The sequence below is a fragment of the Tolypothrix campylonemoides VB511288_2 genome (genome assembly GCF_045999855.1).
GTDB lineage: Bacteria > Cyanobacteriota > Cyanobacteriia > Cyanobacteriales > Nostocaceae > Scytonema > Scytonema bouteillei_A.
On record NZ_JBFPMW010000002.1, the window covers coordinates 990001 to 1045053 of the forward strand.

General features: G+C 41.7%; 35 protein-coding genes, 14 tRNA genes, 1 rRNA gene and 5 pseudogenes (1 of these 55 only partly in view). 21 read left to right on the forward strand and 34 right to left on the reverse strand.

Annotated elements, in window-relative coordinates; genetic code table 11:
* A 16S ribosomal RNA gene (locus tag AB0756_RS08665) occupies nucleotides 1–1094 on the reverse strand; it reaches 395 nt to the left of the window's first position.
* Between the two features lie 306 nt (nucleotides 1095–1400).
* Here AB0756_RS08665 and glyQ point away from each other — a divergent pair.
* The 5 genes from glyQ to AB0756_RS08690 all read left to right on the forward strand — a co-directional run bounded on the left by glyQ (nucleotide 1401) and on the right by AB0756_RS08690 (nucleotide 9527).
* Nucleotides 1401–2270 (forward strand): glycine--tRNA ligase subunit alpha, encoded by an 870-nt coding sequence (gene glyQ / locus AB0756_RS08670; RefSeq protein ID WP_050045570.1) that lies wholly within the window; start codon nucleotides 1401–1403, stop codon nucleotides 2268–2270.
* A 51-nt stretch (nucleotides 2271–2321) separates the two neighbouring features.
* Complete coding sequence (locus AB0756_RS08675; protein WP_038077874.1) at nucleotides 2322–2801, forward strand: DUF4079 domain-containing protein; 480 nt, start codon at nucleotides 2322–2324, stop codon at nucleotides 2799–2801.
* Nucleotides 2802–2955: 154 nt separating this feature from the next.
* Nucleotides 2956–5301, forward strand: coding sequence for a ComEC/Rec2 family competence protein (locus tag AB0756_RS08680; RefSeq protein ID WP_038077873.1), 2346 nt, complete (start codon nucleotides 2956–2958; stop codon nucleotides 5299–5301).
* Between the two features lie 265 nt (nucleotides 5302–5566).
* On the forward strand, nucleotides 5567–7387 hold the full coding sequence (locus tag AB0756_RS08685; protein WP_038077870.1) for an aspartate kinase: 1821 nt from the start codon (nucleotides 5567–5569) through the stop codon (nucleotides 7385–7387).
* A gap of 658 nt (nucleotides 7388–8045) precedes the next feature.
* On the forward strand, nucleotides 8046–9527 hold the full coding sequence (locus AB0756_RS08690) for a SulP family inorganic anion transporter (RefSeq protein ID WP_038077868.1): 1482 nt from the start codon (nucleotides 8046–8048) through the stop codon (nucleotides 9525–9527).
* Between the two features lie 336 nt (nucleotides 9528–9863).
* Here the strand turns inward: AB0756_RS08690 and AB0756_RS08695 are convergent, their stop codons facing one another.
* Both AB0756_RS08695 and AB0756_RS08700 read right to left on the reverse strand, forming a co-directional pair.
* Nucleotides 9864–10292: a HEAT repeat domain-containing protein gene (locus AB0756_RS08695; RefSeq protein ID WP_050045571.1), complete on the reverse strand. Its 429-nt coding sequence runs from the start codon at nucleotides 10290–10292 to the stop codon at nucleotides 9864–9866.
* A 38-nt stretch (nucleotides 10293–10330) separates the two neighbouring features.
* Nucleotides 10331–11647: pseudogene (locus AB0756_RS08700) on the reverse strand (IS4 family transposase).
* 244 nt (nucleotides 11648–11891) lie between these two features.
* Here AB0756_RS08700 and AB0756_RS08705 point away from each other — a divergent pair.
* Nucleotides 11892–13160: a DUF3991 domain-containing protein gene (locus tag AB0756_RS08705; protein ID WP_137986233.1), complete on the forward strand. Its 1269-nt coding sequence runs from the start codon at nucleotides 11892–11894 to the stop codon at nucleotides 13158–13160.
* A gap of 482 nt (nucleotides 13161–13642) precedes the next feature.
* Here the strand turns inward: AB0756_RS08705 and metG are convergent, their stop codons facing one another.
* On the reverse strand, nucleotides 13643–15352 hold the full coding sequence (metG, locus tag AB0756_RS08710) for a methionine--tRNA ligase (RefSeq protein ID WP_038077866.1): 1710 nt from the start codon (nucleotides 15350–15352) through the stop codon (nucleotides 13643–13645).
* 654 nt (nucleotides 15353–16006) lie between these two features.
* On the opposite strand from metG, the pseudogene AB0756_RS08715 reads away from it, so the two are divergent.
* Nucleotides 16007–17323 (forward strand): annotated as a pseudogene (locus AB0756_RS08715) (IS4 family transposase).
* Here the strand turns inward: AB0756_RS08715 and AB0756_RS08720 are convergent.
* The 6 genes from AB0756_RS08720 to AB0756_RS08745 form a co-directional block, all read right to left on the reverse strand.
* Nucleotides 17231–17719: a hypothetical protein gene (locus AB0756_RS08720; protein ID WP_137986234.1), complete on the reverse strand. Its 489-nt coding sequence runs from the start codon at nucleotides 17717–17719 to the stop codon at nucleotides 17231–17233. The pseudogene AB0756_RS08715 and the gene AB0756_RS08720 sit on opposite strands and share 93 nt — an antisense overlap.
* A 321-nt stretch (nucleotides 17720–18040) precedes the next feature.
* Nucleotides 18041–19030 carry an N-acetylglucosamine kinase gene (locus AB0756_RS08725; RefSeq protein ID WP_038096711.1) on the reverse strand — a complete coding sequence of 330 codons (990 nt, stop codon included), beginning with the start codon at nucleotides 19028–19030 and terminating at the stop codon, nucleotides 18041–18043.
* A 21-nt stretch (nucleotides 19031–19051) separates the two neighbouring features.
* Nucleotides 19052–20338, reverse strand: coding sequence for an MFS transporter (locus AB0756_RS08730; RefSeq protein ID WP_072040727.1), 1287 nt, complete (start codon nucleotides 20336–20338; stop codon nucleotides 19052–19054).
* A gap of 18 nt (nucleotides 20339–20356) precedes the next feature.
* Nucleotides 20357–21625, reverse strand: coding sequence for a glutathionylspermidine synthase family protein (locus tag AB0756_RS08735; protein WP_038096713.1), 1269 nt, complete (start codon nucleotides 21623–21625; stop codon nucleotides 20357–20359).
* 4 nt (nucleotides 21626–21629) lie between these two features.
* The gene (locus AB0756_RS08740; protein ID WP_050045573.1) at nucleotides 21630–21920 is read right to left on the reverse strand and encodes a hypothetical protein; all 291 of its coding nucleotides are present in this window, start codon (nucleotides 21918–21920) and stop codon (nucleotides 21630–21632) included.
* Between the two features lie 116 nt (nucleotides 21921–22036).
* A complete protein-coding gene (locus AB0756_RS08745) occupies nucleotides 22037–22462 on the reverse strand; it encodes a GxxExxY protein (protein WP_038096715.1) in 426 nt (141 codons plus the stop codon).
* A 62-nt stretch (nucleotides 22463–22524) separates the two neighbouring features.
* On the opposite strand from AB0756_RS08745, the gene AB0756_RS08750 reads away from it, so the two are divergent.
* A complete protein-coding gene (locus AB0756_RS08750; protein ID WP_050045574.1) occupies nucleotides 22525–25548 on the forward strand; it encodes a valine--tRNA ligase in 3024 nt (1007 codons plus the stop codon).
* Nucleotides 25549–25590: 42 nt separating this feature from the next.
* Nucleotides 25591–26037 carry a hypothetical protein gene (locus tag AB0756_RS08755; RefSeq protein WP_038083692.1) on the forward strand — a complete coding sequence of 149 codons (447 nt, stop codon included), beginning with the start codon at nucleotides 25591–25593 and terminating at the stop codon, nucleotides 26035–26037.
* A gap of 214 nt (nucleotides 26038–26251) precedes the next feature.
* Here the strand turns inward: AB0756_RS08755 and AB0756_RS08760 are convergent, their stop codons facing one another.
* Nucleotides 26252–27946, reverse strand: a complete 1695-nt coding sequence (locus AB0756_RS08760) for an alpha/beta hydrolase (RefSeq protein ID WP_237265830.1) — start codon at nucleotides 27944–27946, stop codon at nucleotides 26252–26254.
* A 474-nt stretch (nucleotides 27947–28420) separates the two neighbouring features.
* Here AB0756_RS08760 and AB0756_RS08765 point away from each other — a divergent pair, with 474 nt between their 5' ends.
* The 3 genes from AB0756_RS08765 to AB0756_RS08775 all read left to right on the forward strand — a co-directional run bounded on the left by AB0756_RS08765 (nucleotide 28421) and on the right by AB0756_RS08775 (nucleotide 33001).
* Complete coding sequence (locus AB0756_RS08765) at nucleotides 28421–29644, forward strand: right-handed parallel beta-helix repeat-containing protein (protein ID WP_038083694.1); 1224 nt, start codon at nucleotides 28421–28423, stop codon at nucleotides 29642–29644.
* Between the two features lie 241 nt (nucleotides 29645–29885).
* The gene (locus AB0756_RS08770; RefSeq protein WP_038083696.1) at nucleotides 29886–30314 is read left to right on the forward strand and encodes a hypothetical protein; all 429 of its coding nucleotides are present in this window, start codon (nucleotides 29886–29888) and stop codon (nucleotides 30312–30314) included.
* 650 nt (nucleotides 30315–30964) lie between these two features.
* Nucleotides 30965–33001 carry an AAA-like domain-containing protein gene (locus AB0756_RS08775; protein ID WP_237265829.1) on the forward strand — a complete coding sequence of 679 codons (2037 nt, stop codon included), beginning with the start codon at nucleotides 30965–30967 and terminating at the stop codon, nucleotides 32999–33001.
* Nucleotides 33002–33181: 180 nt separating this feature from the next.
* On the opposite strand, the gene AB0756_RS08780 is transcribed toward AB0756_RS08775, so the two are convergent.
* On the reverse strand, nucleotides 33182–33310 hold the full coding sequence (locus AB0756_RS08780; RefSeq protein WP_272899698.1) for a hypothetical protein: 129 nt from the start codon (nucleotides 33308–33310) through the stop codon (nucleotides 33182–33184).
* A 241-nt stretch (nucleotides 33311–33551) separates the two neighbouring features.
* Between AB0756_RS08780 and AB0756_RS08785 the strand changes: the two genes are divergently transcribed.
* Entirely contained in the window at nucleotides 33552–33986 is a 435-nt protein-coding gene (locus tag AB0756_RS08785; protein WP_050045576.1) for a peptidoglycan-binding domain-containing protein, read from the forward strand.
* Nucleotides 33987–34157: 171 nt separating this feature from the next.
* Here the strand turns inward: AB0756_RS08785 and AB0756_RS08790 are convergent, their stop codons facing one another.
* The gene (locus AB0756_RS08790) at nucleotides 34158–35534 is read right to left on the reverse strand and encodes a GH1 family beta-glucosidase (protein WP_038083698.1); all 1377 of its coding nucleotides are present in this window, start codon (nucleotides 35532–35534) and stop codon (nucleotides 34158–34160) included.
* 137 nt (nucleotides 35535–35671) lie between these two features.
* Here AB0756_RS08790 and AB0756_RS08795 point away from each other — a divergent pair, with 137 nt between their 5' ends.
* Together AB0756_RS08795 and AB0756_RS08800 are read left to right on the forward strand one after the other, a co-directional pair.
* The gene (locus AB0756_RS08795) at nucleotides 35672–35878 is read left to right on the forward strand and encodes a hypothetical protein (RefSeq protein ID WP_038083701.1); all 207 of its coding nucleotides are present in this window, start codon (nucleotides 35672–35674) and stop codon (nucleotides 35876–35878) included.
* 246 nt (nucleotides 35879–36124) lie between these two features.
* Entirely contained in the window at nucleotides 36125–36286 is a 162-nt protein-coding gene (locus AB0756_RS08800; RefSeq protein ID WP_167844621.1) for a hypothetical protein, read from the forward strand.
* A 63-nt stretch (nucleotides 36287–36349) separates the two neighbouring features.
* On the opposite strand, the gene AB0756_RS08805 is transcribed toward AB0756_RS08800, so the two are convergent.
* On the reverse strand, nucleotides 36350–36664 hold the full coding sequence (locus tag AB0756_RS08805; RefSeq protein ID WP_038083705.1) for a hypothetical protein: 315 nt from the start codon (nucleotides 36662–36664) through the stop codon (nucleotides 36350–36352).
* A 376-nt stretch (nucleotides 36665–37040) separates the two neighbouring features.
* Here AB0756_RS08805 and AB0756_RS08810 point away from each other — a divergent pair, with 376 nt between their 5' ends.
* From AB0756_RS08810 to AB0756_RS08825, 4 genes are all read left to right on the forward strand, one after another.
* Nucleotides 37041–38258 carry an FG-GAP repeat domain-containing protein gene (locus tag AB0756_RS08810; RefSeq protein WP_038083708.1) on the forward strand — a complete coding sequence of 406 codons (1218 nt, stop codon included), beginning with the start codon at nucleotides 37041–37043 and terminating at the stop codon, nucleotides 38256–38258.
* A 590-nt stretch (nucleotides 38259–38848) separates the two neighbouring features.
* Complete coding sequence (locus AB0756_RS08815; protein ID WP_038083710.1) at nucleotides 38849–40735, forward strand: cyclase family protein; 1887 nt, start codon at nucleotides 38849–38851, stop codon at nucleotides 40733–40735.
* A gap of 110 nt (nucleotides 40736–40845) precedes the next feature.
* A complete protein-coding gene (locus AB0756_RS08820) occupies nucleotides 40846–42342 on the forward strand; it encodes an aldehyde dehydrogenase family protein (RefSeq protein WP_038083712.1) in 1497 nt (498 codons plus the stop codon).
* A 184-nt stretch (nucleotides 42343–42526) separates the two neighbouring features.
* Nucleotides 42527–43885, forward strand: a complete 1359-nt coding sequence (locus AB0756_RS08825; RefSeq protein ID WP_038083722.1) for an acetyl ornithine aminotransferase family protein — start codon at nucleotides 42527–42529, stop codon at nucleotides 43883–43885.
* 11 nt (nucleotides 43886–43896) lie between these two features.
* Here the strand turns inward: AB0756_RS08825 and AB0756_RS08830 are convergent, their stop codons facing one another.
* The 16 genes and pseudogenes from AB0756_RS08830 to AB0756_RS08905 all read right to left on the reverse strand — a co-directional run.
* Nucleotides 43897–44247, reverse strand: a complete 351-nt coding sequence (locus AB0756_RS08830; RefSeq protein ID WP_050045577.1) for a hypothetical protein — start codon at nucleotides 44245–44247, stop codon at nucleotides 43897–43899.
* 361 nt (nucleotides 44248–44608) lie between these two features.
* Nucleotides 44609–44682: transfer RNA gene (locus AB0756_RS08835), tRNA-Ala, on the reverse strand.
* An 85-nt stretch (nucleotides 44683–44767) separates the two neighbouring features.
* Nucleotides 44768–44842 (reverse strand) — tRNA-Val (locus tag AB0756_RS08840).
* Between the two features lie 82 nt (nucleotides 44843–44924).
* Nucleotides 44925–44997 (reverse strand): annotated as a pseudogene (locus AB0756_RS08845).
* Nucleotides 44998–45000: 3 nt separating this feature from the next.
* Nucleotides 45001–45078, reverse strand: a tRNA-Met gene (locus AB0756_RS08850).
* 2 nt (nucleotides 45079–45080) lie between these two features.
* A tRNA-Leu gene (locus tag AB0756_RS08855) sits at nucleotides 45081–45154 on the reverse strand.
* Entirely contained in the window at nucleotides 45145–45363 is a 219-nt protein-coding gene (locus AB0756_RS08860; protein WP_153021622.1) for a hypothetical protein, read from the reverse strand. Before AB0756_RS08860 ends, AB0756_RS08855 begins: the two co-directional genes overlap by 10 nt.
* Nucleotides 45364–45533: 170 nt before the next feature.
* Nucleotides 45534–45611: transfer RNA gene (locus AB0756_RS08865), tRNA-Pro, on the reverse strand.
* 10 nt (nucleotides 45612–45621) lie between these two features.
* Nucleotides 45622–45699 (reverse strand) — tRNA-Leu (locus AB0756_RS08870).
* Between the two features lie 29 nt (nucleotides 45700–45728).
* Nucleotides 45729–45802 (reverse strand) — tRNA-Arg (locus tag AB0756_RS08875).
* Between the two features lie 6 nt (nucleotides 45803–45808).
* Nucleotides 45809–45896: transfer RNA gene (locus tag AB0756_RS08880), tRNA-Ser, on the reverse strand.
* Nucleotides 45897–45900: 4 nt separating this feature from the next.
* A tRNA-Tyr gene (locus AB0756_RS08885) sits at nucleotides 45901–45985 on the reverse strand.
* A gap of 126 nt (nucleotides 45986–46111) precedes the next feature.
* Nucleotides 46112–46185 (reverse strand) — tRNA-Glu (locus AB0756_RS08890).
* Nucleotides 46186–46410: 225 nt separating this feature from the next.
* Nucleotides 46411–46485 (reverse strand) — tRNA-Met (locus AB0756_RS08895).
* Nucleotides 46486–46612: 127 nt separating this feature from the next.
* A tRNA-Glu gene (locus tag AB0756_RS08900) sits at nucleotides 46613–46689 on the reverse strand.
* A gap of 1271 nt (nucleotides 46690–47960) precedes the next feature.
* A pseudogene (locus AB0756_RS08905) lies at nucleotides 47961–48077 on the reverse strand (HNH endonuclease); the annotation flags it as partial.
* Nucleotides 48078–48605: 528 nt separating this feature from the next.
* Here AB0756_RS08905 and AB0756_RS08910 point away from each other — a divergent pair.
* Nucleotides 48606–50153: an FAD-binding domain-containing protein gene (locus tag AB0756_RS08910; protein WP_038092775.1), complete on the forward strand. Its 1548-nt coding sequence runs from the start codon at nucleotides 48606–48608 to the stop codon at nucleotides 50151–50153.
* Nucleotides 50154–50457: 304 nt separating this feature from the next.
* On the opposite strand, the gene ltrA is transcribed toward AB0756_RS08910, so the two are convergent.
* A complete protein-coding gene (gene ltrA, locus AB0756_RS08915) occupies nucleotides 50458–52320 on the reverse strand; it encodes a group II intron reverse transcriptase/maturase (protein ID WP_082051694.1) in 1863 nt (620 codons plus the stop codon).
* 853 nt (nucleotides 52321–53173) lie between these two features.
* Here ltrA and AB0756_RS08920 point away from each other — a divergent pair.
* Nucleotides 53174–53632 carry a CPCC family cysteine-rich protein gene (locus AB0756_RS08920; RefSeq protein WP_050045578.1) on the forward strand — a complete coding sequence of 153 codons (459 nt, stop codon included), beginning with the start codon at nucleotides 53174–53176 and terminating at the stop codon, nucleotides 53630–53632.
* A gap of 316 nt (nucleotides 53633–53948) precedes the next feature.
* Here AB0756_RS08920 and AB0756_RS08925 read toward each other — a convergent pair.
* From AB0756_RS08925 to AB0756_RS08935, 3 genes and pseudogenes are all read right to left on the reverse strand, one after another.
* Nucleotides 53949–54032, reverse strand: a tRNA-Ser gene (locus AB0756_RS08925).
* Between the two features lie 101 nt (nucleotides 54033–54133).
* A tRNA-Gln gene (locus tag AB0756_RS08930) sits at nucleotides 54134–54206 on the reverse strand.
* Nucleotides 54207–54958: 752 nt separating this feature from the next.
* A pseudogene (locus tag AB0756_RS08935) lies at nucleotides 54959–55053 on the reverse strand (photosystem II protein D1); the annotation flags it as partial.

The window sequence follows — 55053 nt, forward strand, 5'->3', positions numbered from 1 at the left end:
GAGTTCCCAACTTAATGATGGCAACTAAGTACGAGGGTTGCGCTCGTTGCGGGACTTAACCCAACATCTCACGACACGAGCTGACGACAGCCATGCACCACCTGTGTTCGCGCTCCCTAAGGCACTCCCAACTTTCATCGGGATTCGCGACATGTCAAGCCCTGGTAAGGTTCTTCGCGTTGCATCGAATTAAACCACATACTCCACCGCTTGTGCGGGCCCCCGTCAATTCCTTTGAGTTTCACACTTGCGTGCGTACTCCCCAGGCGGGATACTTAACGCGTTGGCTCCGGCACTACGCGGGTCGATACGCGTAACGCCTAGTATCCATCGTTTACGGCTAGGACTACTGGGGTATCTAATCCCATTCGCTCCCCTAGCTTTCGTCCCTCAGTGTCAGTTATGGTCCAGCAGAGCGCTTTCGCCACCGGTGTTCTTCCCGATCTCTACGCATTTCACCGCTACACCGGGAATTCCCTCTACCCCTACCATACTCCAGTCTCTCAGTTTCCACTGCCTTTATCTAGTTAAGCCAGACGCTTTGACAGCAGACTTGATAAACCACCTGCGGACGCTTTACGCCCAATCATTCCGGATAACGCTTGCATCCTCCGTATTACCGCGGCTGCTGGCACGGAGTTAGCCGATGCTTATTCCTCAGGTACCTTCAACTTATTATTCCCTGAGAAAAGAGGTTTACAACCCAAGAGCCTTCCTCCCTCACGCGGTATTGCTCCGTCAGGCTTTCGCCCATTGCGGAAAATTCCCCACTGCTGCCTCCCGTAGGAGTCTGGACCGTGTCTCAGTTCCAGTGTGGCTGATCGTCCTCTCAGACCAGCTACCGATCGCCGTCTTGGTGCGCTCTTACCACACCAACTAACTAATCGGACGCGAGCTCATCTCCAGGCAGCTAGCCTTTCACCCATGGGCACATCCGGTATTAGCAGCCGTTTCCAACTGTTGTCCCGGACCTGAAGCCAGATTCTCACGCGTTACTCACCCGTCCGCCACTATCTCCGAAGAGACCGTTCGACTTGCATGTGTTAAGCATACCGCCAGCGTTCATCCTGAGCCAGGATCAAACTCTCCGTTTTGAAGTGTTTGTTTAGCTCTTTGTTGAATTTTTCCCTTCAACTACGGGTTTATTCTTTACTTACGCCAAGTAAAAGCTGTATAATTGCTTTCAAACTATAGAATTTTCAAGGTTCGGCACCTTTTGGCGTCGCTCGTTTGTGCGCCCGCCTCATCAGGCACTTTTTTATATTAGCGACCTCACTTCCTACTGTCAACTAATTCCGAAAAAAAATTTTTCCGATTTTTTTGGAGCATCTCAAACCCTTATATTGTCAGGCGTAGGCAACAATAGGATATGCACTGCTATATATGTAAAGAGGTAACTCGTGAATTTTCAGTCGATAATAGCCATCCTGCATAAGTTTTGGAGCGATCGCGGATGTCTTATCGCTCAACCCTATGACATGGAGAAAGGCGCAGGTACCAAGAACCCGCATACTTTTTTAAGAGCACTAGGACCAGAACCGTGGGCTGTAGCTTACGTTGAACCTTGTCGCCGTCCTACTGATGGGCGTTATGGCGAAAATCCCAATCGCTTTCAACACTACTACCAGTACCAAGTCCTAATTAAACCATCACCAGATAACATTCAAGAGATATATCTTGATTCCTTAAGGGCTTTAGGTATCCGTCCGGAAGACCACGATATTCGATTTGTGGAAGACAATTGGGAAGATGCGACTGTAGGAGCTTGGGGTACTGGTTGGGAAGTTTGGTTGGACGGGATGGAAATCACTCAGTTTACTTACTTCCAGCAATGTGGAGGAATTGATTGCCGTCCCGTGTCAATTGAAATTACCTATGGCTTGGAGAGATTGGCAATGTACCTCCAAGGAGTCGAAGCAATGGTGAAAATCCATTGGACAGATGACATCACCTATGGAGACGTTCACCTTCAAGGAGAAATTGAACAATGCGTTTACAACTTTGAAGCGTCCAATCCTGAAATGCTGCTTGCACTATTTAATATGTACGAGCAAGAAGCGCAACAGCTGACAGAACGAGGACTGGTATTACCGAGCTTGGATTACGTAATCAAGTGCTCCCACACCTTTAACCTCTTAGATGCCAGAGGTGTTATTTCTGTAACAGAGAGAACTCGATATATTGGGAGAATCCGTCACTTGGCACGTAAAGTAGCTCAACTATATGTAGAGCAAAGAGAAAAGTTAGGTTTTCCGCTTCTCAAAAAATAGGATAATTTTTTACTGGAGTGTTATTTTGCCAACAATCAAGGTTTGTGACGAATGGTCAATCTCACTGAAGCTTTAGAACCTATTGCAGCTTGGTTCCGTTCTTTAGGTATCCCCGATATCATAGTTCATTGGGGGCACCCCGCAATGATGGGGATTGTGATTTTCGTTATGGGTAGCTTTGTCGGATTCACAGGCTGGCGGGGACGCCTTGCAGAAGACAAAGAGGTAGCAATCCAAAGCCGTAGCGCTCACCGTAAGATAGCACCATGGATGTTTTTGTTCATGGCACTTGGTTACACGGGTGGAGTTTTGTCTTTAGTGATGCAGCGCCAACCCATTCTGGAAAGTTCTCACTTTTGGACGGGTTCGATTTTACTGTTACTGTTATTCATCAACGGTGCAATTTCCTTTAGCGGGTTTGCAGGAAATAAGAGTTCGTTACGCATGCTCCATGCTTATTTAGGTAGTACAGCACTTTGTCTCATGGTCGTACACGCCTTGCTTGGTATACAACTAGGTACAAGTTTTTAACAATCCTTTGTCAAAATCTTGTGGTACTCTCAAACTAAAAGTTTAAGCTTATACAAGTACAACTTGCGTGAGTAAGTTGAATAAGTCAATAAAGTCCGCTAAAAGCGGGCTTTGCCTTTTTAGCTGCGAATTCTGTTTTCCAGGTATTGGTTTGATGATTCAGGCAAGTGGTGTCATTATATGTCTTTTCTACATTCTGGGGTTACTGTCAACAGCAGTTCCTTGGGGTGGTATTTGCGTGTTGGTTTTAGGCATAGTAGGTGCGATTTTTTCACGGCAAAAACGAATTCATCGGAGAAAATTTCTGGCAAACAAGGAAAATTCTCAAGCCTTAACTCAAACATCACTACGATCGCAACCTATTTCTTCTAAAGTATGGCTAGTTGCTGGAGTTGTGGGATTGTTAGGAAGCATCTATTTTCAAATGCGAGCCCCTCAACCTGCAAAAAACGACATAAGTCAGTTCGTTCCGTCAAAAAATAACAATCAAGAACAACTTTTTATTGTTCGGGGTGAAGTCCTTAGCACACCTCGTATAACCCGCAATCAGCGAGGACAATTTTGGTTAGAAGCAACTCAGTTAGATGAAGTCAAAAGCGACAGCAGCACTTCCGGTACAAGTAAAGGGGTAGGAGGAAAATTATACGTTACTGTACCTATACTCCAAGCCACTGGATTGCATCCCTCGCAGCAAGTTGCTGTCACTGGTATTTTATATAAACCACAACCAGCACTAAATCCTGGTAGTTACGATTTTCAAAAATTCCTCAAACAAGAAGGTACTTTTGCTGGTTTAAGCGGACGGCAAATGAGTATCTTAGATGAGGGAAATCAATGGGGATGGTGGAAAGTGCGAGAACAAATTTTGCGATCGCAAGTTCGCTGGTTAGGTGTTCCAGAAGGTCCCCTTGTCAGTGCAATGGTTTTAGGTAGCAAAGCTGTTGACTTACCCTATGACATTCGCGACTGGTTTACCACAGTAGGGTTAGCTCATGCTTTAGCCGCTTCAGGGTTCCAAACCTCCCTGATTTTAGGGGTTGTATTGGGGTTAACATCTAAGGCAAAAAGAGGAACCCAAATTCTACTTGGAAGTGCTGCTCTTTTAATCTTTTTAAGTTTAGCTGGTTCTGTTGCACCAGTTGTAAGAGCCGTCATTATGGGATTTGCAGCATTGATTGGTGTGGGATTGCAACGTAAGGTTAAGCAATTAGGTGCTTTACTGATTGCAGCAGTACTTATGCTGCTCTTTAACCCACAGTGGATTTGGGATTTAGGATTTCAGCTTAGTTTTTTAGCAACATTTGGATTAGTAACTACAGCTACTCCAATAAACCAACGATTGCAATGGTTACCATCTAGCATTTCTTCCTTAATTTCAGTCCCCATTGCTGCCATAATATGGACACTCCCTCTAACTCTACATTTGTTTAGTGTCATACCCAACTATAGCTTAATAGTTAATGTTCTTTCAACTCCATTGATTTCCATAATTAGTATTGGTGGAATTATAAGTGCATTAGTCAGCTTTATCTCAAGCGATCTTGGCAGTACTTTATCCTTGGCACTCTATTATCCCACACATTGGTTAATTCAATTAGTAGAATTTTTTGTCAATTTACCAGGCAAAAATATAGCTGTTGGTAGCATATCTATTGGTCAAATGTTGGCGATTTATGGATTGTTGAGTTTGGTTTTATTGTTAAAATGGTGGCAAAAAAGATGGTTGTTTGCATCTGCGATCGCTGTTGGTTTGATCTTCATTCCTGTTTGGCATTCTGCAAACAACCTATTTCGAGTCACTTTATTAGCGTCAGGTCAAGAACCAATTGTTGTTATTCAAAACAAAGGAAAAATAACACTCATTAATAGCGGTCATGAAGAAACAGGGACTTTAACGATACTGCCATTTTTAAAACAACAAGGTATCAATAAAATAGACTTAGCAATTGCTTCTAACTTTCAATCAAATAATGGAAATAGTTGGACAAAAATACTACAAGATTTACCAATTGCAACTTTTTATGAGTATTCTCCTCAGATAGAAAATCAAAAGAATAGTATGGCAATCCAAAAGGAATTACAAAAGAACCAAGGAACTTATCAACCATTATCAGTTGGGCAACCGATAAATGCTGATTCAATAGTTGTGCAATTACTCAATAATAAATTACCCATACTACAACTGCAAGTTGTCAATCAAAATTGGTTGTTCATAGGCGATATTGAACCAACAGAATTACGCCAGCTAAAAACAGGAGGTATTCCTCATCCCCAAGTGCTGTGGTGTTCCAGTCGCTTATTGAAAGAACTTGTACCAACACTACAACCACAAGTTGCGATCGCACCAAGTGCAAACCTCGATCCAAAAACGTTATCAGAACTGCAACAAAGTCAGACCAAACTCTTTTTTACCGGAAGAGACGGAGCAATTCAATGGACTCCTAGCGGTGAATTTGAAGCGTTTATTCAAGTGGCTGAAAATAAAACCTCAACTTTATGATCTACAGCCGCCAATGTATTTATAAAAACTACTTCATACCCGCGTCGTGTATCAATTTATTCTTCCAAGTTATAGGAGTCTTCCGAGGGTAAAATTGCAAAAGGATTGTATGACTGATGTATAATTCACTTAATATAAATTAGTTTCATCCTTATCACTTACCCACAATTTTGTGGGAATCCTGACCGGGAATCAAATCCCGTTTAAGGATGTTTTCTCAGTATTAGGACTGAACTAAAGGACATATTTAATACTATATAAAGTCATGGCTCTCATTGTTCAAAAATACGGTGGTACGTCGGTTGGTTCTGTAGAACGCATACAAGCTGTAGCACAGCGCGTCTGTAGATCTGTGAAAGCAGGAAACTCGCTAGTCGTTGTAGTTTCCGCAATGGGAAAGACTACGGATGGACTTGTTAAACTAGCTTACGAATTGTCAAAAACTCCCAGTCGTCGGGAAATGGATATGCTGCTTTCAACTGGAGAGCAAGTATCTATTGCTCTACTTAGCATGGCAGTTCAGGAACTCGGACAGCCAGCTATTTCCCTTACAGGTACACAAGTAGGAATTGTAACTGAAGCCGAACACACACGCGCTCGGATTTTACGTATTGAAACAGAACGGATTCAACGCCATCTTAATCAAGGTAAAGTTGTCGTAGTCGCAGGCTTTCAAGGAATTACCAGTACTGAGGAATTAGAAATTACAACTTTAGGGCGTGGTGGTTCAGATACTTCAGCTGTGGCATTGGCAGCTGCATTGCAAGCTAATTTTTGCGAGATTTATACCGATGTACCGGGAATTTTAACGACTGACCCCCGTTTGGTTCCAGACGCACAATTGATGGATGAAATTACTAGTGATGAAATGCTAGAACTTGCCAGTTTGGGGGCGAAAGTATTACATCCCCGTGCTGTAGAAATTGCCCGAAACTATGGAGTTCCTTTGGTAGTGCGTTCTAGCTGGACAGATGACCCCGGTACTTGGGTTATGTCACCCAAACCGCAACCACGACCGTTAATTAATTTAGAAATTGCTCGTCCGGTAGATAAAGTAGAATTTGATACCAACCAAGCAAGGGTGGCTTTGTTGCGCGTACCGGATAAACCAGGTGTAGCAGCACGGTTATTTGGTGAAATTTCCCGTCAAGATGTAGATGTCGATTTGATTATTCAATCAATTCACGAAGGGAATACAAACGATATTGCCTTTACTGTAGTGACATCAATATTAAATAAGGCAGAAGCTGTGGCTGCTGCAATAGCTCCAGTTCTTCGATCTCACAATAGCACTGCTTCAGAAGAAGCTGAGGTGATGGTACAGCAAGATATTGCTAAAGTCAGCATTGCAGGCGCAGGAATGATAGGTCGTCCTGGTGTTGCTGCTCAGATGTTTGCTGCTCTTGCGGAAGCTGGTGTTAATATCCGCATGATTTCCACTAGTGAGGTGAAAGTTAGCTGTGTTATCGCTGACACGGATTGCGATCGCGCTGTCACAGCTCTATGTCAGGCATTTGAGATATATAGTTCTTCCACTCCTCCCCTCTCTCCCCCTCTCCCCGTTCCCCCTTCTCCTCCACCTCATGTCAGGGGTGTTGCTTTGGATATGAATCAAGCACGATTGGCAATTCGCCAAGTCCAAGACCGTCCGGGAACAGCGGCAAGGATTTTTGGGCTGTTGGCACAACATAACGTCAGCGTAGACACGATCATTCAGTCCCAGCGCTGTCACGTGATAGATGGCATTCCTACACGAGACATTGCTTTCACCATCGCCCGAATTGATGCAGAAGCAGCACAAAAAATGCTTCAGCAAAGTGCAGACGAATATGGTTGGGGTGAAGTTGTTCTAGATAGCGACATTGCTAAGGTGAGTGTTGTGGGTGCTGGTATGGTAGGTCAACCAGGTGTCGCCGCTAAAATGTTTGAAGCACTAGCAGAGCACGGAATTAATATCCAAATGATTGCTACTTCAGAAATTAAAATTAGCTGTGTTGTAGCACGTGAGGAAGGTGTCAAAGCTTTGCAGGCTATCCACGCAGCATTTGAGCTTGCAGGTACTGAAAGAATTCAAGTACCTGCGTAATCATGCCATAAGTACTTATACAGAACCAAAGAATATTCTTGTTGTTCCAGGCGAAATGTTTACAAAATAGGCATTTCGCCTGTCCTATATCCAGAATCTGATACCAAGTTAGGCTCATACACCATACTCTTTCTCTTATCTACCTCGCCCTTCCAAGGTCTAGCATGAGTGTTGTAGCGTAGAAAATCAAAAACTTCCCTGAGATAAAAAGAGTGACAAAGAATTTATAATTTTTTAGTAGTAATTTCACGGTAATTTTATGTTCCAATTCTTTAGTAGGCAAATTCCGTGGTACTGTTAAGTTTAATTCTCTTGCATTCTCTACTAATTTTTCAAATTAAATAAAATGTTAGGGCTAGATAGACTATCAGTTTGTTTAAGGGCAGGAATGTATCTAATCGTAAAATGGATACATTGAACTTAATGATTGAGTAAAGGCTGGACATGAAATTAGTTTTCAAATTAATTGATTAGAATTTTTTGAAGTTTTACGTTTTTAGGTAATCTTATATGACTTAATTCTCTAAGACAAGCTTAAAAAATATCTTCAGGTAGGAATTAAGACCAAAAGCCAAGTAGTACAGACATTAAAATTTATTCATGAAGCAAAAAATTAATAATTAACTGGTCACTCATAGAAAGGAAATAGGGGGAAATTTTGAATACAAAAACTTTGCGTCTTGAATGGTTCTCGAATATAAAAGCAGATATGTTATCGGGAGTTTTAGTAGCTCTAGCACTGATTCCTGAAGCGATCGCATTTTCCTTCGTTGCTGGTGTCGATCCAACCATTGGATTGTATGCTTCTTTTTCTATGGCTGTAGTAACAGCTATTGCAGGAGGACGACCGGGCTTAATTTCAGCTGCTACTGGCGCAATGGCGTTGTTGTTGACAACTTTAGTCAAAGAGCATGGATTGGATTATCTGTTTGCCACAACAATTGTCACAGGTATTCTCCAATTCCTCATAGGTTGGTTCAAATTAGGTCACCAAATCCGGTACGTCCCACGGGCTGTGATGAATGGCTTTCTCAACGCCTTAGCAATTTTAATTTTTGTAGCGCAGTTACGGCATCTTATAAATGTGCCTTGGCAAGTTTATCCCATGGTAGCAGCAGGTCTTGCGATCATATACATCCTACCCCGATTTACAAAAATCCTCCCGTCACCATTAATCGCCATTCTTGTTTTGACAGCCATTTCTATTGTTGGTCATATTAATATTCCTACAGTAGGTGATATGGGAGAATTACCCACAACTCTCCCAGTTTTAAGAATCCCTCAAGTACCGCTCAATCTAGAAACTCTGCAAGTAATACTTCCTTACGCAATTCCCCTGAGTGTAGTTGGTTTGTTGGAATCACTATTAACAGCATCAGTTTTAGACGAACTCACAGACACCCCCAGTGACAAAAACAGAGAAGCCAGAGGTCAGGGAATTGCCAACATTATCACGGGGTTTTTAGGAGGAATGGCGGGGTGTGCCATGATCGGTCAATCGCTCATCAACATTAGGACTGGAGGGCGCACTCGTCTTTCAACCCTCAGTGCAGGTGTTTTCTTACTATTTTTCATCCTAGTTATGGGTCATTGGGTCAAGCAAATTCCAATGGCATCATTGGTAGCAGTGATGATAATGGTTTGTATTAGTACATTTAGCTGGTCTTCAGTTAAAACTTTACATTTAGTACCAAGACATGAAATTGTCGTTATGGTGACAACCATTTTTATCACATTAATGACCCACAACCTAGCCTTTGGAGTCGTTGTGGGAGTAGCGCTGAGTGCAGTTTTGTTTTCACGTAATATTGCTAAGGTTGTCTTCGTTGACTCAGTTCTGGGCGTAGATGGGAATTATCGCATATATAGTGTTGCTGGGCAATTGTTCTTTTTATCAACAGACACCTTTCTAGCAGCTTTTAACTTTAAAGAAAATTTAGATCGTGTCAAGATTGACCTGACTCACGCTCATTTATGGGATCAAACAGCAGTTGCAGCTATTGATAAGGTCGTTCTCAACTTCCGCCGCAATGGTATAGAGGTAGACTTGGTAGGATTAAATGAAGCAAGTGCTACATTAGTCAATAAACTTGCCGTTCATAATAAATCGGGTGATTCTGCAACTCAACCAGTTCATTAACTTGTCTTTATTTCAACATACCTAATTTAGTATTGCAACTGATAACATCAACCCAGTACCCATACTGCGATACAAAATTTTGCAATCTTGGCTTTGACGCTTCAATCTTGGGCAATATCAGATCGGCTCCCCCAATTATGGTATGGTCATTTTTACGAAGACGAAGCCTAAAAAGTCTCTTGTAATGCGGTTTCTCAGGGTAGATTCGTCCGTTATCAATAGTTGCTTGGTAGGCGCGACAAACAGCGATCGCTTGAATTTACGGAGAAATTTCATCAAAATATAGGTTGTATAAAACCTGACAAGCCCCCGATATATAAAAAAGCGATCGCGATTTTATACTTGGCATTTTGATATTGCTGCTTGCAATAACTCAACATCTATATCCCACCAATCTTGCAATTTAACCAATGCAGAATACAGGCGATTATCGCCTATTGCCAGTGCCGCTTCCACAGATAATCTTCCCACGCGATCGCTTTCTAGTTCTCCAATCAATGGCTCGATGACCCGTTCATCTTTTCTAATTGCCAAACCCAATAATGCTTCTCCACGAATTTCCGCAATTGTGTCATCTTCTCCGACTTCAGAAAGGATACGCCGATATAAAGCATCTCGAATTTCCTGGGTATCGATCTCTATTTGCGAACCCAAGCCAAAAGTTGCCCAATTTCTTATATCCTTATCTTCGTCAGCAGATAATTCGATTAATGTTTGAATAGCGGATTCATCTTCCTGACAACTCAAACCTAAAACAACACTCATGCGAACGTCACTATCAGCACATTTGTCACAAGTTAAGGCTACAAGGCAGTTGTCAAGGGGATTTTAGAAGATGCTTGAAAGAAAAACTCCTTGGAGCCTCGCTGTTTTTCTGGGAATGGTGCGACAATTAACCTAACGTTCGCTTTTCGTTGTCGTTTAACAATACCTAAATCTTGATTTTCTGGAGCGGCGAAATATTTAACTGGGTCTGTAACTAAACCTTTTTGATGAGCCACATAAAAATGATAAAGACCGCGATAAATCATTTCGCGCATAAATGGAGTCAAATGGTAAAGAAAGCTCATCAGCCACAGCATCGCCTAAATCTACGCGCCACAGCATAAAACAACCAAGTCCCCCAAATCTGTAGCTGAATTCCATTAATGGAACCTGTCCATAAATAACTGAGACCTAAGAGCCTTTTGATTATATTAAAAGCATCTTCAATCCGCCATCGTCTTCGATATAAATCAGCAACGACGTAGGGAGGTAAAATGGTTGGGTCAAGTACACTCGTTAAATAAGAATGCCAAATTTTTCCTGAATGAATTTCGATGAGACGTAAAGTGACAAATGGGGTCTTCTTCGTGCCAGAACCCAGTTTTATTAAACGGTCACGCAGAGAATAGCTGTCTGTAAATACCCGCTCAACCTTAATGGCAGCCCCTTTCTTAAGTCTAGTAATAAAATGAACTTCTTGTTCAATTAATTGAAGCCAGAAGCTAAAATGGTAAAATCCTCTATCCAGTAACAGCAAAGTTTTGGCTGGGACTAAATTTAAAATATTTTCTTCTAGTTTGGTATCAGAAGCTCTGGGATTTTCTTGAAACCAAATTTCTACAGGTAATCTGGTCATTAAATCAATGACTGTTGCCATTTTAAGAGCTAATTGCCCAGTAGGGACATCTTCTAAGCTTTTGAGCTTACAAAACAACGCCTCTAACGTTGAACTATCTATTATCCAAATTTGGGAAAATTTAGGAAAAGTAAACTGAAGACTTTCAGGTATTGGTCGTTTATTTCTACTGTGCCAAGCCGTTATCAAACTGGGTAATAAATTTTTAAAGACTTGCTCAAATAATTCTGCAGGAAAACTTAAAAATCGTTGCGAGAGTGCTTGTTGAGTAACGGCAGTAGGTTTACACCATAAAAAACATAGATCGTGCTAACATTCTTGTCAGCTCCGTGACTCCCGCCACGTCTCGCCATAGTAAGGTTAACACTGCTGCAACCATTAATGGTAAGTTGAGAATTCTGCTTCTTAATCCCAGGTTACGGTAGTAGTTTTCTTGACTTGTGATTGCTGGTGTGAGTAATGCGGACAGTTGCTCTGCAATGACTTCGTCTTCTACCATCGGTCTGTGAGTCTTTTTGGCGTGGTCACGAGAGCGTTTTTCGGTTGCCGCTCATGGTAGCTCACACAATCCCTTAATTACTGATCTAGTCTGAGTTTCACATGATTTCTCCTCAAGGCGAATATTACTTGAAGACTATTAATAATGATAATCGCAAGGGGAGGGGGGAGAGGCAGCCTAAGGCTGCCTCTCCCCCCTCCCTCCCCTTATTTGATTATCATTCTTTTAAAAAATATTTCTACATTTGGACGTATTGACAAAATACACTTATTTTTTACTTGTTACCAATGCAGAACAACTGTTACTGTATCAGCAGCAGTTAAAAGAAGAAAGAACTACATTAGAAAACCTAGCAGCGTTAATGGCTCAACGGGAGCAACAACTAATATCACAAAAAGCTGTCGATGCAATCGTTAACTATATTGACTCAAAAGCCGTTGAATCAACCTTCATGGAAACGTTACCAGAATTAACCGAACAACTGTTAATGTATCAGCAGCAGTTAAAAGTTTCAACAACCACATTAAACGACTTTGGGGCGGTGATTACTCAACAGTTACAACGACTTTCATCTTCGTCAAATGTCGATGTAATTGCTCTTAATAAAGCTCAAACATTAACTCCATCTCAACCAAAGCTAACTCCAAACCATATAGCCGAGTTATACAAGTATTACAGTGCTGACTTGCATTCCTTATTAGTGACTGACCGAGACAAAGAAATTGCTTTTAGAGCATTATTAGATAATCAGCCTGACCAAAATGTAGAAGAAATTCTCCTAGCTAGTCCTGCTGGATGGACTAGTGATGAGGCTAAAGCATTAGTTCTAATTGCTAACAATCGACTGGCAACTCATAAACAACAACAACAGAGTAAACCTCAGTTTACACCACCACCAGAAGATGAAAGTTTACGGCGAATATTACAGTATTACCTTACTCAAACACGCGGTTTAACCAATTACCTTGTAGGGGCATTACAACGCCAGGGGTTAGGTTACATCGACCAGCAGAAAAATGTTGTCTTTATCAAGCGCGATCTCAACGGTGAAAAGTCAGGCGCACTGGTTTGGGACACTCATCGAGAAGACAATCGGTGTATGGAGTACCCTGAAAATAGCGATCGCTTTTCGGGATGGTTTTACCTAAAATTGGGTGGAGAGCTTGACGATAAAATCGAAAGAGTTATCCTGTGTGATTCCCCAATTGAGGCACTCTCAATTGCACATATTGATAGAGATGCACACAAAGGACAACCACCAGTTAGAACAATGTACATGGCAGTGGATGACCCGAACTCGTTGCCCCTTGAATTGCTCAAGAATGTGAACAGAATTGCTTTGGCATTTAATAACGATGAACAGGGCAACCAAACAGCCCAACTTGTTCAAAAAATTCTGCCGCAGGCTAAAAGAGTTGAACCGTCTGGGGTGACTTGGAATGAGATTTTGATTGAAGCGAAGCAGCGAGAAATCGAACAGCAGAAACAACGCTCAAGGGGTTTTAGTCGATGAGTCGTGTTGAGCCGGCGAACTCGTTGCCGCGAGGCTCAACTCTTGCGGTGCTGGGACGGGGCAGTAGTCTCCTTGTACGGATGCCTAGTTTATCAAAGCCCCGCCCAGCACTTCGCTATCGCCGCCTAATTGCAACGAGTTCTTAAATCTTCTTAAATATTAATATGACTTTTATATAGACATAAATCTATGCCGTACTATCAAAAATCAATTAATGACTTATAGAATTTTGTACAAGTAAGAAACCGAATTAAGAAAAATTTGATTACTCTGCTAAAAAGCTTTACCTATAAGGTTTCTGAGAGCCAATAGTGGTTAACTTCCTTGCGCGGTTGTGGCTGTAAAAAGTTCTTAATGAACCCTAAGTAAAGGGTAAGCGCCAACGCTTGGCGGCTGGTGATAGGCTCTCTAAGCGTTGACCCTTTTACTCAAGCTTTCTCAACTAAAGTCTTCTTCAGGTTTTCAATTGAGTTATCAAATACTTAAGTTTTCATTCCAAATCTTACTGATAATTCTTTAATTTCTCCATCCTCTAACTTACGAAAAAGTGGCTGGATCACATCAACTGCATGACCGGGAGACAAAGCATCAAAATTAACGCTCTCGCTTATCTTTGTCATTCTGTCAGCATCAGACAGGTGCAACGCATCAAAAAGCTTTGTAGAAGTAAAAGGAATAATTGGAAAAGAAACAAGTGCGTAAATTCTAATTAAGTTAATGCAAATACGCACCACTTGGGCTGCTTCTTCACGATTTTCTTTAATTAGCTTCCACGGCTCTCTTTCATCGATATATTTATTACCAACAGACCATAAGGAATAGAGAGCTTCTATTGCCTTGCGATACTCAAGATTTTTTAGGGAATCACAGTATTTGTTAACAAGCTGTTGGCAAGTCTTTTGTAAATCCTGTTCTCTGCCACCAAAAACGCCACCATTTGGAACAGTTGCACCAAAATTATTCGCGGTAAACTTAAGAGTTCGATTCACAAAGTTACCAAATGTATCAGCTAACTCCTTATTAACCTTAATTTGAAATAACTCCCAGGTAAAAGCCGAATCAGCAGATTCAGGAATCATTGATAAAAGACTATATCGCCAATAATCCGCAGGTAAAATACTCAATGCCTGATCTAAGAATACCCCTCGTTTTGCACTAGTAGAAAACTTTCCACCATAATATGTCAACCAGTTAAATCCCTTAATTTGGTCGGCTAGTTTCCAGTTTTCTCGCGTACCTAGAATCATTGCTGGAAACATAATAGTGTGAAATGGCAAGTTATCCTTAGCCATAAATTGCACATATTTGGTATTTTCTGTATCATGCCACCAGTTTGACCAATTTTGAGAATTTTCTAGTCCCCATGCTTGAGTTGCAGAAATATATCCAATAGGTGCATCAAACCAAACATAAAAAACTTTCCCCTCAAAACCTGGACAGGGAACAGAAACTCCCCAATTCAGATCACGAGTAATACATCTGTCTTGAAGTCCTTCATTTAACCACTTCATCGCAATTGATTTAGTGAGATTAGACCAATTTGGATGTTTCTCAACCCAAGTTTTTACCTCTTGCGAGAGTGTAGAAAGCTTTAAGAACAAATGTTTAGTTTTTCGGACTTCCAAACGCTTGCTTTGTGAGATTGCAGAACGTGGTTCTATTAAGTCAGTCGGCTCTAGCAAAGATGTACAATTTTCACATTGGTCTCCCCTGGCTGAAGTATATCCACAATGGGGACAAGTCCCAATAATATATCTATCCGGCAAAAAACGTTCATCATCAACAGAGTAAACCAGACTAATCTCTCGTTCCTCGATAAAACCGTTTTTCTCAAGATTTTTATAGAAATGCTGGGTTAGCTCATAGTTATAGACTGATGAGTTACGACCGAAATAGTCAAACGATAAACCAAGGTTTTTGTAAATTTCTGCCTGGAGTTCATGCAACCTTTGACAGAAAGTTTCTACATCAAGTCCTACTTCATTTGCAGCTATTTCGGTAGGTGTACCATGTTCGTCAGTAGCACAAATAAAGAGAACTGTTTCACCTTCTTGTCTCAAGAAACGAGCATATACATCTGCTGGGAGCATGGAACCTACAAGGTTCCCCAAATGTTTGATTCCGTTAATATAGGGCAACGCGCTGGTGATTAAATACCTTACCCTATTGTCAGGATTATTTTGAGACGTTATAGATAAAGTGGAGAATTTACAGTACCTCCATGAAGGCTGTTATTTTAAATCTCTATTACTTCATATAATACACAATATTCCAAAGTTTGTGACGCATATAAGTTTTTTGCAAGGCAACCAGATTTGGCTCAGTTCTAAAAATCAGGCCCGACTGCATAATAGAGATACGCAGCCGAAGCTCTCCTCACTCTTGCTCCGGCTTGTTTGTGGCAACCAATTTAAGAAATACTGTTCTTAACTTTCTTACTTTGGGGCAGTATATCTCATGGTTAGCATCTGCTGTAATGAGGTGTTCTCTCCTGAAACAACAAAAACGCTCGTCACAACAACGCAGTTTTCTCCTGTCATGTAGTTGTAATTGGAGCATTGGTAACAAGTAAAAAATAAGTGTATTTTGTCAATACGTCCAAATGTAGAAATATTTTTTAAAAGAATGATAATCAAATAAGGGGAGGGAGGGGGGAGAGGCAGCCTTAGGCTGCCTCTCCCCCCTCCCCTTGCGATTATCATTATTAATAGTCTTCAAGTAATATTCGCCTTGAGGAGAAATCATGTGAAACTCAGACTAGATCAGTAATTAAGGGATTGTGTGAGCTACCATGAGCGGCAACCGAAAAACGCTCTCGTGACCACGCCAAAAAGACTCACAGACCGATGGTAGAAGACGAAGTCATTGCAGAGCAACTGTCCGCATTACTCACACCAGCAATCACAAGTCAAGAAAACTACTACCGTAACCTGGGATTAAGAAGCAGAATTCTCAACTTACCATTAATGGTTGCAGCAGTGTTAACCTTACTATGGCGAGACGTGGCGGGAGTCACGGAGCTGACAAGAATGTTAGCACGATCTATGTTTTTTATGGTGTAAACCTACTGCCGTTACTCAACAAGCACTCTCGCAACGATTTTTAAGTTTTCCTGCAGAATTATTTGAGCAAGTCTTTAAAAATTTATTACCCAGTTTGATAACGGCTTGGCACAGTAGAAATAAACGACCAATACCTGAAAGTCTTCAGTTTACTTTTCCTAAATTTTCCCAAATTTGGATAATAGATAGTTCAACGTTAGAGGCGTTGTTTTGTAAGCTCAAAAGCTTAGAAGATGTCCCTACTGGGCAATTAGCTCTTAAAATGGCAACAGTCATTGATTTAATGACCAGATTACCTGTAGAAATTTGGTTTCAAGAAAATCCCAGAGCTTCTGATACCAAACTAGAAGAAAATATTTTAAATTTAGTCCCAGCCAAAACTTTGCTGTTACTGGATAGAGGATTTTACCATTTTAGCTTCTGGCTTCAATTAATTGAACAAGAAGTTCATTTTATTACTAGACTTAAGAAAGGGGCTGCCATTAAGGTTGAGCGGGTATTTACAGACAGCTATTCTCTGCGTGACCGTTTAATAAAACTGGGTTCTGGCACGAAGAAGACCCCATTTGTCACTTTACGTCTCATCGAAATTCATTCAGGAAAAATTTGGCATTCTTATTTAACGAGTGTACTTGACCCAACCATTTTACCTCCCTACGTCGTTGCTGATTTATATCGAAGACGATGGCGGATTGAAGATGCTTTTAATATAATCAAAAGGCTCTTAGGTCTCAGTTATTTATGGACAGGTTCCATTAATGGAATTCAGCTACAGATTTGGGGGACTTGGTTGTTTTATGCTGTGGCGCGTAGATTTAGGCGATGCTGTGGCTGATGAGCTTTCTTTACCATTTGACTCCATTTATGCGCGAAATGATTTATCGCGGTCTTTATCATTTTTATGTGGCTCATCAAAAAGGTTTAGTTACAGACCCAGTTAAATATTTCGCCGCTCCAGAAAATCAAGATTTAGGTATTGTTAAACGACAACGAAAAGCGAACGTTAGGTTAATTGTCGCACCATTCCCAGAAAAACAGCGAGGCTCCAAGGAGTTTTTCTTTCAAGCATCTTCTAAAATCCCCTTGACAACCGCCTTGTAGCCTTAACTTGTGACAAATGCTATCAGCATGATTTTTTAAGTTGATTAACGGCAAAATCCCCCTTGTATCTTGTAAATGACCAAAAGCATAGCCAATCGCAGTCAAAACATTGCTATCTTTTTCTTCTTGTGATAGTAGCTTTAATAAAATATCTCCGCGTTCGAGAATACGGAATTGCTTTTGTGTAGTTCCTAATTGTGCTAAGATGCGAACTCCTAAAGTTCTTTCCTTAGAATTTTGACTCTCACACAATTTTGATGCTGCTGTAAATTCCCTATCACCACCACGGATACGTAAAATGTGTACCAAGTGCCAATAAATATCTTCACTTTCTGTCGTTAAGGCAGTTTGAATAATTTCATTCGTACTTCTTTTATCCTTTTCAACGCTTTCCATTTGGTTTGAATATTGTTCGTGTGTGCTAACAAGCAACTACTGCTTTACACCTTTGATAGCTAAAAGTATTATAGGTAAAAAGAATACGACTTCTCGCAATCAATATGGGGGGTAAAATGATATGGACATATAACAACTTATACTGGGAGTATCCCAATTTGGCTTATTGCCCTCAGAATTCTATTCTGAGGCTATACAAACAAAGTCCACGTAGGTGGACTTTGTATTTAGTCCGCGCAGGCAGACTTATCTTGTATAGCCAATTTCAATGGCAAGGTGTTTTTTCCAAATTGGGATGTTCCCCTTATTCCAGACATAACCTCACAAACTACCTTCCCCCGCCAACCTCTGCAACGCTAACAATCCAGCACCACAAGCAGGTTCGTGACGGGGAAAAATCACTTTTGCTGTCGGAAACATAGTACGAATTGATTTAGCAAATTTATCGCGCATCTTAGATTTTCCCAGCCAAACACTCCCCGTTGTTACAACTTCAAAAAGTTCTCGATGACTAAAAATCGTATCAATAACTGTACCAGTCGCCCTTATTAGCTCTTTCACAGCATCATCGATAATTCTATTAGCAGTTTCATCTCCACAAACAGCAGCACCATCAACAAGAGGTGCTAAAGCTGCTATCTCTTTAACACCCCAACCCCTACGATAGACAACTTCTATCAAATCCTCTAAACTTGCCAGATTGAGGTGCTGTTTAAAAACTTCAACAAGACTGGTAGGAACCTCACGTCCATCGTATGCCTTTAACGCTGCTTGCATACCAGCTACAGCTATTTTATAAGCACTTCCTTCATCACCTAAAATATATCCCCAACCACCAACTCGCTTAATATCTCCCTGATGGTTGCGACCAAAAACTATAGAACCAGTCCCAGCCGCAACCACAATTCCGACGGGATAACCAACTCCCCCAACTAAAGCAATCAAGGCATCATTGCAAATAACAATATTTGGGTCATTATACTTGTTACAGGTTAAATTCCAAGTGATAGGAAGCAAACTACTATTCTGCAATTCAAGCACTATACCTTTTACAACTTCGATATCCTCAGGACGCCCTACACCAGCTAATCCCAAGCAAATCGCTTGCACTCTAATATTAGACGTTAACTTCAACGCCTCAACTGCTGCATTATAAATAGCGGACTCCATCGCTTGTAATGCAGCTTGAATACCTATACTTTGATAATTTGATGCACCAGATTCACCGCGACCTAAAACTTGCCCTGCATCATTCATCAAAACGCAAACAGTTTTACTTCCACCACCATCAATTCCTAAAACATAATTCATAACCTACTTAATTGTTATTCGTTAGTTGTTAGTTGAGATGCGTTTATCTGCAGTTCCTTCTTCCAAAGGAATAAAAAATAGAGTTATCATGCCAGGAACTGTCAACAAACATACTAATATAAAAAATAAGAAATACCCTACTTGTGCCTGAATGTAACCGCTAATTAACCCAGGCAACATTATACCCAAAGCCATAATACCTGTAGAAATAGCAAAATGAGAAGTTTTATATTCTCCTTTAGAAATATACATTAAATAAATACTAAATGCAGTGAATCCAAAACCATATCCCAATTGCTCAAAAGAGACTAAAGCATAAACAAGAGGCAAAGATGGTTTAGCATAAGCCATATAGACATAGAATATATCGGGTAGATTCAATGCCAAAGCCATCGGCAAAAGACATTTTTTTAATCCATACCTTGAAATAACCATCCCACCTGTAATGCCTCCCACAATTAAAGAAAGAACCCCAAAGGTACCGTAGATTAAACCCACAGTTGATGTTGATAGCCCCAATCCTCCTGCTTCTGGTTTATCCAGTAAAAACAATTGAGCTATTTTTAGCAACATTGCCTCACCAAATCTATAAAGCAGTATAAATGCTAAAATAGCCGCAATTTTTTCTTGTTTAAAATAAGAAATAATAATATCAAAAAAAGAAATCTTTGATTGAGCTTCTAACTGACTGCGATCGCCAGCTTCAGGCAAAGGCAAAAAAATCTGATGAAATATAAATAATGTAGCTAATATTAATGATGATAAACCAATAGATAGACTCCAACTCAAAGGAATACTTTTTAGATACTTTTCTTCAAGTATCCCGGCCAAAATTACCAAAAAACCAGAACCAAAAATAAGAGCAATCCGATAAAAAAGCGAACGAATACCCACAAAGAAAGCTTGTTCACCTGGATTTAAAGCCAGTAAATAAAAACCATCCGTTGCAATATCATAAGTTGCCGAAATAAATGCTCCAACAGTCAATCCCGCTAAGGATATAAAAAAGAAATTTGGCAATTGTAATGAAAAAGCAACTAACCCCAGACAACAGAACATAGCCAATTGCGTACCCAGTATCCATGTTCTTTTTGTCCAATAGGTATCAACAATTGGACTCCAAAACATTTTGAGAATCCAGGGAAGATAAAGCAAACTCGTCCAAAATGTAATTTGAGTATTATCGATACCTAATTTCTTGTAAAAAATCACAGAAAGCGTATTGATAATGACATAGGGCATTCCAGAGGCAAAATACAAAGTAGGAATAAACGCCCAAGGAGAACGAGATTTAATTTGCTCTTCCATACAATGACTTGGTTGACTTTAACATCCAATAGGACACCAATAGGAAATATTATCTGTTATTTTCCCCTCAGAAACACGCATTCCTACACCACCTGACACCAATTTATCTTGACCGTTATTGTACAACCAAGCTCCCCAAACTACAGTCATAGATTGCTGGGCGAGTTCTAAAGTGGGAAGTTCCAATAACTCCTGATACACATAATCTTGTTCTATATACCAAGGATCGTTACTGTGACTGCGAACAGCAACCTCTCCCGATTTGACAGCGAATCCTCCTGCACCTTCCCTTCCCAAAATAGGTTTGGCAAAGTATGAATTTCCTATTTTTTCTGGCACCATAGAAGTTTTGGGGAAATAGTCAAAAATTGTTTGAGCATCTTTATGATTAAACAATTCCAATCCCAAATCTGTAATCAGCGCAAATATACTTTTAGGCTGTAGTGCAAAAGCAGAACCAAAGTTAACAATAACAACTTTGTTCTCTAAAATCAGTTGCTCAAGGGCAGGCCACAATCTCTCTCCTTTATCATCTGTATCATAAATAACCCATTCAATGGGATACCACATAAACAATATATCTATAGGTAGCCCCGTTCTAGAATCAAATAGATATTTTCCATCTTTAATACGAAGATATTCTAAAGGTAGTACAGCACTTTTATGATTAAATTTTTTACTCAACCATCTCATCGTACCTAAATCTTCGGCATTATTTAATGCTGTAAAAGCAACACGGCATTCTTGAACTCTTTTCTTGAGCACTTGTGCTGCCCTTTGTATATGTTGATTGAGGGACACACTCAACACATTTTGAGCATCATACACGGGGTCTTTTAATTCAAAATGTTCTGCAACTTTACCATTACCTTCCGTACATTCAAACCAAAAGCTAGGCGTTTGAGGATTTGTTTCAATAACTTTTTTTACGCCTGTCTCTTCATTCCAGCACCAATCCAGTCGCATACAAAATGGTGCAAGAGAATCATGCTTCACTACCTTAATAGCATCTTTAGGAAAGCCATAGTCAAGTAAAGTCTCTTCATCAAGGGTACGAACAATAGACCAAGCTTCCATCAAAACACTACCAACCAATTCAGATGCCTGTTTAATTTCTTGTATAGTTTGTGGGGAAACTGTATGACAGTAATACAACGCGTATGGCGTTTCTTGGTCAGTCAGAGGGATACCCGTTCCTTCCTCAATTGGGCAAACATTATACCAACCCATTTTCATGGATTGAAAGAACTGCTTTCGTTGAGGGCTATCAAAAATATCTACATTCATTCTCTTAACCACCTGCGCTAGCACCGCGACCAAAACTACCAAATCCAGAACGACCTACCTGAGCCGGGGAATAGCTTGAACTACCTCTACTACCACCACGGTATCTATATCCAGAACCCCCATGGTAAATGCGACTGCTACCACCACTGCTAGAGTTATTGCATTCATAGGAGCGCTGTGCTTGTGAGCTGTTGCAGTTTATCTGGCTCGTTTCTGGAACTCGGGTGCAGGAAGCCAACAAGGATATCGTCATGCCGATGACAATAAATTGAAGTAAACTAGGTTTTAATTTCATAAAATTATCGGTATTATTGAGCAATTTAGATGACTACAAGGATGGTGTAACAAATTCCGTTTTTTGTTTAATGAACCGCAGAGGCGCAGAGAGCGCAGAGAGAATGAGGAGAAGAGTTAAGAGGAAAGTACTATTCTTTTGATACCCTGTTTGAGGATGGGAACGTTAAAGTTGATGAGAAGGGCAAGGGTTTGGTTGGTTGTTTTTAGATAGGAAATGACTTGAGCCTCGTGAATGGGTGCTAATTTTTCAACAGCTTTCAATTCGACAACAAGAGTATCACCAACGAAAAAATCTAATTCGCCCTCACCAACTTGATGACTTTTGTAAGTAATTGCTACGGGATATTTAGATTTGTGAGGTATACCCCGCATTTCAAATTCTAGCCTCAAAGCTTGATGATACACCGACTCCAGAAATCCAGGTCCCAACATTCGATGTACCTCAATCGCCGCCCCAATGACAGATCCGGTCAACTCACTCATTTCCTCTCCTAACTCTCTTCTCTCTGCGCCCTCTGCGCCTCTGCGGTTCATTTCCATAAAACACTCCTTAAGCCTGTGGCAAAATTTATAAAAGTCCTTCCACTGATAGTTTTCCCAGCATGACCGCAACAACAAACACAAATCTCCCCAGTCTTTACGAACCCTTCTCCACAGAAGCCAAGTGGCAAAAATTTTGGGAAGAAAACCAAACTTACAAAGCCGACCCCAATCAAAGCAGTCAATCCTACTGCATCGTTATTCCGCCACCTAACGTTACAGGTAGCCTGCACATGGGTCACGCCTTTGACAATTCACTGATTGATACCCTCGTGCGCTACCATCGGATGAAAGGGCTCAATACCCTTTATCTCCCCGGAACTGACCACGCCAGCATTGCAGTACAAGCCATTCTGGAAAAGCAGCTCAAAGCAGAGGGCAAAACTCGCTACGAGTTGGGACGCAACAAATTTCTAGAACGTGCTTGGCAATGGAAAGCAGAATCAGGGGGAACAATTGTCAATCAATTGCGGCGCTTGGGTGTATCGGTAGATTGGACGCGGGAACGGTTTACCCTAGATGAAGGTTTATCTAAAGCTGTAGCTCACGCTTTTACAAGTCTCTACGAAGAAGGGCTAATTTATCGCGGTAAATACTTAGTAAACTGGTGTCCGGAATCACAATCCGCTGTTTCTGATTTAGAAGTAGACTTAAAAGAAGTTGATGGTCACCTCTGGCACTTCCGCTATCCCCTAACTGATGGTACTGGCTCTGTAGAAGTTGCCACAACTCGTCCGGAAACAATGTTGGGCGATACTGCTGTGGCTGTAAATCCAAATGACGATCGCTACAAGCATTTGATTGGGAAAACCCTAACTTTGCCAATTATGAATCGGGAAATTCCCATTATTGGTGATGAGTTAGTTGACCCCACTTTTGGGACGGGTTGCGTAAAAGTCACTCCCGCCCACGATCTGAATGACTTTGAAATGGGTCAGCGTCACAATCTGCCGTTTATTAACATCATGAATAAGGACGGTACGCTCAATGAGAATGCTGGTTCATTCCAAGGACAAGACCGCTTTGTTGCTAGAAAAAATGTTGTTTCTCGTTTAGAAACAGATGGATTTCTAGTAAAAATTGAGGATTACAAACATTCAGTTCCTTACAGCGAGCGAGGGAAAGTCCCCGTTGAACCCCTCCTCTCAACCCAGTGGTTTGTTAAAATTCGCCCAATGGCAGACAGAGCACTGGAATTTCTCGACCAGAAAAATTCTCCTGAGTTTGTTCCCCAACGCTGGACAAAGGTGTACCGTGATTGGTTGGTGAAACTAAAAGATTGGTGTATTTCCCGTCAGTTGTGGTGGGGACACCAAATCCCTGCTTGGTACGCAGTTAGCGAAACAGGGGGAGAAATATCTGACACAACTCCCTTTGTTGTTGCCAAGTCAGAAGCAGAAGCAAGGGAAAAGCTTAACGCACAATTTGGCGATAATGTCAAGATAGAGCAAGATCCAGACGTGCTTGATACTTGGTTTTCTTCGGGGTTATGGCCTTTTTCGACTTTAGGTTGGCCCGAACAAACTCCAGACTTAGCAACTTACTATCCTACCAGTACCTTGGTCACGGGTTTTGACATTATCTTTTTCTGGGTTGCCAGAATGACTATGATGGGTGGGCATTTTACCGGACAAATGCCGTTTAAATCTGTTTACATCCACGGCTTGGTATTGGATGAAAATGGCAAAAAAATGTCCAAATCAGCTGGTAACGGTGTCGATCCGTTGCTTCTGATTGACAAATACGGTACTGATGCTTTGCGTTATACCCTCATTAAGGAAGTTGCAGGTGCAGGTCAAGATATCCGGTTGGATTACAATCGCAAAACAGATGAATCGCCATCAGTAGAAGCAGCCCGCAATTTTGCTAATAAGTTGTGGAATGCTGCCCGTTTTGTGATGATGAACTTAGACGATTTTGGATTGGAGTCGGATAATCGAATATCCAATATTCACTATTCAAAATTGGAATTGAGCGATCGCTGGATTGTTTCCCGCTACAATCAAGTTGTCAAACAAACCAATGATTTCTTCCACAATTACGGATTGGGGGAAGCAGCAAAAGGGCTTTATGAATTTATCTGGGGTGACTTTTGCGACTGGTATATCGAACTTGTGAAATCTCGCTTGCAAAAAGATGCCAACCCTGAGTCTCGCCATGTCGCACAACAAACTCTTGCTTATGTTTTAGAAGGCATCCTCAAATTACTTCATCCTTTTATGCCTCATATTACTGAAGAGATTTGGCATACTCTGACACAGCAACCCATTGATTCCAGGCAAAGTTTGTCCTTACAACTTTATCCAGAAGCAGATGCGAATTTTATTGACTCTGCTTTAGAAGAACAGTTTGAATTACTTTTTGCTACAATTCGTACAATTCGTAACTTGCGGGCTGAGGCAGATATTAAGCCTGGGGCGAAGATAACAGTTAACTTACAAAGCGAAAGCACAAAGGAACAACAAATTCTTAACGCAGGACAGCCTTATATTAAAGATTTGGCTAAGGTGGAGAATTTAACTATTACTGGCGAACAAAAGAATACAACAGTTGCTAGTAAAAACTTATCCATCAATTGGGGAAAAATAGCAGCTATTATTGGCGCTATTTTCGTGTTGAGAGTAGGGTTTGCTGTCGCTGATGCAGTAGACGATCTGCCCTTCTTTGGAAAGTTCTTTGAACTGGTTGGTTTTGGTTATTCTGCATGGTTTGTTGTCCAGAATATCTTGTTGGCTGAAAGAAGACAAAAATTCTGGGAGCAATGGTTTCCACCAACTCCTAAAGAAAATCCACCGCACATTGAAACCCAACCTCAAGAACCAGAACAAGCGATCGCAGGTGTTGTCGGTACGGTACAAGTGGTCATTCCTCTCAAAGGTGTTGTCGATCTTGATACCTTGCGAGCTAAGCTAGAAAGAAGCCTTAACAAAGCAGAAAGCGAAGCTCAATCTTTGCGTGGAAGATTAAGCAATTCCAAATTTGTGGATAAAGCACCACAAGACGTCGTACAGGGAGCAAGAGATGCTTTGGCAGAAGCTGAAAAACAAGCAGAGATTTTACGCGATCGGCTTCGTGGGTTAGCATAGCAATCAAGTAGATTGCTAAAATTAATAACCCAGACAACCGTCATGCTATATCTAGCTCAGGTGCATAAAAATGACTTTCTGGACCAGCTTCAGTTGCGGTTGTTGGCACGTCAGGAAGCTGAACATATGTGGGTTACGATACCAGAAGAAGCTTTTATTCTTTTGGGAAAAGGAAAGATTCTAGCAGAAAAACTACTTGTTCTCGTGGAACTTTCCCCCACAGGTGATATCCAGAGTTTGGAAGAAGCCACTGATTGGGTGCTCAATTTGGTACAGACCTACCTTGCCAATGGTATCACGCCTGAATTCTTGCAACAGGAAACTGAGCGAGCAGAACAGTGGAGACAAAACTTAACATTGCAAAATCAAGACCTAGCCCGTCGCTCTTTAGAGTTGGAAGCCCGTAGAGAGCAAATTCAAGCCTTAGAAGAAAGCCTGAAACGGGAGAAAAACGGTGCAAAGGATGAGGACGCACGGTCTGAACAGTAACACTGGTCTCCGTAAAGACGCGCCATGGCGCGTCTTTACATATCTGATACTCTTAACTGATAGATCTTAACTAAGTTGTGTTATGTCAATGGGTTTTATTCTGACATTAGATTTAGGCACAACAGGTAATCGCACTTTTTTGTTCGATCGCAGCGAGCGTAGAATCGGACAAGCATATCCAGAATTGACATATTTTAGGCAGTTTCAAGTAGATTTATTTTCCACTCTCTTTACTTCTAGCAGCATCCAAGTTCAAAGATTGCACCAAACTCAATGGTAATGGTTCCTGACTGATAGCATTAGCATAACCCGCGCTGAGAAAACGACGGTAACTGGGCTGATTGGCAACGTAAGTCTGGAAAAAGGGAAGACTCAAAGCCGTGATATAGCGACGGGCTATGGCAGGATTTGGACCTACAACTGAGTCTGGAACTGGAATAGCAGAATTTGGTGACTCTGCGATCGTTGAAAAATGTGTGGCATTATTCACCAGAACTAAATATTTATTTGGGGTTGTTAACCATGTGAAGGGTTGAATTTGTTCTGGAAGTGCTGGAGCAACAGTATCAGAACCGCCAGCAACTGTCATGACAGGAATGTTAATCTTACTGAGGCTGGCTTGACCCAAAATAGTACTGTCAATTTGGTTAATTGCGAGCGCAGCTTTTACCCGTGAATCTGATAAGTTATAAGCGATTGGTGGTAAGTTAATAGCCAAACATTGGAGTAATAAAGAAACGTTGACTGCATTTGGTGAAGCTGGGCAATTTTTCTTAAGTTGGTCAAAATTAATCGGTGCTCCTGCTAAAACTAGTGCTGTGTAACCTCCAAAAGACTGTCCCACGACGCCTACTTGCTCCAAATTTAAGCGACCTTTAAAATCTCCATCTGATTGGGATAAGCTGCTAAGTTGATCCAGGAGGTACTTTATATCTAGAGGGCGATCCACAAACTCTCTGGGGCTAGCAACTTCATTTGCTCTACCTGATAATAAGGCTTGTAACTGTTCGGCGTTACTACCGGGATGCTCTGGAACCGCCACAACAAATCCATAGGAAGCAAGGTACTCAGCTAAGTAAGCAAAACTTGTTCTATCAGAACCAAGCCCGTGGGAAATTACAACGACTGAACGAGAACCTGAAGTCAGTGGTAAGTATACGTCAGCCGGGAAAGTCCGAGTGCGGGATATGTCGTTAAGTATGATGGTGCGTTTTTGCCACTTAAAACTACCTGGTTTTAACAATTCTCTTACAGAAACTTCTCCCCCTGCAAAAGCCTTAGCTACTTCTTGAGATGATTGCTCGTTGATGAGTGCAAGCGTTCTTTGAGTCTGATTAACCAACCTCTCGAATGCAGCTGCTATTTCCAAACTGCGAGGTAAATTAATCGAAATAGTTCTGGAGGGAAATCTTTTTAGTACGTTTAATAATGTTAAACCTTTTGGCTCTGCGGCAGCAAGAATCAAGGATGCTCGAATTGCGTAAAATCCACTAATACCAGAATCTTGCTGCACCACTTCTCCAAGATTTTTGAGTAATGTTTCACCAATAGGAGTGTAGAGAAATTGAGACACTTGTACAGAGGTGAGGGGAATAGGTGTCAGCAGAACCTCGCGTAACTGGTTGAGCTGCTTCGTATCGGCATGCTGGGTATATGCAGCCAGTTCATCATCGACTTTACCAGTATGAGCGTATTCTTCCAAAGAACCAATAGGGATAGAGCGTCCCAAAACACCAAAAGAAAGAGTCAGTCGTTCTGCGCCTAAGGAAGGAAGGGGAGTTAGTAGTCCAAGACTGAAAAATCCCAACCCAATTTTTAACCACAGGAATTTTTGAATTTTAGTATAAAAAATATCTAAGTGTGAGCGATCGCGATTGATGGGGATCGGCGAACTTGGTTGGGAACTCATAGTTATCATTTGCAACATTGCTAGCAATTTTAGCTCAATGCCTAAAGTTCCATTCCCAACGCTTGATTTCGCAAACTCCCTACAGTCCATACTTATAGATTTTTCCTCCTATGTAAAAAAACTATTGGCGAAGTTAGCGCTTTGCTCTGGTTCCTAGAGTTATAACGGCTAATATGGCGTTGAGTTTTTATCTAGTATTCCAGAGTATTACTCCATGCATTACGGATAGAGCCAGAAGCTTCTACCCGGCTTAGCTAAAAGTAGGAAAAGTTATAAAAGTAAGAAAAAGAGGTTCTTAAAAGACTTTTTCAAGCAAGAATATTAAAATTTCAGCAGATTAACTATCGCGGTCAAAAAATTGCAGTGTTAGCACTTAGAATACTGAAAAGTCCAGTTCTACCTTTGTTAAGCTTCGAGCGAGACTTCTGTACAAACAATGCAAAAGATGTAATAAGGAGAGAAAACTGAATAGTTATGTCAGCAAACTACAATCCCAACATAGCAGAAGCTCCAGACCATGATGAAATTGGTTGTACCTTTATCGTTGATAGTGTTGAAGATGTGGTCGATCCTGATGATGGAGTCACAACACTCCGTGAAGCGATTTATGCCGCTAACAGTCGAAGCGGACGAGAAAGAATTGTCTTTCAACTGGCATCAGGTTCAGAAATTAAACTCACCGAGCAACTCGATATTACAGACGATCTGATTATAACTGGGCTTGGTGCTGAAAACTTGACTATCAGTGGCAATGATAAATTCAATAACTTCTGTATTAAGAATGCTAAAGTTGCTATCGATGGATTGACTATTGCCAAGGGTCAAGATGGTATTAGTGTTAGGAGTGGCAGCCATCTGACAGTCACGAACAGTGTCTTTAGCAACAATGCCAATGATGGAATTGATATTGGGGGAGATGGGAATAGAGTTTCCGTGTCAAAGACTAGCTTTATCGGTAACGGTGAAGATGGAATTAAGGTAGATGGTGATTGCAATATCATCAATGTGAGTCATTCGCTCTTGAGTAAGAATAAGGATGATGGCATTGATGTTAAAGGAAACAGTCACACTATAGTTTTATCAGAAGTCATTTTAAGCGATAACGGAGACAATGGAGTTGAAGCAGGCACCACAAGTAGTACCATCAGTGCTAGCAATAGTAGTTTCGTTGCCAATGGTGAAGATGGATTTAATCTTGATGAAGGTGATAACAACAGCATTATCCTTAATAATTTAGTAGTCAGCAATAATGCAGATGATGGCATTGACATTATTTCTAACGGTAATAGTCTCAATCTGTCACAAGTCACTATAACTGCCAATAAAGAAGATGGCATACAAATAAACGGTAATTATAATAAATTTACTGCTTGCAATAGCACTTTCAATCACAATGCAACTCACGGCGTTGATATCAATGGCAACAGCAACACTGTGCGCCTCATTGGAATTGCTTCGACTGCTAATGGCAAAGATGGGTTAGCGATCGGTGGAAAATATAACTCTATCACTTCTATTAATAGCTACTTTATTGGGAATAGGCATGATGGGTTGAGTCTTGATAAAAGTGGCAAAAGCCGTATTAATGTAAGTTGTTCGCTTTTTAGCAGCAATACTGGTAATAGTGTTGTCTCAAACAGAGTAAAAGATTATACTAAGAATGAAGTAGAACCTCGTATAAAGAGTAATAGCCAGTAGCAGTCATATTGTATCCGAGTACAGACCGATTATTAACGGAGCAGGTTTTTCCGTCTTTTGCACAGATAGTTTCAGAATAACTAAGCAATGAGAAATGGTTGCTTTATTTACGCCAACCTGTATTAAATAAATTTCTTCTTAATATCAACCATAAGTATATTGATTTAGAATTACGACTTTCTCTAGGCTGAATTAGTACACTGTCAGTTATCATTATTCTCATGATGAAGGTAAATGGGTTATGAATAATGAGTTGCTCCACAAAATACCCTGGCTACCCTTAGTGTTCCTTTGGTTGGCTTATGCTTGGTTGGGTTGGTACCTGTCGGCTCACGATATCGCTTGGTTGGTGGGGGCTTTTGTTGCAGCTTTAGTGTTAGCTATTGCTTGGAGAACTATTGCTTGGTTGGAACGATTAATTCGATTTGGTTCTAGAGCTTTAACTGTTGTCTTGTTTTTAGGTGCTTCTATTGCACTCATAGCAACTTGGTCAATTTTCGTTACGTTCATCGTTTTGCCTTTGACAACGACACTCCTAGCAGAGATGGAGTTTCGTTTTGCTGGATTTGGTAAACGAGATACGTTTTTAGTATTGAGTGCGATCGCTGGATGTGGTTTGGTAATTGGTGAAGTAATAGATCTTCTTATCATACCTAGTAGTAGATATTAACGTAAGTTGGCAGTTAGTTCCCGTAAACGGTATGAAATTGGTACAAAATACACCTTTTGAAGTAATTATCAATACATATTTCTTTTCTTCAGCGCTTAAATTCTAGCGTTTTCGGATCTCTAGCAACTTAAGTTATTAAATATTTAGTCTCAGATTTCAATCTCAATTACAATCTCATTACTCAGTAATAATACTGAAAAATCTAGCAAAACTTAATAAAAATATCAAGTATTCTGTTGGGGATCGTCAAAAATAGGAAGCTCGCTCTGATAGGCTTTCAGCTTACATACGTATATTTTAAACCTCAAATCATTGTTTTATAAAAGTCTACAAAGCAGAAAAAATGAGGGCAAGAACTTTCTTGACTCATTAATTGTGCAATATGCTATATTCTGTAAGAATATTAAAAAATGGTTAAGCCTTGGATAATAAGATGAAAGTTTTATAAATTTTTCTTTAAAAAATGTTTAATGAAGACTATTTTTAAAGTTTTCATAAAGACTTAGTAAACACTCGCAACGTGAGTGAGAGTTTAGTACTAGAATAATTGTTTAGATACTGATATAAAATCGCTTAATGTTATGTTTGTCTGCGTGTAACTACTTATGTAGCCGCATCTATCGATTTACATTCTATACAGGGGTACGTAGGTGTACATTAAAAGTACGTATAGCTACAGGAATGGTTTGCTTCAGACAGACCATTCAACGGAGGTTAATCAAATTTTAGAAGCAGTAGAACAGTCACTTCTGCCAAGACGACTGAGTTCTATTGAAAAGTTTGTGTTACATCAATCCTGGTTGGGACAAACCTACAATGAGATGGCTCAAAGTTCGGGTTATGCGAGCGATTACATCAAGGAAGTAGGTTCCCAGTTGTGGCAAGACATTTCAGATACAGTAGGACAAAGGGTCACAAAGAAAAATCTGCATTTAGTGTTGAATCAGATCCAAACAAATTTTATAGGTAGGCAGAAAAAAGAAGCTGAACCTGAACTAGAAATAATAGATAAAAAGCACGAAAGTGAAGACGTGCAACTTCTAACGATAAATAAAGAAATTCCGTATCCTAACGCTCCTTTAGATCTGACTTCTCCTTTCTACATTAACCGTCCCCCTGTTGAAGAAATCGCTTATCAAGAAATTAGTCAACCTGGATGTGCGATCGGAATTAGAGCACCTAGAAAAATGGGGAAGAGCTCTCTACTACACCGCATTGTTTCATACTCAAAAGCTTTAGAGTACAACACAGTTTATTTGGACTTTCAAGAAGCAGACGAATCCATCTTTATTTCTCTCGAAAAATTTTTACGATGGTTTTGCGCTAATGTCAGCAGACAATTGAACCTCAATCCCAAGCTAGATAATTTCTGGGATGAGGATATGGGAAGTAAAGTGAGTAGTAAGCTTTATTTTGAAGCATATATCTTAAAGCAGGTTGCTAATGCTGTTGTTATCGTTTTAAATGAAGTTAACAGAGTTTTTGAACACCCAACTATTGCGAAAGATTTTTTGCCAATGCTGCGGTTTTGGCACGAGCTTGCCAAACAAGAGAAAATTTGGCAAAAGTGTCGCTTAGTTGTAGCACATGCCACAGAAATATGCGTTCCGCTCAATCTCAATCAATCCCCTTTTAACGTTGGACTGACAATAACGCTACCAAAGTTTACTCCAGAGCAAGCTTGGGATTTAGCACAACGTTATGGATTAATTTGGGCTAGTGGTGAAAAAGGCAAACAAAATCTTGCCCCACTCATAAAAATGTTATCCGGGCATCCCTATCTCTTAAATCTTGCATTCTATTATTTACAACGGGAAGAAATAACCTATGAGGAATTGCTGCAAACAGCGGCTACATCATCAGGAATTTTTAGCGACTACTTACGGGGTAATCTAGCTATCCTTCAAAAAGCACCAGCATTGGTATCGGCTTTTCAACAGGTAGTTAATTCTAATGAAAGCGTTCACTTGGATGCGATCGCAGCTTTTAAATTAGAAAGCATGGGGCTTATTGAGCTTGATGGTAATCGGGCAAAGCCTAGCTGTGAATTGTACCGTCTTTATTTTCGAGAGCAGTTGCAACACGAAAAGATACAAAATGTCGCCGAGACAGAAGAGTTAGTGACAGAATTACAAAAGATAGGATACGCAAATCATCTTGATGAACTCACCCACCTTCCAACGAGGCACAACTTCAATCAGTACATGGAAAATAACTGGGAAGAATGGGCAAAGGAAGCTTTGCCAATCTCTCTAGTGCTATGTGAAGTAGATTACTTTAAGTTCTTCAATGCAGCTTATGGATATAAAGTTGGAGATGAGTGTTTGCAATTAATTGCAAATACTATTAGCGATCGCTTAGATGAATATCCAGAGTATTTTATAGCACGTTATGCAGGTGCTAAGTTTGCCATAATTGTGCCTCTTTTGAGTACTGAGTTTGCTCTTAACATTGCAACGCATATTAGAGATGATGTTATTGGATTGGCAATTAAGCACGACCGTTCTATATTTGGTGGGTTTTCATCTCGTGTACTGACAGTAAGTTTGGGAGTAGCAAGTATTATTCCAAGTAAAGAAAATCCTCCGGAAGTTCTGGTTGAAGCTACTGAAAGCGCACTTCATCAAGCTATCCGCAGAGGTCGAAATTGTGTAAGTATAAGTGCAACTTCGATGGTTGAGTTTTAAGCATTATTAGATGCCTGAAAACACCTCTTAATCTAAAAGAGAAGGATCGAGAAATGATAGTTCAACTCGTATAAAGATACTTAGGAAATACTATCTAATACTTGCCTTAGCGATTAGAAATCGCATCTATACAGGCAAAACCCAAGTAGGTTAAGTTTCAAACTCTTAATTTTGGTGAGTCTATCCAAGCGATGAGTCCCGTGCTGATAGCGCGTAGTACTTACGAGATAGTCTGTGGTATCGCGCAGCATATCGCAATATTAAGTAAGCATTTTGGATCGCCGATCGTTCTCGAGAATTATTACCCATTAATGATGACCTAAAATTATCTCGTTGGTTAGACATTCTACAACTTTTAAGTCCCACCTATGAACCATGCAAAAGTTTCATAATTTTATTATTTTGAAATAAATTCATTTGTCAAAAAATTAACTTATAGATGTAGCTCGAGATTGTTTGACTTTACATGAACACACATAGTGATGAACTCAAAACTCCTTATTTAAAAATTAAAAACGATTTTGTCCGTCTTCTTAAAAAGGAGAATTTTATGAAAACCAAATGGATTAACCCACATATACGATTTCTTAGTATTTTCTCAGCGATCGCATTGGCTGCTTTGCCTTTTACCAGCAAACCAACAGCGGCTCAAACTCCTCTAAATGCATCTGCTGAGAAGAAGCTCAATCAATATACAGCTCCAACAAAATTAGTATCAATCAGCGAGATCGGCCAATATTCACCAGAAGCAGCACCAAAGTTACAACTTGGAAGTGAAGGAGCACCTGTTAGAGACGTTCAAGCTTTTTTAAAAGAACAAGGCTACTACACGGGTGCGCTTGATGGTGTTTACGGTTCTGCGACTGCGGCTGCAGTTAAAGCTTTTCAGCAGAAGCACGATCGCTTAACTAATGATGGAATTGTTGGATACAGTACTTGGAATGCAATGATTGAGATTAAACGTAACCCTTCAGTTAATAATTAATACCAATTTTATGTAAAGTTGCACATTATTCTCCTCACCCTAGAAGGGTGAAACTATACAAGCAAAGCCTGCGAAGGCAGGCTTTGCTTGTATGCATCTTCATAGAAAATTGGTATAAGGGTAATTACGAGTTACTCCCATCGCCAGTTGTAAGTATTTTCAAACTTTGTATCAAACAATGCTGTTTTGACGGATACACTCTGCATACCACTCAAAACTAGCTTTTGGGATACGTTGCTGTGTTTTGTAATCTATATATGTAATTCCAAAACGTCGGGAGTATCCCCACGCCCACTCAAAATTGTCCATTAAGCTCCATACAAAATATCCCTTTAAAGGATACCCTTCACTCACAGCACGATGAGCTGCTTTGAGGTACTGTCGCAAGTAGAAAATTCTATCCGTGTCAATGACTTCGCCATGAGTGTTAATTTCATCTTGCGTGGCGCAGCCGTTTTCCGTAATGTAAACGGGTAAGTCATTTCGTTGCATAGTTTCACTAATGTGACGAATGCCCCAATAAAGACTCTCTGGCACAATATTTAACCAGGGCATATACATTTGTGGGTAACCTTTAGGTAAATCGAGAAATTCATAACCGAGTTTATTATCTGCAGCACGAACATAAGTTCCCGTGTATATATTTAAACCGATCGCATCCAGGGGTTGATGAATTATTTCCAAATCACCAGGTTGAACATCGGGTGCTTGTTCTCCCAATAGATCGAGCATGGCAGAACTGTAGTTACCTGTCAGTGCTGGAAAAATAACTCCACCATTTACCCAGCTAGTTTGGAAAGCATTTTTGGCTGCTGTAATATTGGCTGGGGATTCGTTAATCGGAACTGTAACCGAGATATTATCTACCAGAGACACTTGACAGGGAATAGGTGAGGCTTCTCGAATTGCTTGGCATCCCAAACCATGAGCAAGTAAAGCGTGGTGAGAAGTTTGCCAAACTTCCTTTGCACTGCTAACACGTTTGCCTGGAGCATGGGGTGCTTCTCGCTCTGCATCATAACTTAAATGAGTAAAACAGGGAATTTCATTCAGAGTTATCCAATGACCGATACGCGATCCCAGCCGCTTGACAACTGCTTTCACGTAGTCGGCGTAATCATATGCCATTTGGCGACTTTGCCAAGAACCGTACAAATCCTCAAGTGTTTGAGGGCTATCCCAATGAAACAGAGTAACGTGAGGCGTGATGCCATGCTCGAGCAAGCAGTCTACCAAACGCTTGTAAAAATCAATACCTTCTTCGTTGACTGTACCGCGACCATCAGGAAGAATACGAGTCCAGGCAATACTGAAGCGGTAGTGTTTGATTCCCAAGGTTACCATCAGTTCTACATCTGATTGATAGCGATGGTAATGATCGCACGCAACTGCACCCGTATCACCATTAAGCACTTTTCCCTGAGTGGCGCTAAAAGTGTCCCAAACACTGGGTTTGCGACCTCCTTCTTCATATGCACCTTCTATTTGGTAGGAAGCAGTAGCAGCACCCCAACAAAAATCTTGCGGAAATTGGTAAAAATTTGTCATTGCTCTACCTTGTGATAGTTTGTAAAGTTTTAGTGAGGAAATAAAGCCTATCGAAAGAGAGATTGTAAAGATTTCTTAAAAAGAGCGAAAATAAGCTTATGGGCAGTTGTAGTTATTTCACTACATAGGTTGAGATTATGATGTTAATCCGTGAGGTTGTTCAACAGGTTATAACAACTGGATATCTTACCGTTACTGCGGAAGAACAGTTGCGAAAACTTTTACAAACAAAGTATGACATAGAAGATTTTGATGCTTTTATGTCGTTGCAGGAAGCTGCCAGTTTGGGGCGAATTCGGCAGGAGTCCCGTGACCTAATGATTTGCGAGCAGCAGGCACAATAAGTGAGGGAGTGGGCTGTGATGCGATATTGCCTCTGTTGTCCTCGAACTAGTGCAGTTATGTCACTCAATCAAATGTAGTTCGGTGAATCTCCAAATCTATTTCCCGGATTTTTTCCGGAAATTACCTCAGATAGAGTGATAGTTGATGGAAAATTGGGAATACTGATTAACGTTCGGGCATTAATGGTAAATTCATTCATGCAATGAGATTCACAAACCCCCAATCGGCAACATAGAGGTAAACTTATGACAACTATAGAAACTCACCCTACCCAACAACAATCTTCTAAGAAGAGACAAAAATCTTTTTCTGCGGTGGATATTGGCACTCCTTTAAGACCAATACGTCCGCGTCCAATCAAGCAGCAAGAGTGCGAACAACTTAGCGACTGGAAACACGCAAGTTAATGAAACGGGATTCTTCTCAAGTAAATACACCATGTAGCTGTGGTAAGAGCTATTCTGTCTTTCTCAAATTTCGGTTTTACACGGGCTTTTGCACTGTGAGGCAATTAAAATTGGCTGTGGGTTTAGACGCTGCAACTTGTTACCACTGCTAACTCTATCGATTTTTGCTATCTCTGCTCTTGCAGGGGAATAAGGTGATTCTGTTTTCAAGCGATCGCCCGTCTCGAGCATTGAGGGAATCCTATCAAAAGCAATACTGCGGGTATAGTTTTGTCGATCGATATTGTTTGTTACTCTTGTGGCTTCGGCAGATTGTATTCCAGAAGCAACGATAATAGAAATAGTTAAAAATGAAAAAGTAGATAGTTTTAATTTCATAGCTAAGAAGTGAAAATATAAATAATTTGTCCTCCTCTCTATAACTAAAATTAAGCTATTTATTCTTTTAACGCAGTACGAAAAAGTCCTGAGAACTGTAAGTCTCAAAGGTTGGGTAAGTCAGATTTTGTAAGAAATAGTAACTTCAGTAGCTAATAAATAGCGAACGCAACCCAATAATACTTAGATAACTCAGTAGGATCGGCAGTGCCAAACGTTCGCTCTTGCTTGGCAGTGCCTTGCCTGACTTGAGAATAGAGCGTTCTAAAGCTTATGCAACTTTTACACATCAGAAATTATTAGATGTTACCTTTTAACAGAAACATTATAAAAAAGCAGTTAAAAAAATGATGAACACTAGTCGTAACCAAACATTATGTTTGAATCTAAAACTGTCAATTCTACAAGTACTAGTGAACTTTCGTCTCTGCTAATCTCCAATAATTCTGTGATTACAGATGCTTTAGACACTACTTACGATTGGGGGCGATCGTCACAAAATCTGCTAAGTGATTTGTCTGATTCAACGCTTGCAACAACAACGGCTAAAAATCCCAATCCCAACCCTCAATACAGTAATGCAGCACTCGTTCCCGACTTTAACGGTGATGGCAAAACTGACAAATTTTGGCGTAATACCCAAACGAATGAAGTGGCTATTTGGCAGATGGATGGCACAAGGGTAGCCAATGGATCCACCCCCAGACAGATAGATTTTTCTTGGGACTTTTCCTATGCAGATTTCAATCGGGATGGGAAAACAGATTTGTTTTGGCGTAACAAATCAACAGGAGAAAACCTTATTTGGATTATGGATGGGGTTAACATTGCCTCTGAAGTTTATTTGGACAAAATCGACGCGGCATGGACTGCGAGTATTGCTGACTTTAATGGCGATGGTAAGAGTGACATTTTCTGGCGCAACTCTCAAACGGGTGATAATGCAACTTGGTTGATGGATGACACTAGAGTCCTTACTTCTGCTTTTATTGATGCAGCCGACTCATCTTGGACTTCTAACATCGTTGATTTCAATGGCGATGGTAAGAATGACATTTTTTGGCACAATACAGTATCTGGGGAAAATGCCGTCTGGTTTATGGATGGTACTAATACCTCAAAATATGGTCTGTCATCATTAGATCCCACATGGGACAGCTACACCTTTGGTGATTTTAACGGAGATAACAAAACCGATATTCTCTGGCGCAATAACCAAACGGGGGAAAACACGGTGTGGTTGATGAATAGTATTTTCATCACTTCTGGCTCCGTGCAAAAGCTCGATCTTTCTTGGAAATCTAGCGTAGGTGATTTTAATGGTGATGGTAAGACGGATATTCTCTGGCACAATGAAACGACTGGCGAGAACACTGCTTGGTTAATGGATGGCACAACAGTTTCTACTGCTGCCTTCTTACCTGCAACTGATGTGGCTAAACAGCCCAAAGTTGGTGATTACAATGGCGATGGTAAGACTGATGTGTTCTGGCGCAATTACAACTCTGGTGAAAACTCCATTTGGACTGTTAATGGAACAACGACCTCTGAAACTCCTCTAGACACAATTTCTCCAGAGTGGATTGCCTATTAATAAAAGTCCTCGTAGTACAGTATGACCTTAAGGGCGCAAGGCATTGCGCCCTTTTTGTTTTCTTGGCTTGAAATTCACTGTTAATTAACTATCTGTATCGAAAGATTATCAGTGAAGGCACTAATATACGCTTATTAATTGGTTACAGAGTTTTAACTGTACAATACAGTTGCACATTTTAGTATATTTAATTACCATTAAAAAATAGAATTTGTCGTTATTCAAACTTTGTGCTTTGACTTTTAAGAGCCAATAATTAGAAAAGACACGTATTTTTAGAGAAATTTTCAACGCATAACGTATTTCTTAGATTTTTACAACTACCCAGAGTAATACTTATACAAAATTGTAAAATTCAGCACATAAAAATTATTAATTTTTTATAACTGTTATAGAGTTTAGAGAATATTTTTACTAAAACTTAACCGTTTCTTAATTTTAAATTTACTTCTTGGCTGTTAATTTATTAATAATTCACTTTTTGCTGCAACATTTGAACCCTCCAAAACCTAGTATTTCTGGGAGTTGGGGGGGTTCTTTACTTGAGAAATAGCAGTAAAAAAAGAAATGGCAATCAAATATAGCTGGCGATGGATGGTGTTAAACAAGAAACTCTAGACAATACGGATTCTCTTTTACAAGTAGCCCGGTCTTTCTTGCAAAAAGAAGTAGCACCTTTGGCGAATGAGATAGACTTTAACTCAAACGCTTTATTTCAAGCACTGCAAGGTTTGGGAAAGTTAGGGATGCTTGCTCTGAGAGTACCAGACAGATGGGGTGGAAGAGAAGTCAGCGAGCAAGTATTCGGTAGTTTTCAAGAACTGGTAGCCCGATATTCTGGTGCTCTAGCTTTTTTACAAACCCAACACCAAAGTGCTGCTAGTATGCTTGTTGCTAGTCATAATACTTCTCTTCAACAGAAGTACCTTCCCTATATGAGTGACGCTCAAGTTTTACTGGGAGTGGGTTTTTCTCAGCTACGACGTGAAGGAGAAGCACTTGTTACTGGCGTACCAGTACTGGGGGGTTATCAACTCAATGGAGTTGTACCTTGGGTTACAGGTTGGAATCTTTTTAGTAAGTTTATTGTTGCTGCTACTTTACCTGACGATCGCGCTGTTTTCGGTATAGTCCCTTTGGTAGAAATACATCAAGAGTCAGGAGGTGCGATAAGCGAGCATAACGGTTTAAGCCGTATAGAGTTTTCACCGCCCGCACAGCTTGCAGCGATGACATCTACCAACACCGTCAAAGCAACTTTGACTGACTGGTTTTTGCCTGCAGAAGATGTTGTTTTCATTAAACCTGCTGGCTGGATTCATGACAATGACAAGAAGAATGTTCTGCGTGCGACTTTTTTGGCTACGGGATGTGCTCTTGGTGGTTTGGATATTTTAGAGTCTGCTGCAAAGAAAAAATCTCTGCCTTTTATGACCAATGCTTTTGAAAGTCTTGAGCAGGAACTCAACAATTGTCGCACTGCTATTCGAGAAGCACAACAAAATTTAGAGATGTCTGTTGCAGAACGGTTGCAATTGCGGGCTTGGGCAATCGATCTAGCGGCTAGAATTTCCCATACAGCGATCGCGGTTTCTAGTGGCTCTGCGCTCTACAGCGATCGTAACGCACAACGGGTTTATCGCGAGGCACTGGTATTTACCGTGACCGGTCAAACTTCTGCTGTTATGGAGGCTACTTTGGGGAGGTTGACTCGAAAGCAAAATCTGTTTGATGAACTGCACGGGCGCAGAGAAAGCAAAGAAGGTGAGAAGAAAAGACGTATTACTTATTCGCGTGTAGTGCATTTGAGCCATACGATTGATACAGGAATTCCCTTGTGGAAAGGCGATCCCCCTGTTGAATTTGAGACTGTAGCAGAGTTAGATAAAGATGGTTATTACTTGCGGCGGTTTTCTCTAGGAGAACACAGTGCGACTCACATGAATGCTCCTAACAGCTTTTACGCTGATGGTGTGAGTATCGATCGCTATCCTGCAAATTCGTTAATTTTACCAGCTGTGACAATCTCGATTCGGGAGCAAGCACTGAGTCATCCAGATTGCGTTCTTTCTACGGACAATATTCTCGCTTGGGAACAACAAAACGGCAAAATTCCCTCGAACTGTATAGTGCTCCTTCATACAGGTTGGCAGGAAAAGTGGTTGGATGAAAATGCTTTTTTTAACTGGGATTCTCACGGAGGAATGCACTTTCCTGGATTTGGATCTGAGGCAACAAAGTTTTTGCTAGAAGAGCGTCAGATTGCGGGAGTAGGAATTGATACTCACGGAGTCGATGCAGGTCAAGAAACTACTTTTGCAACTAACTTTCTAGTATTAAAAGAACCACGTATTGTATTGGAGAATTTGACTAATTTAGACCAGTTACCACCAAAGGGAACTACGCTTGTTATTGGTGTTCTGAGGTTAAAAGATGGTTCTGGCTCCCCTGCTGCAGTAATGGCTTTGATTCCTTAGGAATGAGTTACATTTGTTGCCAATGTTACAATCTGTTATTTCATTTGACGATAATAAATAGTACAAGCCACACTGGGAGTCATGGGTCTTACAATCCGGAGGTGTAAAAAATGAGCAATTTCCTAACTTGTCGTAATTACATCGCCGGAGAATGGGTAAATGCTGCATCAGGAGCTACCTTAGAAAGCCGCAATCCTGCAGACAGGGGTGAAGTCGTTGCCACCTGTCCGCGTTCGGCTGCAACTGACGTTGAGACAGCCGTAGCTGCTGCTCGTCGTGCATACCGCAGTTGGCGGCTTATTCCAGCCCCAGCTAGAGCAGAATACGTTCAACGAGTCGGAGAACTCTTGCGTCAGTATAAAGAAGAACTGGCTTTATTAATGAGCCGGGAAATGGGTAAACCTCTGGCAGAAGCAAGGGGCGATGTTCAAGAAGGCATTGATTGTGCCTATTACAGTGCTGGCGAAGGACGTCGTTTATTTGGGCAAACTACACCATCTGAAATGCCCAATAAATTTGCCATGACAGTGAGAATGCCTGTTGGGGTTTGTGCTCTGATTACACCGTGGAATTTTCCAGTTGCTATTCCTTGTTGGAAAGCAATGCCAGCTTTAGTATGTGGTAATACCGTAATTCTCAAGCCAGCAGAAGATACTCCTGCTTGTGCTACCAAACTCGTAGAAATTTTCGCAGAGGCTGGTTTTCCTGATGGTGTTATCAACTTGGTACATGGAGTGGGAGAGGAAGCGGGGAAAGCTTTAGTTGAGCATCCTGATGTTGACTTAGTCTCTTTCACTGGATCTTCTGAAACGGGTGCTTTTGTTGCTTCTACCTGCGGGCGAACTCACAAACGCGTGTGTCTGGAGATGGGTGGTAAAAATGCCCAAATTGTCATGGAAGATGCGGATTTGCAACTTGCTTTGGATGGTGCGGTCTGGGGCGCATTTGGAACTGCAGGTCAGAGATGTACTGCAACCAGTCGTTTGCTGCTACATCGCGATATCAAAGAGAAATTTACCTTTATGCTGAAAGAACGTACCAGTCAGCTGCGGTTGGGTCCCGGTACTGACTCCGATACCGATGTAGGACCTATTGTTAATGAGAAGCAACTCCAACGCGTTAGCAAATATCTAGATATTGCCCGTGAAGAAGGAGCAAAGGTTTTAATCGGTGGAGAAGTGGCTGCTGTGGAAGGTTTGCAGAACGGCTACTTTTTCCAACCGACTATTTTAGATTTTGTCACTCCTCAAATGCGCGTTGCTCGTGAAGAAATATTCGGACCTGTCGTGGCGTTGATAGAAGTACGCTCTTTTGAGGAAGCAATCGCAATCCTGAACGATACACCTTACGGTCTTTCATCTTCCATATATACTCGCGATATCAACCGTGCTTTCACTGCCATGCGCGATATTGAAGCCGGTATTACTTACATCAACGGTCCCACAATTGGTGCCGAGGTACATTTACCTTTTGGTGGTGTCAAGCAAACGGGTAACGGACACCGAGAAGCTGGTACTGCAGTTTTGGATGTATTTACGGATTGGAAAACTGTCTACGTAGATTTCTCTGGAAACTTACAACGCGCTCAAATTGATAATCGTGGATGAATCCTGTTTTGAAAGACGAGCGCAAAAATAAATGGGTGAGTTTGATAGTGGGATACTTTACACAAAGCAAATATTCGCTCGGTAATTATCCCCTTACGGGGTCTTGCAATATTTGTAATATCAAATACACAACAGATGACCTCAATCGAAGAATATTAAAGCTTATTTAGATATCAATTTTTTTATGCTAGAACTTTCGCAATCGAAAATCGAAAATCGAAAATCGAAAATCTCTTTACCCTGTAAACCTCATATAATCACTTCTTTACCAGGATCGAAAACTCTCGATCTTGTAGAACGCGATCGCGCTGTCACTTCGCCTTCTTATACCCGAGATTACCCGTTAGTTGTGGCTCGTGGTGAAGGTTGCATGGTAGAAGACGTGGATGGGAACGTATTTCTAGATATGACTGCGGGTATTGCTGTCACCGCAACGGGACACTGCCATCCAGAAGTTGTCCGAGCGATTCAAGAGCAAGCCGCAAACCTGATACATATGTCAGGGACTGATTTTTACTACGAACCTATGGTGGAACTCGCGGAAAAATTAGCTTCCCGTGCGCCCTTTCCACCTGTTGTTGGAGAGGGTACTGGAAAAACTTCTTTTCCTGCTAAAGTATTTTTCACAAATTCAGGTGCAGAATCCAATGAAGGAGCAATCAAACTTGCTAGATACTATACCGGACGCTCTTTAATTATTGCCTTTTTAGGAGCATTCCACGGACGCACTTATGGGGCTATGTCCCTTACTGGTTCTAAGACAGTCCAACGGGCAAATTTCGGTCCTCTCGTTCCAGGTGTGACTCATATTCCTTATGGCACTCACGCTAGCTTGGATTACCTAGAAAAACAACTATTTCCAACCATGTTGCCACCTAAAGAGGTGGCAGCAATTGTTGTTGAAGCCATTCAAGGAGAAGGCGGTTATATTGTCCCAGAGGATGGGTTTTTACAGCGAATTAGGGAAATATGCGATCGCCACGGTATGTTGATGGTTGTGGATGAAGTCCAAGCAGGTATGGGACGTACCGGTCGTTTATTTGCGATCGAGCATTGGGGTGTGATGCCTGATATCATTACCACAGCGAAAGGGATTGCTAGCGGTCTTCCTTTAGGGGCTATTCTCTCCCGCCCTGAAATTATGACTTGGTCACCCGGTTCTCACGCAACGACCTTTGGAGGCAATCCAGTGGCTTGTGCAGCAGCGATTGCCACGCTCAAACTGCTAGAAAGTGGTTTAATGGCAAATGCAACTGCCATGGGAGAAGTCTTGCAAGCTGGTTTGCACCGTTTGTCGCAACAATTTCCGCAAGTTTCTTCACCACGAGGGAAAGGATTGATGGTGGCGGTAGATTTATTAGACTGTGAGGGAAATTACAATTCGCAGTTGCGCGATCGTATTGTTCAACGAGCTTTCCTAAAAGGTTTGTTATTACTAGGTTGTGGTAAAGCTGCTATTCGCTTCTGCCCACCTTTAATCATCGATCGCAACCAGATTGAAATTGCTCTTGACATTCTTGCTGAAGTTTTAATAGAAATGTAGTTCAGCAGTATTTAAGACTGGAAAGATTTAATTGCCGATACGAAGGTTACAATAGTATTGTGCAATACACTCGATATTTCAGAGAGCGAAAGGATACCAAATTCATTAATTTGATTGCTGGGGAGTTGGACTGTTATTGATGCTTCATCAATAATACGTGCATCCATTGTTAGCAGTGTTTCCTTCAAGGAAGCTTGTGCGTGTATTGCTCGTGGTGAGGCATTCAGTATTGCAACGGGTTTGCGGTAAAGTTCTCCAGAACCTTTAACTCCAATCGTGCGGCTCTTTATAGAGGTATTGATATCAAAGCAGAAAAGCCGGGACAAGCTTTGAAAAATGAGTTGGCGATCGCCTGTTCTCATATTTTGGATTGCACAAGCGCTCAGTCCTGAAACAAATCCACCAAGGAGGTACTGGCCCTCCTGTATCTGTGTTATCAGTACAGTGCCTCGCTTTTCGACTTCAGGTGGAAGGCGGAAGATGGAGGAATCGAACCCCTGGGTGTTACCCCACCCCGGTTTTCAAGACCGGTTGCCGACCATTTAGCGGCATCTTCCTTAAAGGGGTGCCCGACGAGACTTGAACCTGTTATAACTGGTTCCACAAACGAGCGCCGCGACCACTTTGGCTATAGCACTTTTGTGCCACGCTATGTGCAAGGCACACGCTACGCGATGCCGCAGGCTATGCCCGTAAGGGCTATACGCTATCAGACACCATCAGTGGAATCAAGGGGATTTGAACCCCTAACCTCCCGCTTGCAAGGCGGACGCTCTAGCCAGTTGAGCTATGACCCCAGACAGAAGGAGTGAAGGGAGTTGAACCGCTACAAATCGCCGAGCGAAGAGCGATGCCCATCCATTAGACGACACTCCTATAAATTGGTAGCCCTGACAGGATTTGAACCTGTAACCCTCTGTTTGTAAGACAGTTGCTCCACTATTGAACTACAGGGCTACAAAAGCGAGTGATGAGACTCGAACGCATACGCTGAGTATGGCGCACTCAGATGTTAGCCATTACATCACACCCGTATTGAAGTTGGTGACAGGAGTTGAACCCGCAACCCATCACAAACATCGGCAATTGCTCTGCCGTTGAGCCACACCAGCATTTGGTAGCGGAGCCGGGATTTGAACCCGGTACGTGAAGGCTTATGAGACCCCAGAGCGCACCATAGCTCAATCTCCGCGAGTACCCCTGACAGGATTTGAACCTGTAGAAAACCCGTTTTAAGCAGGTCATGTCTGCCAATTGCATCACAGGGGCATTATTTGTTTGGTGGGTCGTTCAGGGGTTGAACTTGGATAAGTCCGCTTAAAAGACGGTTTCATATCTGCTCTGCTAACGACCCAATTAGTACTCCCGACAGGAGTCGTTCGCGTATAGCCCTTGCGGGCATAGCCTGCGGCATCGCGAAGCGTGTCGCGCAGCGACTCAGCGTCTCCGATAGCAAAGCGTGCCGACGAAGGAGGCATAGGAGATACCTGCAATAATTCCGTCCCTCAAACGGAAGCGTTTACCAATTTCGCCATGGGAGTATCAATACCCTTGGTGAGAGACGAACTCACGTTCGACTCCAGAGGAGATACTTACAAAATTTGGTTTCTAAGACTAACACGTTTGCTAGTTCCGTCATAAGGGCAAATGGTCGGAATAGTAGGATTTGAACCTACAACTCCTTGTCCCCAAAACAAGGCTTCTAGACCACTGAAATTACATCCTGATATTTTAGTTGGTACTCCTGATGGGATTTGAACCCATACACAGGCTGTTTTTGAGACAGCCGCCTCTTCCAATTGGGCTACAGGAGTATATATTAACCGAGCTACCAGGGCATAGGCGAGAACGAAAGGACTTGAACCTTTACTCTTCAGTTTCGTAGACTGATGTGTTATCCAGTTACACTACGTTCTCATAAAGCGGAGAGAGTGGGAGTTGAACCCACAGTGAGATGCTGAATCCCACGACTGTTTAGCGGACAGCTTGCCCTGCCAATAGCAATCTCTCCATAATGGGTCGGGTAGGATTTGAACCTACGAAGCACATAAGCATCCGTTTTACAGACGGCTTCCTTCAACCGGACTTGGATACCGACCCAAATCAATGTCCACTTGGTAAAAATACATCTACAAGGGATGGAGTGAAGGGGAATCAAACTCTTAACTAACAAACGGACGCTTGTTGGTTTTGTTGTTGTCGATCGCCATTCGTTACCCCATGAAGTAGTACAGACGGGACTCGAACCCGCTAATTACACGCTTGAAAGACGTGCCGCTCGACCACTTCGCTTCTGCACCATGTATGCCGTGTAAGTGAAAAAAGCTGTTGATTCACACACAGGAATTGAACCTGCATAGACTGTTTGAGAGATAGTTGCCTTACCGTTAGGTGAGTATGTAAGCTTTTTCGATTAGGACACGGCAACGCACAGACAAGAATTTGTTCGCGAAGCGTCTCCGTAGGAGATACCCTGACCAAAGGTTTTGGAGACCCTAGTGCTGCCATTACACCATCTGTGCATTTGGTAGCAGCGACGGGAGTTGAACCCGTATATTCTCGGTTATGAGCCAAGTACCTTATCATTAGGTGACGCTGCAACGCTTGGAGTCCAGGGCGAGAATTGCTCGTGTAAGCATTTGCATTCACGAAGCGTCTCGAAGAGGAGGGTACTTGCACAATCAGTTTTGCAGACCATACCCTACCATTAGGCGACTTGGACACATTTGGAAGCCTCGACGGGAGTTGCACCCGCTCCTCCGTGCTTGAGAGGCACAGCGACTTATCTATTTGTCCACAAAGCTATATTCCTACGTTAAGTGGCAATTATTTAGTTTTCATGGTTCAGGGGTGTTTGCTCTATAGCTTGTTAAGAGGCTGTAGGTTAGAGTCGATGAGGAAATCGCTTTCCTTCACCTCTCATTCAGAACCGAACATGAGAGTTTCCAATCTCATTCGGCTCCTGCGTGTGGTCTTGTGTCAAAGATAGTCGTATGGATTACTCGCAATTTGACCTTGGCTTCTACTATTTCACCCTTTCCTTGTACCGCCTTGGGGCTATTAGACCGTTCGACGTTTTGTGGTCGCCTTTACTACCGGACAATTACGGTATAGTCAATCGTTTACCCTGTACGCATAGAATTCATCCCACATTACCCGAAAGTATGTATTAGGCTTATCAGGAGTTACTATTCTGGAAGCTTCCACAACCGCTTATCCTGCGTCAGCATATCCCTAACATTACTTAGGGCATTGGCTTCTCAGGATATCCCTGTTGTTCAACCGTGCGGTTTGGCTCACCTTATCGTTTTCAGTTAGGATTACTGCTATGGAAGCAATTTGCCTCAAAGGTTGTTCCTATTCAATTGTCGGTTAGCAGTAATTAACATGTATCCGATAGCATTGAACAAGTTACTTCGTTCCTAGCACTCCTTTCGCGGTAAATTTAGGATTGCAGTCTCCGCCGAGGTTTAGACACCCATACATGGCTACGAAGCACTTAGCCACAGTCTGTATAACCTAACTCTGGTATCGGGGACGTGCAACTCTTAGGTAGGGCGCATTGGGGTGATAATTCCCTAGACTCTCCCCACTCTGGTTAGTCCAATAGAGTCATCCGAGGACTATTCTCAGTCACTTTCGTTTCCCGTAGTATTACGACGAGTTGTACTGCATTCACTGTACGTTATCCATGTCTACCAACTCTTGCAGAGATTTGGGGAGGTGACTACCCATTATCCGCATTTAACCCATGCACCGAAAGTAACAGTTGCCAACCTGTTAAATCTGGGCTATGAATTCAACCCTTGGGTTTGGGTGGTAGGAATTGAACCTACAAGAGTACTAAGTTGTAAAAGGTTATGTAACCTTTCCCTCTCTCCCCCTAATTCTTTGATATGGAGAACTCCACTTTACAAAGTTAGGTTTTGAGAGAACGAATCGCACTGCTTTACTACATATATACTACATAAAATATTACAGGTTGTCAATGGCATACTACAAAATTTTTTTGACAAGTGAGAGGACAATGTGATGCAATCGCGGTATTACCTTCTGCGATTGAGTTTGAAGTAAATTACTCAGATTCATTTAGGTTTTGTGCGTTCCAGAATTGTTCAGCAAATGCCACTGCTGAGTGAATTGGGGCTTTGGGCCTGTTTTTCAGTACCATTCCAGCTTCATAAGGTAGGCGAGCGCACGCAGCAGAGAACTCTTTCCAAAGCCACTTGGTCCAGTAATTAACAGTCCTTGACCTGATGGCAACCAAAATTAACTCAGAAAACGTAAAATTAAAAAATACTTGAAACGTAGCGATTCCCGGTAACGGGATTGAAACCGAATGGTTTGGCTGTTTCCTTGGTTTGGGCTTGGGCCTTGAAACGTAGCGATTCCCGGTAACGGGATTGAAATTTGTTAGAAGCATACTACCGAGACGGTTTGAAGAACTTGAAACGTAGCGACCCCCGGCTACGGGATTGAAACGAGCGATCGCCAACCCTTTGAAGTGTCACTTTACCAGGCAATGGCAGTAAAGTGGAAGCAGTTGATGGCAGTAAATGTAACTTAAAGGAAAAGTTGGCTGCCAAATCGCTCTAGTTATGAAATCTATGCAATTACGGGACTCATCCGTATGGCGATAGCTTCGCTCCTGCCCTTTAGGCAAATCGCATCACCCCAACTTAAAAATGCCAAAATAGAGGTGGAGTGATAGTACTAATGTATGCACATTCTTTGGTTTCGGCGGGACTTGCGGTTAAGCGACAATGAAAGCGTAGCTAGGGCAACTGCTAAGGCTGCTCTTGTCTTACCTTGCTTTATTATTGACCCTTGGTTTTACGAGCAACCAGAGGTAGGTAAGGCACGGGTCAGATTTTTGTTTGAGTCTTTGGAAAATTTAGAGAAAAACTTACGCTCTAATAGTAGTCAATTATATTTATTTGAAGGAAATTCAGTAGACATTCTCCAACAACTCACTCAACAGTTAATTCAACTCGGTCACAGACCCAAGCTCTACTTTAATCGGGACGTGCAAGTTGAGTATGGAGTGAGCCGCGATAGAGCTATCGCCAACTTCTACCAACAACTCAATCTGGAATGCCACATCGGTCTCAACAACTTCTTGCAGACAGATGACGATCGCCGCGACAAATGGTTTGACGAATACTACACCTATGTCAGGCAATCTCCACACCTAAAGCCAATTCACATTAACACTCCACAGCTATCGTTCAATCTACCCCTAGTGACCTTCACCGAACTTAAACAAAAATACAGTCATTTCTACGAAACAAAGCGTGTTTATTTTAAAGGCGGAGAAACACAGGCATTTTCTACGCTAAATTCTTTTCTGACAAAACGATTTCATGGGTATCATTGGAAATTATCAAAACCCTGGCTGGCACAACAAAAAGCAACGTCACATCTTTCACCTCACCTGGCTTTTGGAACTATCTCGGTGAGAACTGTCTATCAAAGTACCAAAGCGCGAGCAAGAGAACTGGCCGATCAACCAAAGGCGGAATTTTCTTTGAAGGCATTTCGCGATCGGCTAAGATGGCACGATAGTTTTACTCAACGGTTGTACTTTCATCCAGAGATAGCATATACCAACCGTTACCCAGAATTTGATGAATATTACCGACCTGACGAACTCACTTCATCGCAACAAGAGTTATTTCATGCTTGGTGTGAAGGGCTAACTGGATTTCCAATGGTGGATGCCAGTATGAGACAACTGAAAACAATGGGTTGGATGAATTTTCGCATGCGGGCGATGTGTGCTACTTTCTTAACTATCAATTGTGGTATCTCCTGGCATTACGGCGCACGCCACTACATGAATTATTTGGTGGATGGAGATTTAGCAATTGATAATTGGCAGTGGCAGATGCAAGCAGGTATTACCAATCCTTTGAGTGAAACTTTTCGCATCTACAATCCTAATAAAAACATTGAGGAGAAAGACTCAGATTTGCGCTTCATTTACCACTGGATACCAAAGTTGCTAGGGTATAGTTTACCTGAAATTCTCCAAGGCAAGTACATCGAGCACGGTTTATACCCACCGCCCATTCTAGATTGGTCAAAAACTCGCCTCGTCAACGGGAAAATTGTTTCTGATATCCGCAAACGGGTAAGAGAACGCCTGCTAGCTAATGGTGGTGATGAGTTGGAAAATGCTATAGCTGCAAAAACAACCGTTGAAAAATACTTTGAGTCCAAAGATAAACAGTACAAGCAATTTCAGGAAAAAGAGTTTCTTTCTTGAGAATTAAGCATATGAAAATCTTGTGTGATGCGTAGCGCGGCGACTTAACGTGAGTTACCTATCCCCTACATAACAGTTTTGGATACAGCACCAGATCGGTACAATGTCGCTAGCCTAGGGGTGATGCTGTCACAGTTGCACCTACGGGGAGGGACTTCTCTTATGTACTCTAGGATTTCCTCGGAGTCACCCTCATGGTCATCTAGTTGTCAAAGGTTCTGTTCCGATTACTCGGTTCTTATTCCTTGCCACTCATCCCTGAATAATAAATTATTCATTTCGAGTGAACGAATCGCACAGTAAACTAAGCCGCTCCGTCACCAGAGCGACTCGTCTTCAAAACCGGACGTGAATTTTTCAATTCATCCGGCTCCTCGGTAATTTGGTGCTTGTCCAAGTGCATACCTCCAGCCAATTTGTCATTGGCTGTTTTTATGTCGTGGCAGTGTCTATGTAATAACTGGAGATTTTTATATTCGTCTTTACCTCCTTGAGTTGGAGGTATTTTGTGGTCAATTTCCAGTACATCTTCCTCTCGGAAGTACAATTCGCAGTGAGCACATTTTCCTTTTTGTTGCTTTAAGAGTTTTGTTACTCTTTTTGGCACTTCAGGGTGTGCGCCCATTCTTGAACTCCAATAAATTAGGTTGCCATCGTATGGACTGGCATCGCCTTTCACTTTTACGTGCCGAACAATGGGTATTTCTGCGTGTTTTAGTAATCGCATCGAATTTTTTTCCCCTTTGTTTGGAGTGGCGAAGACCCAATTATCACCGCCAATGGTGCGCCAGTATTTCTTGGTTACCCATTCTCCTGATTTATTTGGGTGACGGCGTTTTGCCCAAGTTTTTAGCTTAGAATACATAAGATTGTCTAATGTGGAGTAAGTTTCTTTACTTACTACCGTTGAATAGTAGTTAGACCATCCCCTGATTATTGGATTTAATCGGTTGATAATTGCCTCTTGTGGAGCTGGGATGTGGTCATTGATGACACTAGCTATTCGTTCGTAGTGTATCCTCTGCTTTTCTTTGCTTGGGGTGATGATTGTTTTGAAACCTTGTTTTGAGTGGTATTTACTCACTCGAAACTGCCTAATATTAAAACCAAGGAAGTTAAACCCCGGTTCTTCATTTTCATACCTATTTAAAGTATGAGTTAGGCGTGTTTTTGATGGCTTCAATTCCAAACCCATGTCTTTTAACCACTCAGATATAATTGTTTGACATCTTTGAACAACGGCTAGATTTTCGTGTAAAATTACGAAATCATCGGCGTAACGAGTTAACGATATACTAAATCGATTGACCCGTTTTGTACCAGGTAATGTTTCAGCGTATTGTTTAATTCGTTCTTCCATACCGTGGAGGGCAATGTTTGCTAAAAGCGGCGAAATGACTCCGCCTTGGGGAGTACCCTCAGATGTCTCTTGGAACTGCTGATTATCCATCACTCCCGCTTTTAACCAAGCACGTATTTGACGGCGAATGGTGGGGAATGTATTTAATTTTCTTAGCAGTGCCGTGTGGTCGATTTTATCGAAGCACTTTGATATGTCAGCATCCAGAACAAATTTTGGTTTTGTTTTGATACTATTAAAAATAGCTTCGATAGCATCGTGACATGAGCGTCCTGGTCTAAACCCATATGAGTTAGGTTCAAACTTAGCTTCCCATTCTGGCTCAAGTGCCATTTTTACGAGAGCTTGCAATGCGCGGTCATACATTGTCGGGATACCCAAAGGTCTTTTTTCATCTTTCCCAGGCTTTGGAATCCATACACGTCTGGTAGACGATACCTTTGAGCCTAATTTTAATTTGGCAACTAAGGTGAGACGTTGCTTTGGAGTTAGTGATTTCACACCGTCCACACCCGCCGTCTTCTTACCTTGGTTGTCTTGTGTAACCCGTCTAACCGCAAGACACTTTGCACTCCAGGACTTCATCAGCGTCTTTTGGAGTTTGCGAGTTGCTTTGACATTACCACGCTGTGAGGCTTTGTAGATTCTTTTTTGCAACTTGTAGACACGTTTTTCTAGCTTACGCCAGTCAGTGTGCCTCCATTCCACCATCGATTTATCATTCACAGTTTCATGATTTCGCAATTCCTTCAAGGGTTGGATCGCTTCCTCATTTGATTCCGTTGTGACTCTTCGTGTTTTAGACATATTTATTGCTACTGTGACTCTACATTCCAAATCACCGTAAGTCTGTCAGCATATCCTCGTTATTACACAAGGCATTCGCTTTTGACTCAATCTCTCTTAACGCCACATACGGTTAGCACCTACTCAGTATCGACCTCCTGAGAGTGGACATTAAGTTACTTCGTTCCAGATAACCATTGTTTGAAACCTTTAGAGCGATGCTTATCCGCCGGGTTTATTGGGAGTGCTTGCTGGTCATCGTAGTAAATGCCAGTCCCTTATCCGTTGCCTTTTTTTTTTGGCTCCAGCGCGTTCAGCCTTATTTCGCTGGTTAGTAATAACGACGGTTACGCATCTTCGCTTGCGCTGCTCGTAGGTTTATGCTCGAAGGGAACCAGTTTAGGCTACCAGTTTTACCTCCTTCTCACCCCGCTTTAGGGATTGATGGCTAGTCGCTACCCTAGGGGTGATGCTGTCACCGTTGCACCTACGGGGAGGGACTTCTCTTATGTACTCTAGGATTTCCTCGGAGTCACCCTCATGGTCATCTAGTTGTCAAAGGTTCTGTTCCGATTACTCGGTTCTTATTCCCTGCCACTCATCCCTGAATAATTTATTACTCATTTCGAGTGAACGAATCGCACACTACGAATTACTTCGTTTTTCCTACTTCTCAAGTGCGTCCTTATTCGCTATAAAAGCCAGTGATGAGCGGTACAACGAGCCCTTGCCTTTCTTGCAGTTGGTCTATCAGATTTTAGTTGGAATTGGAAAAGTGAGTTGCAGCTTTTTTATCAAACTGGAAAATACAATAGAGAATTTGTAGCCAAACTGTGTTTGCGGTTCTCAGCCGTCATGTGGATTTTTAGCAAGTATGACCGAGCACACAAGTTATCCATGCCCTTGTTGCGGTTATCTTATCTTTGATGAACCACCCGGTTCGTATGATATTTGCCCAATCTGTTTCTGGGAAGATGACGTATTTCAATTGCGTTTTGCTTGCGTAGACAGGAGTGCAAATAATGTGTCGCTGCTTGTCGGTCAGCTCAATTACATTGAGTTTGGTGCGTGCGAGTCCACTTGTCAACCCCATGCCCGCCGTCCTACCTCAAGTGATATTCGAGACCCCGAATGGCGAGTTATTAATCTTGATGTTGACAATATTGAAGACTTTCAGCCGGAGAGGATTTTCATTGTGAATGCTAGTTCAGATATTGTAATAGACAAACCATTGCCTCTAATAAATGACAAAACGCCCTATCCTGATGATAGGACTCAACTTTATTACTGGCGTCCTACGTACTGGCGGCGTACTTTATCTAGCGAAAGTTAATTATTTGCTGACTCTGTTAAACATACCTTGTCCTTTCACATAGCTGTAGCGTAGAGACAGTTCCACCTCAGAGACTAAAACGACTTAAATTCAAGTAAAAGGGTTTTAGACAAAAGTTAGTCTGTAATTAACCGCAGGGATAAAGTTATCTTTTGCTCCGTTACCTAATGTGGAGCGAAGTTGATTGAGTTATGAATTTATATGTTATGGGTTGGAGATTTATGCAATTGGCTGAACAATATTGGCAGTCATTAGATCCAATGAATCCTTACTCATACGTGCTACTACAATTACAATTTTGGTAAAAGTGCAAAAACGGAAGCTAAGAGAATCGAACTCTTGACGGCGTTAACCGCAGCCGCTTTCGAGGCGGTTTCCTCGTCCATGCCGGACAGCTTCCATGTATGGGTATCTAATGAGACTTGAACGCGAGTGTGTCTCCGTAGGAAATACCTGTAAACCAGCCGCCTCTTCTAGTTGGGCTATAGAAGGATAATGTGACTGCCCTGCCAGGGTTTGAACCTGGAGTCTCCTCGTTCAAAGCGAGAGATGTTGCCAGTTACACCACAGGGCAATAATTGAACTAGCAAAGCGATCGCGAAGCGCAAGCTGTACGCAGCTTATCGCCTCCGGCAGGCGTTTTGCGCCATCACGGCTGTTTTACAGACTGTTGCTTACACCTAGCTTGTAAACCGACCCATAAGGCAGTACCGACGGGAGAGTCCACAAGGCGGCTATACGGGGATGACGAAACTCGTTCGCGTATAGCCCTTGCGGGCATAGCCTGCGGCATCGCGTATAGCCCTTACGGGCATAGCTTCGCATCGCGGAGCGTGCGTTTGGCGCTTAGCGTGTCGCGCCAGCGACTCAGCGTCTTTATCGGAGATACTCGCGAGTTCCTGTTTTACAGAGAGGCACTCTTAACTAACTGAGCTACACGCCCAAGTTAGGTGGCAATCTGTGAAATTTTTAAGGTTGTGAAGTATTAGCGCTATGCCTTTTGAAGAGGCTCGCTTCCTTCACTACATATATACTACTTAATGTATTATATAGTGTCAAGGGTGTACTACAAATTTTTTTGAAAGTGAATAGTGATGAACAAAATACCAAATAGCTCCAATATGGTTATCCAGAATTTTGGAGAATGATAAAGTTTTAGGTTGAGGGTGTGAAATACAAATTGATTCACGGGTATTGCATTTAATATCGCACCTATTCCTAATAATTAATTAACCGTAGGTATCTCCAAACGGAACAAGGCGCTCTCACAAAAGGAGAGCGCCTTGTATTTAGTTATTGATGCTTCTTAGTCGCGTACTGCTATGATTAACCGTTGATAGCAGGAGCGCTGATTGCAACAGGTGCGACTTCAGCAGATGCCAAGTCGAGAGGGAAGTTGTGAGCGTTGCGCTCGTGCATGA

What these genes read in the sequence shown, in the direction of transcription:
- AB0756_RS08675 (WP_038077874.1), top strand. Translation starts at nt 2,322, where the DNA reads ATGGTCAATCTCACTGAAGCTTTAGAACCTATTGCAGCTTGGTTCCGT.
- AB0756_RS08680 (WP_038077873.1), top strand. Translation starts at nt 2,956, where the DNA reads ATGATTCAGGCAAGTGGTGTCATTATATGTCTTTTCTACATTCTGGGG.
- AB0756_RS08685 (WP_038077870.1), top strand. Translation starts at nt 5,567, where the DNA reads ATGGCTCTCATTGTTCAAAAATACGGTGGTACGTCGGTTGGTTCTGTA.
- AB0756_RS08695 (WP_050045571.1), bottom strand. Translation starts at nt 10,292, where the DNA reads ATGAGTGTTGTTTTAGGTTTGAGTTGTCAGGAAGATGAATCCGCTATT.
- AB0756_RS08720 (WP_137986234.1), bottom strand. Translation starts at nt 17,719, where the DNA reads ATGGAAAGCGTTGAAAAGGATAAAAGAAGTACGAATGAAATTATTCAA.
- AB0756_RS08725 (WP_038096711.1), bottom strand. Translation starts at nt 19,030, where the DNA reads ATGAATTATGTTTTAGGAATTGATGGTGGTGGAAGTAAAACTGTTTGC.
- AB0756_RS08730 (WP_072040727.1), bottom strand. Translation starts at nt 20,338, where the DNA reads ATGGAAGAGCAAATTAAATCTCGTTCTCCTTGGGCGTTTATTCCTACT.
- AB0756_RS08735 (WP_038096713.1), bottom strand. Translation starts at nt 21,625, where the DNA reads ATGAATGTAGATATTTTTGATAGCCCTCAACGAAAGCAGTTCTTTCAA.
- AB0756_RS08740 (WP_050045573.1), bottom strand. Translation starts at nt 21,920, where the DNA reads ATGAAATTAAAACCTAGTTTACTTCAATTTATTGTCATCGGCATGACG.
- AB0756_RS08745 (WP_038096715.1), bottom strand. Translation starts at nt 22,462, where the DNA reads ATGGAAATGAACCGCAGAGGCGCAGAGGGCGCAGAGAGAAGAGAGTTA.
- AB0756_RS08750 (WP_050045574.1), top strand. Translation starts at nt 22,525, where the DNA reads ATGACCGCAACAACAAACACAAATCTCCCCAGTCTTTACGAACCCTTC.
- AB0756_RS08755 (WP_038083692.1), top strand. Translation starts at nt 25,591, where the DNA reads ATGCTATATCTAGCTCAGGTGCATAAAAATGACTTTCTGGACCAGCTT.
- AB0756_RS08760 (WP_237265830.1), bottom strand. Translation starts at nt 27,946, where the DNA reads ATGAGTTCCCAACCAAGTTCGCCGATCCCCATCAATCGCGATCGCTCA.
- AB0756_RS08765 (WP_038083694.1), top strand. Translation starts at nt 28,421, where the DNA reads ATGTCAGCAAACTACAATCCCAACATAGCAGAAGCTCCAGACCATGAT.
- AB0756_RS08770 (WP_038083696.1), top strand. Translation starts at nt 29,886, where the DNA reads ATGAATAATGAGTTGCTCCACAAAATACCCTGGCTACCCTTAGTGTTC.
- AB0756_RS08780 (WP_272899698.1), bottom strand. Translation starts at nt 33,310, where the DNA reads ATGGGTAATAATTCTCGAGAACGATCGGCGATCCAAAATGCTTACTTA.
- AB0756_RS08785 (WP_050045576.1), top strand. Translation starts at nt 33,552, where the DNA reads ATGAAAACCAAATGGATTAACCCACATATACGATTTCTTAGTATTTTC.
- AB0756_RS08790 (WP_038083698.1), bottom strand. Translation starts at nt 35,534, where the DNA reads ATGACAAATTTTTACCAATTTCCGCAAGATTTTTGTTGGGGTGCTGCT.
- AB0756_RS08795 (WP_038083701.1), top strand. Translation starts at nt 35,672, where the DNA reads ATGATGTTAATCCGTGAGGTTGTTCAACAGGTTATAACAACTGGATAT.
- AB0756_RS08800 (WP_167844621.1), top strand. Translation starts at nt 36,125, where the DNA reads ATGACAACTATAGAAACTCACCCTACCCAACAACAATCTTCTAAGAAG.
- AB0756_RS08805 (WP_038083705.1), bottom strand. Translation starts at nt 36,664, where the DNA reads ATGAAATTAAAACTATCTACTTTTTCATTTTTAACTATTTCTATTATC.
- AB0756_RS08810 (WP_038083708.1), top strand. Translation starts at nt 37,041, where the DNA reads ATGTTTGAATCTAAAACTGTCAATTCTACAAGTACTAGTGAACTTTCG.
- AB0756_RS08815 (WP_038083710.1), top strand. Translation starts at nt 38,849, where the DNA reads ATGGATGGTGTTAAACAAGAAACTCTAGACAATACGGATTCTCTTTTA.
- AB0756_RS08820 (WP_038083712.1), top strand. Translation starts at nt 40,846, where the DNA reads ATGAGCAATTTCCTAACTTGTCGTAATTACATCGCCGGAGAATGGGTA.
- AB0756_RS08825 (WP_038083722.1), top strand. Translation starts at nt 42,527, where the DNA reads ATGCTAGAACTTTCGCAATCGAAAATCGAAAATCGAAAATCGAAAATC.
- AB0756_RS08830 (WP_050045577.1), bottom strand. Translation starts at nt 44,247, where the DNA reads ATGAGAACAGGCGATCGCCAACTCATTTTTCAAAGCTTGTCCCGGCTT.
- AB0756_RS08860 (WP_153021622.1), bottom strand. Translation starts at nt 45,363, where the DNA reads ATGCCTCCTTCGTCGGCACGCTTTGCTATCGGAGACGCTGAGTCGCTG.
- AB0756_RS08910 (WP_038092775.1), top strand. Translation starts at nt 48,606, where the DNA reads ATGCACATTCTTTGGTTTCGGCGGGACTTGCGGTTAAGCGACAATGAA.
- ltrA (WP_082051694.1), bottom strand. Translation starts at nt 52,320, where the DNA reads ATGTCTAAAACACGAAGAGTCACAACGGAATCAAATGAGGAAGCGATC.
- AB0756_RS08920 (WP_050045578.1), top strand. Translation starts at nt 53,174, where the DNA reads ATGACCGAGCACACAAGTTATCCATGCCCTTGTTGCGGTTATCTTATC.